This is a genomic window from Azoarcus sp. Soil_N_20 (assembly GCF_057656155.1).
The window spans coordinates 166,441-224,111 of record NZ_JBDGKX010000008.1 but is presented as its reverse complement, the minus strand read 5'-3'; the positions used below and the strand labels follow the sequence as shown (position 1 = coordinate 224,111).

Below are 57,671 nucleotides of genomic sequence, written 5' to 3'. Positions count from 1 at the left end.
CCGTCCCGTTCCGCTCCGCGCACCAGCTTGAAACTGCCCTCGCCCGGGGCCGCGGCCACGAACGCACCGAGCCCCTGCCGGGTCTCGACGCAGCCCTCGGCCTTGAGACGCGAAATCGCCTCGCGCACCACGGCACGGCTCACCCCGAAGCGCTCACACAACACCTTTTCGGTAGGGAGCTGCGTGCCGGGCGCGACCCCGCGCTCACGTATCCACGCCTCGATCTGGCTGGATACGCGGTCACTGAGGCGAAGTGGTCGGTCGAGTATGGAAGCGAGCATGGTCATCAGCTTGTCTGACAAGTGCTGAATTCTAACCCACACAGCTTTCCTCGCCACTGGGGTTTTCCCTCGACGTCCCCCATACCGTGGCCCGCGTGATAACGCCGTGGTTCGCGTCGGGACGCTCGGTCGGCCACCGCTACCCGCGAACCCGGCCCGCCAGCCTTTGTTAAGATTCGGGACTCACACACCTGCGGTAACCTCCCGATGACCACACCGTCCGCCGCCGAGCGCCTGCTGCCCTTCCTGGCCTGGCCGCGCGAGTGGGCGAAGCACGGCATCCGCGGCGACCTGATTGCCGGCATCACGGTGGCGCTGGTACTGATCCCGCAGTCGCTGGCCTATGCGCAGCTCGGATCCCTGCCTCCCTACATAGGGCTCTATGCGGCCCTGCTGCCGGCACTGGTCGGCGCCATGTTCGGTTCGTGCGGACAGCTGTCGACCGGCCCGGTGGCCCTCACCGCGCTGCTCACCGGCGCCAGCCTGCTACCCCTCGCACAGCCGGATACGCCGGAGTTCCTCGCGCTGGCGATACTGCTGGCCCTGCTTTCCGGCCTGATCCAGCTCGCGCTCGGCGTGCTGCGCCTGGGCTGGCTGCTCAATCTGCTGTCCCATCCGGTGCTGATGGGCTTCATCAACGCCGCAGCGCTGGTGATCTGCCTGTCGCAGCTCCCACCTCTGCTTGGCGTCGTACTGCCGCACGGCGGCCAGCTCGTCACCGATCTGCTCCGTGCCTTCGGCGGCGCCGACGGGGTTCACGTCCAGTCGGCGCTCTTCGGCATCGGGGCGCTCGCCGCACTGATCCTGCTCCGGCGCACCCTGCCCCGACTGCCGGGGGTACTGATCGTGGTCGGCGCGGCGACCGTATTGTCGGCCATGCTCGGTTTCGAGCAGGATGGGGGCGCGGTCGTCGGTGCCATTCCGGCGGGACTGCCGCAACTGGCGCTGCCGGCGTTGCAGGCGGATGCCATCGCGGCGCTGCTGCCCACCGCCTTCGTCATCGCGCTGGTGAGTTTCATGGAAGCGGCGTCGAGCGCCAAGCTGATCTCGGGACGAACCCGCCAGCCGTGGGACCAGAACCAGGAGCTGATCGGTCAGGGCCTGGCCAAACTGGCTTCGTCGCTGACCGGATCGATGCCGGTCAGCGGCTCGTTCTCGCGTTCGGCGCTCAATCACGCCAACGGCGCGCGTACCGGCCTGTCGGCACTGGTGACGACCGCGGTGGTGTTGCTCACCGTGCTGTACTTCACCCCCTTGCTGTGGCACCTGCCCAAGCCGACGCTGGCCGCGGTGATCCTGCTCGCGGTCGTCAACCTGCTCGATTTCGGGGCGCTCGCCCGTGCCTGGCGTGCCAACCGTGACGACGGTCTGGCTGCCACCCTGACCTTCGTCGCCACCCTGGCGTTCGCCCCCAACATCCAGAACGGTATCCTCACCGGCCTGCTGCTGTCGCTGGCGCTGATGCTCTATCGTGGCATGAGCCCGCGTGCGGCCATGCTCGGCCTGCACCCGGACGGCACCTATCGCGATCTCGAGCGCTTCGGCCTGCCCCATCCCGATCCGCACCTGGTCATCCTGCGCTTCGACAGTCCGCTGAGCTTCGTGACCGCGGCCACCTTCGAGGACGCGATGCTGCGCGCGGCGCGCGCACAGCCGGCCGTGCGTACGGTGCTGATATCCGGAGCGGGAATCAACGACATCGATGCCACCGGCCTCCATGTCCTGGCCGGACTGATCGACCGCTTCGCCACCCAGGGCCAGTCGATCGCGTTCTGCGGACTCAAGAAACAGGTCATCGACGCAATGGAGCGCGATGGCCTGTGGCCGCGGATTGCCGCGCGCTCCGCCTACCGCACCGAACAGCAGGCCATCGACGACCTGCTTCCGGCCCTTGCGACGCAATGACTTTATGCCCTGATTAATATTGACTTTTCGCTCACGGCCGGATAAATTGCGCGATTCTTTGCAAACCTATCAACTGGAGCAACACCATGTACGCGGTGATAAAAACCGGTGGCAAGCAGTATCGCGTCGTCGCCGGCGAAAAGATCAAGGTAGAACAGATACCGGCCGACGTGGGTTCCCAAATCACCATCGACCAGGTTTTCATGGTCGGCGAGGGCGAGTCGGTCCAGATCGGCACGCCGGTGGTTGCCGGAGCTTCCGTCACGGCTTCCGTGGTTTCCCACGGTCGTCACGACAAAATCAAGATTTTCAAGATGCGCCGCCGCAAGCACTATCAGAAGCATCAGGGGCATCGTCAGAACTACACCGAAATCCGCATCGAAGCGATTTCGGCCTGAGCCAGGAGCTAATTCGACATGGCACATAAAAAAGCTGGCGGCAGTTCCCGTAACGGCCGCGACTCGGAATCGAAACGCCTCGGCGTGAAGCGCTACGGTGGCCAGTTCGTGCTCGCCGGCAACATCATCGTTCGCCAGCGCGGCACCGAGTACCACCCGGGCGACAATGTCGGCATCGGCAAGGATCACACCCTGTTCGCGCTGACCAACGGCACCGTCAAGTTCCTGGTGAAGGGCCCCGCCCGTCGCCGTACCGTGACGATCCTGCCCGAGGTTGCCGAGGCTGCACAGGCCTGATCTGCGCCGCACGGCCGCAAAAAGCCCTATCCTTGCGGTAGGGCTTTTTTGTTTGTAGCCCCCGTTTTACCACCCTGTAATCCTGTGACCCGGTCCGCGGCCCCTGCCGTATTGCCGCGTCCCTGCCAGCACCGGAAGCATCATGAAGTTTTTTGACGAAGCCCGTATCGAAGTCATCGCCGGCGACGGCGGCAACGGTGTCGCCACCTTCCGCCGCGAGAAATACATCCCGCGCGGCGGCCCCAACGGCGGCGATGGCGGCCGGGGCGGCAGCGTGTACGCGGTGGCCGACCGCAACCTCAATACCCTGATCGACTATCGTTTCACCCGCAGCTTCCGCGCCGAGCGCGGCGAAAACGGCGGCAGCCGGGATTGCTACGGCAAGGGCGGCGACGACATCACGCTGCGCTTTCCGGTGGGCACGGTGATCACCGACCAGGAAACCGGCGAGTTGATCGCCGACCTCGACGAAGACGGCAAGCGTATCCTGATCGCCAGCGGCGGTCGCGGCGGGCTGGGCAACATCCACTTCAAGTCGAGCACCAACCGCGCCCCGCGCAAGCGCACCATGGGCCAGGAAGGCGAGCGCCACATGCTCGCGCTCGAACTCAAGGTGCTCGCCGACGTCGGCCTCCTCGGAATGCCCAATGCGGGCAAGTCCACCTTCATCCGCGCGGTGTCGGCCGCCAAGCCCAAGGTGGCGGACTACCCGTTCACCACCCTGGCCCCCAATCTGGGCGTGGTCCGCACCGCCGAGAACCGCAGCTTCGTCATCGCCGACATCCCCGGCCTGATCGAGGGCGCGGCCGAGGGCGCCGGCCTCGGCCACCAGTTCCTGCGCCATCTGCAACGCACCCATGTCCTGCTGCACCTGGTCGACCTCGCCCCCTTCGACCCCGAGACCGACCCCGTGCGCGACGCCAAGGCCATCGTCGAAGAACTGCGCAAGTACGACGAAGCGCTGTACGACAAGCCACGCTGGCTCGCGCTCAACAAGCTCGACCTGATCCCGGAGGAAGAACGCGCCGAGCGCGTGGCCGCCTTTCTCGACGCCTATGGCCCGGTCGAACGCCACTTCGAGATCTCCGCGCTCAAGGGCGACGGCTGCAAGCCGCTGATCTTCGCGATCCAGGACTTCCTCGACAGCGAACGTGATCGTATCGAAGCCGAACGTCTGCAGCGTCTTGCCGCGGAGCAGGCCCGACTTGCCGCCCTCGACGCGGCTCGCGCCGCCGCGGCTGCAGCCGCCCTGGAAGCCGCGCTCGACGACGAGGAAGACGACGAGATCGACGATGCCATCGACGGCGACGCCGAGGACGACGACCGCACCGCCCCCCGCTAACGATCACTTGCGCAGCACAGTTCCATGAGAGACAAGATCCGCAACGCCCGCCGCCTGGTGGTCAAGGTCGGCAGCGCCCTCGTCACCAACAATGGCGCCGGCCTCGACCACGCTGCCCTCGACGACTGGGCCCGCCAGATCGCCACCCTGCGCAAGGCGGGCCGCGAGATCGCGCTGGTTTCATCGGGCGCCATCGCCGCCGGCATGCAACGCCTGGGGTGGAGCAGGCGACCGCACGAGATGCACAAGCTGCAGGCCGCCGCCGCGGTCGGTCAGATGGGCCTGGTCGAAGCCTACGAAAAGGCCTTTTCGCGTCACGGCCTGCACACCGCGCAGATCCTGCTGACCCACGAGGACCTCACCGATCGCACCCGCTACCTGAACGCCCGCTCTACGCTGACCACCCTGCTCGAGCTCGGCGTAATTCCGATCATCAACGAGAACGACACCGTGGTCACCGACGAGATCAAGTTCGGCGACAACGACACCCTCGGCGCACTGGTCGCGAATCTGATCGAAGCGGAGGCGCTGATCATCCTCACCGATCAGCAGGGCCTGTACACCGCCGATCCGCGCAAGAATCCGGCCGCAACCCTGATCAGCGAAGGGCGCGCCGAAGACCGCAGCTACGAGGCCATGGCCGGCGGCGCCGGTAGTGGCATCAGCCGCGGCGGCATGATTACCAAGATCCGGGCGGCCCAGCGCGCGGCGCGCAGCGGCGCCCACACCTGTATCGCCAGCGGTCGGGAAATCGACCCGCTGCTGCGACTGGCGGAAGGCATCGCGGTGGGAACCCTGCTATACGCCAGCAGCACGCCGCTGCAGGCGCGCAAGCAGTGGCTTGCAGACCACTTGCAGCTCGCCGGCGACCTGATCATCGACGAAGGCGCCGTTACCGCACTGACCAAGGGCCGCAGCCTGCTGCCGGTGGGCGTCATCGAAGTGCGCGGAGATTTCAAGCGTGGCGCGGCGGTCGCATGCCGCAGCACGACCGGCGAGGAAGTGGCACGCGGTCTCGTCAACTACAGCGCCTCCGAATGCCGTCGTATCGCGCGCAAGCCGACCGCCGAAATCGAGAAACTTCTCGGCTATATCGACGAGCCGGAGCTGATTCACCGGGACAATCTGGTCGGGCGCTGACCCTGCGTCCGACAAAAAAATCGCAGCCGAATATCCAAAGAGTAGCCACCCCCCTATACTCCCGGCGTGACCATATCGACCCTCACCCTGCCGCAGCGCCTGTCTACCCGCGCCCGGGAAACACCTGACGGCACCGCCTGGCTGTACCCGGACGACAACGGTCGGTGGCAGCCGACCCCCTGGCGCGAAGTTGCACAACGTGTAGCGACCCTTGCCTGCGGGCTGGCGCGCCTGGGCCTTCGCCACGGCGATCGGGTGGCGATCATGCTGCCGACTTCGCCGCACTGGGACTATTGCCAGCTCGCCACCCTCGCCTGTGCGGGTGTCGTCGTCGGACTGGACGCGCACGATGCACCCAGGAACCTGCAGCACGTGCTGGAACTCACCCGCCCGCGCGCATTGATCGTTGCCGACGCAAACGCGCTGAGCCTCATCCAGGGGCTCTGGCAAGGCGCCGAGATCCTGATCGTCGCGAGTGAGGCCCCGCCATCGGCGGCCCATTCATTGGCGGCGCTCCTGGATGCCGCAGCCGAAGGCGGCGAACGCCCGCCGGCCCCGGGACCGGACGACACCGCCACCATCGTGTTCACCTCGGGCAGCACCGGCCTTCCCAAGGGTGTTGCCTACTCCCATCGCCAGATCATCCTCGCCTGCGACGCCATTGCCGCACGCTTTCCGTCGGTCGGCAGCGCGGCAAGGATGGTCTGCTGGCTGCCGCTGTCGAACCTCTTTCAACGCATCCTCAACTTGGTTGCGTTGAGCTGTGGGGCTCGAACCTTCTATGTCGACAAACCGGACCAGATCATCCGCCTGCTTCCCGAGATCCGGCCGACGCTGTTCGTCGGGGTGCCGAGGTTCTTCGAGAAGCTGCACGCCGGCATCGTCGCGGAGATCGGGCGCAGGCCGCGACCGATGCGCGCCGTCGTGCACGCCGCCTGGCAGATCGGCCAGCGGGTCGCCGAAGCACGCCGCGCCGGGCTCAGGCCGCATTTCCGGGACCGCGCCCTGTTCCCCTTGGCCGACCGCGTACTCGCCCGGGTAAGGTCGTTGATGGGCCCCGACCTGCTGTTCATGGTGAGCGGCTCGGCCCCTCTTCCACCGTGGTTGATGGAGCGTTTTCATGGTCTGGGCTGGTTGGTTCTGGAGGCCTACGGCATCAGCGAAAACGTGATTCCAATCGCCATCAACACGCCAGACGCGTTCCGCGTCGGTAGTGTCGGTCGTCCCTTGGCGGACAGCGAGCTGCGGGTGACCGACGATGGCGAGCTGCTGGTACGGGGACCCGGCGTTTTCGTCGGCTACCTCGGCGACGAGGAGCCCGGCGCCGCACTGGACGCAAACGGCTTTCTGCACACCGGGGATTTCGCCCGCATCGACGATGACGGTTACCTATGGCTGCTGGGTCGCAAGAGCGAGGTGTTCAAGACCTCCACCGGACGCCGCATCGCGCCGACACCGATCGAGGCGGAACTGAAGAAAATCGACTACGTAGAACACGCCATCATCGCCGGTCGCGACCGCCCCTACCCGGTTGCATTGCTCGTCGTCGACCCGCAGCGCGCGATCGCCCGCCACGGCGGCGAAGCGGCAATGCTTGCGCAGATCGGCGCAGACGCGGCGGCGGCCTGCATGCAGTTTCCCGACTACCAGCGCCCCGGGGCGGTCATCGTGTCGACGCGGGCGTTCACCATTACGGGCGGCGAACTGACCGCAAATCTCAAAGTACGCCGACGGCCCATCGAAGAACGCTTTCGCGCCCCCATCGACGACGTCTACCTCCAGGCCGCCGCACAACGCTCGACCGATAGCGCGCATTATCCGGTCGTGATCCAGGTCCCATGAACAACTACTTTCTCACCGGCGCTTCGGGCGCCGTCGGCAGTGCCATCGTACCGCTGCTGCTCGCCGACCCCGAAACGCGGGTTCGGATCCTGCTACGCGCCGATTCGGACGAACATCTGGCCCGACGCCTGGATACGCTGTGCGAATTCTGGGCACTGGATGCGGGATCGCCGGATCGGGGACGCATCGAAGCGATTCGCGGCGATGCAGCCCTTCCTCGCTTCGGTCTCGATCCCGAGCACTACGCCAGGCTGTGCACCGACACCCACCACATCATTCACTGCGCCGCCAGCGTGCACATGAACAAACCGCTCGCCGATGCGCGTCAGTCGGCCGTGGGTTCGGCCCAGGCCATCCTCACGCTGGCGCGACAGCTCGCCGAAGGCGGGATGCTGCGCAAGGTCGAATTTGTCAGCACTGTGGGCATCGGCGGCAAGTGCCCGGGGCTATTGCCGGAAACCTGGATCGACGAAGCGCGCGCCTTTCACAACAGCTACGAACAATCGAAGGCCGAAGCGGAAGCCCTGGTGCGCGCGGCGGTCGAGACCGAGCACCTGCCGATCACCCTGCATCGACCGAGCATGGTGATCGGCGACTCGGGGAGCGGCCGCATCATCCATTTTCAGATCTTCTACTTCATCTGCGAGATCCTGTCGGGACGCAAGACCTTCGGCCTGTATCCGGACTTCGGCGACGTCCGCCTCGATGTCATCCCGGTCGACTGGGTTGCCGACGCGATCGTTGCCGCAAGCCGCGATCCGGCCACCCGTGGCAGGATCTTCCACCTGTGCTCGGGGCCGGACCATTCCCCTCGTCTCACCGGACTGAAGTCCATTCTGCGTGACGCCTTTCGTGCCCACGGTCAACCCGTTCCGCCCGGCATCACGCTGCCGCGCCGCTGGTTCGCCGCACTGCCCCGCCTTGCGTCGTGGTTTGCGCCGCCGAATCGCCGTCGGGCCTTGGCGACCCTGCCCATCTACCTGGACTACCTGGCCGACCAGCAGGGCTTCGGCAACACGGCGTATCTGGCCTGGCTGAAAGGACGCGGGCTGGAACTGCCCCACGCCGAAGCCTATCTGCCGGTCGTCATCGGGCACTACCTCGATGCCCGCCATGGAACGCCCGACCAGCCCCGCCTGAAGGCAGCCTCGGGCACCTGAAGCGCACCACCCCGGACCCGCCGACGCCTCAACGTACCGGTTTTCGACGCGTCGATACCGATGACCGCGCGCGTGACTCGAACCTGCTCCACAGCACCAGCAAGGCCGGCAGCAGCAGTAGCTCCATCAATTGACCGGCGAGCAGACCGCCCGCGGTCAGCAGACCGAAATGCGAGGTCGGCACAAAGCTCGAGGTGCCCAGCAGCAGGAACTGCGACACCAGGAGCAGGGAGGTGGCCACCACCGCCCGCCCTGAGGCCTCGAAACTGCGCGCGACCGCGAACACCGCGCCGTAGCCCTTCCTGCGCCGTTCCTGATAGTTGTGGAAGATGTGGATGGTGTCATCCACGGTAATTCCCAGGACAACCCCGGCAATCAGCACGGTGGCCATGTCGAGGTAGATGCCGGCCGCACCCATCACCGCGAACACCAGGTACAAGGGCGCGAGGTTCGGCAACATGCTGATCACGGCCGACGGGAAGGAGCGCCACAGCAGGAACATGATCAGGAAGATCTGGCCGAATGCACCCAGGAAGCTGTGCAACTGACCGACCACCAGCAGATCCTCCTGGTCGGCAAAGAGGCGGCCATAACCGGCAACCTGCCACTTCAGCTCCGGTGCGTCCACGGTGGCGACCAGGCCTTCGATCTGCTCGATGACCTGCTGGATCGCATTTGCGCCATGCACGTTGACGTTGAGCAGGATGCGCATGCGCTGGTATTCGTTGTTCACCAGTTCCTGCAGGTCGCGCCCGTCGTAGATCAGCAGGAGCTGGCTCAGCAGCCGGTCGTCGTCCGGCAGGCGACGAAAGGCTTCGTCCTCCTCGTTGAACGCCCAATGCATTTCCTCGACGATGTCCATCATCGAGGTTGCGCGGTCGACCGCCGGCAGCGCCTCGACCCGGGTCTGCAACGCCTTGATCAATTGCAGCCGCTTTGCATTCTTGAACGCATCGCGACCCGGTCCGTCGACCACGATCTCGAGCGCGGTGACGCCCACGAGCGCCTCCTCCACCCGGGCGGTGGCCTGGGTGAGCGGATGCGACTCGTTGAAGAACTTCAGCAGATCGGATTCCGCCTGTACCTTGAACAACAGCGGTACCGTGAGGACGGCGGCCAGCAGCACCGCCCCGACCACCCACCCTGCACGGCGGATGCCGAAGGTGGCCAGCCTGCACGAAATGCGCTTGGTCCAGGCAAAGCCGCTGCCGCCCTTGGGCCACGGTCCGCGATCGAACTTCACCAGCAATGGCGGGACGAGGTAGAACACCACCAGGTAGATCACCACCACGCCGATCGCCGAGATCAGACCAAAGACCTGGATCGGCGGAATCGGCACCAGCACCAGACTGATCATGCCTGCTGCGGTGGTCAGCACATTGAACATCGCTGGCGTATGCACGATCTGCAGCGCGAACACGACCCGCTTCGGACGCCGGAAGCCGGCATCGCGGGTGCGCTTGAGCGCCGCATAGAAGTGAAGCAGGTTCGACACCGTGTAGGCGGACAGCAGGGTCGGCACCATGGCCGTGACCAGCGTGTAGGGCTGACCGATCGCCGAGATCAGCGCCACGCAGGTCACCACCGCAGTACTCATTGCCACCGCACCGATGACCACCGGCACAATGCGACCCACCACCCAGTACAACAGGATCAGGCCAAGCGACATCACCATTGGCGTAAACACCAGGGTGTCGCGCAGCATCGACCGAAGTTCGGCCGCGTCCAGCGCAACCGTGCCGGCGACGGCAACCAGCCGGTCCTGTAACTGCTCGGCCTCGACGGCTTCGTGGAACGCCGACTCCACCGACTGCCGCTGGCGACTCTCGCTCAGCTTGTGCGTCCGGACCACCAGCGCCAGCGCCTTGCCATCGGTCGACGCGAGCCAGTCCGGCATGAACCGGTCCCCGAGCACGCGGGCGAAACGTTGTTCCGCCGTGCTGTCGGCCAGGGTATCGACGTCGATCAGGGGTTCGACGACGAAGCCATCCGCGCTGCCGGCAACGTGATCGACACGGGTCACCGAAAACACCCGATCCACGTCCGGGTGGCGCTCCATGCGTTCGCTGACACGGTCGAGCGCGGCGAGCGCCGGCGCCGCATACAGCCCCTCACCGGCAAACAGGCCGATCAGGATTTCGTCATTGGGAAACTCGGTGCGCAACTCGCGCTCGAGGACAGTTGCAGGCGCGTCCTTGGGGAAGTACAGCTCGGGCGCATTATTGAGATCGAGCCGCAACAACAAGGCCGCACCGACAAGATGCACCAGGACGACCGTCGCCACCATCGGTCGCCAGCGCAGCAAGCGCGGTTGCATCACACTTCGCAGCAGGGCCTTGAGCCAGTCTTTCAGCATCGATCCGTACTCAGCTAGCGAGCAGTTGGCGGACGCAGGGGTCGGGCCAGCCCCCCGCTCCAAGGACGGCAGCGGCACTGAGGTGCGCGCATCCTCCGCACGAGCGCCCGATCAGAACTTCGCCTGCCAGCCGACCATGATCGAGTCGTTGCGGGCGTAGTAGCCTCCGAGGGTTTGCGCCGAGCCGCGGAACAGGTGCGCGGCAACGAAGATCTCATGCTGATCGATACCCGTATAGCTGAGCTTGGGGTTCAGGTACAGGTCGTGCTCGCCCAGCCCCGCAATGAAGCGCAGGTCGGCCCGCCAGCGCCCGAGCGCGAAGGGGTGTTCGATCTCGCCGTTGACACTGTAGATCTCAGTACGATCAAGCACCGCCAGATCGGTGAACGTCCGGTGCCCGGCCACTTGCAGCGTGACGCGGGTCTCGCCGTCCCCGGGGAAAAATTCGGCGCCGACCACCATGTCGAACCCGGGTTCGGTGCGGTACTGGAAGGCGCGCGTGGTCAGCGGCACTGCGCTGCTCCAGGCGAGCTCCATGCGCCAGGTGGCGCCGAGGCGTTCGGTCTCGAGCTCGCCGCCGACCACGGTGCTGAACGGATGCACCGCGGTCAGCACCCCCGGCGTCACCCGGTAATATGGCTGCGACTGGCGCACGCGCTGGACACTGAAACCGTAGTCGAGGCCGTCGCCACCGGCCGTCAGGCGAATTCCGCCGCCCCCGCTGTCGCCGTCGTTATCGGCCCTCCTGACCCGGGCACCGACCAGTGCCGGAACGGAACCGATGCCCAGCAGGCGACCGTTCACGGTGTCGACCGGGCTCCATACGCTCCTCGAATGCGGCATTTCGGCGTCGTCGAACACCGGCAACCATACCGCATCGATCTTGAACGTCTCACCGAAGTATTCGGCGCGAACAGCCGGCACCGCGCGGCGGCGCTCCGGCAGTTTGTCGAGGATGACGCGCGAGAGGTCGGCGCGGCTCATGCGGTCGATCGGGGAAATTTCATCCACCCGCGCCCACAACACATTTTGCGTTCCAATCGTGATGCGGGTGTCTTCGCCACGCCAGCGCAGATAGTTTTCGGTGTAATCCACCCGGGTACGGTTGAAATCGCGGCTCCCGAACTGGGAGTAGGAATCGAGCCGCGCGCCAAGCGCATAGCTCCAGTCGCCCTCTCCGCCGCCGACGCTCACTGCGCCGTGCACGAAGGCATCGCCGGAGGCTTGCGGATGATCGGTGAAACCACCGATCTCGACGCGCAGCGCGTCCACCTTCAGCTCCGGGTCGCCGTCAGCGCCCGACACCGCGGCCGACACCAGCAAGCCGCACACCATCAGCCCTGCCGCCCGGTGGTTCCACACTGCCCGCTCACCCGCCATACCTCCGCCCCCTGTCATGTTCTTCGTCATAGTCCGTATGTGCCTCCACCCCGCCACCCGCCACCGGTCATGGACGGAAGGCCTTTTCCGCGCGCTCGTCCTCGAGCGCCTTCGAACTGAACAGACGCGCAGGGAGCTCGCGATCGTAGAGGATGCGATTCACCACCAGGCGCGTCTGATGAGCACTATCCAGGTCGGTCAAGGTGCTGTCCGTGACGGTCCAGATGCCCTGGACCTGCTCGCGCGCCGCCACCACCAGGCGCTTGCTCGGCGTGGCGACGTCCTTCTCGTAGAAATCCACCCGCATCGGCAGCAGACTCTTCGGGTCGATCCAGCTCAGCCGGCGCCGATACACCGAGTTCCCCGCCTCGACCGGTATGCTTTCCAGCACCTCGCACTCCACCTCGCCGATGGTCTCGCGGCCGACCACGCGGTGCTCGTCCATGCTCGGCTTGCGGTCACGCAGATCCTCGAAATAGTAGTCCGAATTGACGAAGCGCCCGCCCTTGCGATTGGAATCCACCCGCCGCACGCGCTGCATGGCCGGCAGATAGATCCACTGGTTCGACGCCCCGTCGGCCGCATCCAGGGTCAACAGGCCGGTACCCTCGATATCGGTCGGCTCGGTGAAGCGAATCAGCGTGGACACCTCGCCGTCCGCGCCGCTCAAGCGGTAGACGATCATCGTGCGCACGCGCGGGCTGCGCCCGTCCTCAATCAGCGACATGGTCACCGCCGAGGTGGCATCGCTGCCGTCGGGACGGTCGTACACGCGCTGCGCGAGGCTGGAGCCTGCCTCGTCGGCGCATACCTGAGCCGCCAGCAGCAGACCGGTGATCAACGCCAGCGCACCTCGCGCAACCTTCTGCATGACCCGATGCAGTCGAAGTGTGCCTACCCTCGCCATTTTTCCCCCAATGTGCCCAAACTTCGTCGGTGGGCAATTCTACCGCACCCGGGCAAGACCGCCCGGATGCGTCGGCCACCGGCAGTCAGCCGTGGGAGCCCAGCTTCTCCAGGCGCTTCTTTGCCACATAGCTCTTCAGGCGCTGCACCGGATTGCGGTTGCCCATCCACAAACGGCGATGGCGGAAGCGCCCGAGGCGCGCATCCAGATAGGTATACCAGGGCACACAGCGGAGCGCCTCGGGGTGCAGCAAGGCAATCAGCGCCTGGGTGGTGATGAAGCCCGCGCACAGCTCGCAGCCGGCCACCGAGCTCGGCCCCTTCCGTGCCTTCAGGTTGATCGACTTCGGATCGAGATACTTGAGGTGATACATCTCGGGCGCGAAGCCGAGCACGAACTGCACGATCTTCTCCTCCTCGCTCATGCCGGACGTGATCGCGAAATAGTCCGCGTAGGACATCCCCTGCGGTCCGAATGCGAGCACGCCCGCCCCCAGCCCCAGCGGCACCGCTGCGATCGTTATGAGGCCACGCGCCGTCGCGGCGTTGATCAGCAAGGGGTGGATGTCGACCGCGAAGGCATCGACCGCATCCACCACCAGATCGACCCCGGACAGGAAGGCGTCGATGTTGCCCGTGTTGATACCGTCGGCGAAGGTGGTGATGCGCAGGTCGGGGTTGATCTGAAGCGCGTACTCGACCATCACCTCCAGCTTGCTCCGGCCTATGGTCGCGGTATTGGCGCCGTACTGGCGGTTGAAGTTCGCCAGCTCGAACTCGTCGAACTCGGCCAGATGGAAGCCCCCTACCCCGGCGCGCACCAGACTGATCAGGTAGCGCCCCCCCACGCCACCCATGCCGGCGATGGCCACGGTGGCATTGCGCAGACGGGCGTGCTCATCGGCGCTGACAACGCCGAGGTTGCGGCTGAAGGCTACGTGGTAGTCGAACGCGGTCAATTTCGGGATCTCCGGCAGCAGGTGCGAGACCGTCATCATTTCGCAGACCATCGCCCATGACAAGCGCTAAATCGGTGTCGGTCCGGAGCTGGCGTCGCGTGGACGCCGCTCGCCTCGATCGGGAATGTCGGCTTTTTTTACACTCACCGTGCATCACAACCAGAGATCACTACCATCCAATTGTTTTTGAACAACTTTTCAGACTGGCACGGCGAATGCTTTATGTTTGCCAAGGTTCATCACGTAAGTGTCCGATACCCCTCAACAAGGAGTAACAACCATGAAAGTCAAGAAGCTTATCGGAGCACTCGCTGCTTCCACAATGTTCATGTCGGGCGCTGCATTTGCAGAGGCCTTCTACATTGACGTCGATAATTTTGACTCGGGCCAGATCGGGTCCGTAGTACTCGGCACCGATGGTACAACCGCCAACATCTTTCAGCTGGCCGTCGATATCAACGCCACCTCCACCTATACCGACACTGACCTCAGTGGCGACGTGTCGGTGGGTGACGCGGTGGTGGACAGCGGGTTTGGCTCCGTAACCGGATATCTGGCCGAGAACGGCACAGCGATTACCGGCGCCGAGAACAACGAAGGCGTGGGTGTCACGCACGCGATGGAATTCGAATATAACGACCTGACGGGCCAGGTTGCGATCGTTGACAATAGCATCAGCCCGATCGGCATTCTCGCTGCATACACCTCGGGTACCATCCATGTGTTCGGCGACGTGCTCGGTGTCCCGTCGGAACTCCTGACCCTCGAAGTCTTCGGCAGTGCCGGCACCGTCGGCAACGCGATCATCTTCGCCACCGTCACCTTCGCCGATCCGGGCACCTGGTTCTTTGCCGACGGGACCGACTGGAGCAACCTGGTGGTCGCGATCAACATGCGCTTCGACACCAACGTTGACCCGGTCGCTGATCCGGTCGACAACGGCGACGGCACCTTCACTCGCACCAGCGAACTGAACGGCAGTGTCGAATTCAACCGCGTACCCGAACCCGGCGTGCTCGCCCTGCTCGGTATCGGTCTGGTCGGCCTCGGCGCGGCCCGTCGCATGAAGGCAGCCGCCTGATCCATTCGGGCCGTCGAAAAACCGCACAGGAAACTGTGCGGTTTTTTTTCGCCCGCCACGCGTTGAATCGAAGAGGTTCTGCCGACGCCCCGGTACTGCCGACGAATGACGTCAGTAAGCAAGCCGGACGACACCGGCGCGATACGACGCTCCACCGGAAACCGGCCAGGCAGCGGAGGGCGCCAAGGGCTCCGCCTCAGGCTCGTGTCGCCCGAACATGAACCGGTAGAGGCAGGAATTCCGACTGGCAAGCCCCGCGCGCGCCGCCTGAGCGCCGATCACATACGGTTGGCGCGCCGGGCTCACTTCCGCATTCAATGGGCCGGCCTCATGGAATGGAAAGCCGAGGCGGTTCAGCAGACGGGCCAAGGCAGGCTCCATCGCCGCATAACAATGGGTGATGCCGTAGCAACTGGCCAGACCGAAGATCTCCCGGTACAGACCCAGCGCAACCGTAGGGCCGTCGCGCTTGACGGCGCCACGCGCCGCCTCCCTTGTTTTATCTGCTGGCCAGGCGGATCGGCCGGCGACCGACGCTTCGCTGCGATGCCGCCGCAAGCTCGATGACAACGCCAGCCGACCGATCTCACCGACCCGCGCAGGCGCCACTTCGGGATGATGCGCGAGCTTGTAGCGCGCACTGACATTGAGGCCATTCGGCCCAGGCAGGATAAGCCGGGAACACCCCACCGCCGCACCGGTTTCCAGCGAGCGGCACAGCACGTGCAGACTATGCACGTCGTAGTCGTCGCTTTCGATAGCACGTCCATCGGTTCGTCGGCGGTTCGGCGTAACGCGTTTGAGTTCCTCGCAGAACACCTCGTGCCGCAGGGAAAGGTACTCCTGATAGGCTCCGGTTCCCGGACTCACGATTACATATTCGTAGTTTTGCAGCACCATCGACACTCTCCCCTGCGTGTCTGCACACAATTGTCGCTCCGAGCAGAACTGCTCCGAGTCTCAAGTCACGGAAGATACCCCAAGCTGTGCCGCTGCATTTTGCCTGAAATGTAAATGTGTTTGTGACAATTATCACACTCGCAATGCGATCAAACGTGTTACGCCGCTGCGGCGGCATCCCGTGGCGCCTTCATGAAACTGAGGATGTCGGCCTCGCGCTCACCAAGACTGCGCTCCATCTCTTCGGCGCTGATCAGGAACACCCGGCGCGGCGGCGCCACGTTCTCGTTTACCGGGCCGACCGGTACAAAGGGGAATCCGAGCGCGACCAACAGCCGGCTGAAGTGACTGTCCATGGCCGCCACGCAGTAGTCGATACCCTTCTGCCTGCATAGCTGGTAGACCTCGCGATACATGCCGAGCACCAGTTCGGGCTGATGCCGGCGCAGGCCTTCCGGCTGCTTCGACATCTCGCTTTCAGGGTCGCCATGGACTGGTTTTCCCTGATCGGAATGCCGGCGCCGGAAGTGTGCGGCGAGCGCCATTCGGGAAATCTCGCCGATCCGATCGTCGGTGGCATCGGGATAGGGCAGCGGACGGTCGATGACGTAGCGCGGGGTCACGTTGAGTCCGATCTGGCTCGGCAGGATGACGCGCACGAAACCGGCGACGGTATCGGTAGACTTGTGACAGGCCATGAAGTGTCGACTGAAGGCGTCGTACTGGTCGGTCTCGATCGGCTTGCCATTGCTCGATACCGTGCCCGCCACCTCGACCCGTCCCAGTTCCGCGCAGAAGATCTCGTAACGGGCCTCGAGATAGCGCTCATAGGCAGGGGTCCCGGGCAGGACTTCCTCGAAACGAAAGTAAGTGGTTTCCATGCTCAGCCCCGATAGCGTAGATGAATCATGCTTTTTCCCCGGATACGATGAAGACACCGGCAGCGACCATCCGGCGGCCGGCGGCCACATCGGCCGACAGATCGTCGAACAGCTTGCCCATGTCGATCGCGTCGCCCAACAGCGAAACCTTGTAACCCAGCAGGATATTGAACAGCACCGGAAACGGCAGTTCGCTGCTGGTGAGCGCCAGGATGCGGCTTTTCACGTTGACGAATCCCGCCTCGCCCATCATGCCCTGAAGCTTGCGGCCAATGAAACGATCCCCCCCCTGCCCCGCCTGGATCGATTGCGCCGTGCGCAACACCTCGTTCACGCGCGGCTCCTCCGGATGGAAGATCACCAGTCCATCGTCCGAATCCACCGCGCAGAAGCGGCCGCCCGGGCGCATGACACGATGGACCTCCCGGACCACGGCCTGGGGACGGGGGACATGCTGCAGCACGAAGCGCGAGTAGGAGAAATCGATGCAGGCGTCGGCCAGCGGCAAGGCATCACCGAAGGCCTGATGCATGAATAGTCCGCCCGCCGGCTTGTGTCGCACGTTGGCCTCGACCTGGGCCAGCAAGGTCGGACTGGGCTCCACTGCGTGCAGACTGCCTTGCGGCGCGAGTTCGGCGAGCAGATCGGAAACAAAACCGGGGCCGCAGCCGACTTCAAGCACATCGTGCCCGGCCTGGATGCCTGCTGCACGCAGGATACCCGCCTCCATGCCACGAACGGCCTGCGACTGCTGCAGCAGGCGCTCGGTCTGGAAGTCGGCGTCGTTCAGGGATTCGAAATTGTATGAACCGGTACTCATGGCTTGGGCACTTTCATGGTTGTGGTGAGCCGAGCGTACGCGAGTGGAGACTGCTCCGTCGATGCGGGCCGCGTGATCGACACCAATGGCCATCTACCGACGTACATGTTCCCTTATCGGCTGTTTTCGCGTGCTTCTTGAGGCAAGTCCAACTGGCTTCATTTTAGGCCTCGGCGCCGCATAATGCACGCATGGGAATGCTCGGAAAATGCGGGGCGAATCGACCATTCCGCATAGGGATATGTGTGCGTCGATCACAGCTTGTGAGAACATGATTGCGGATTCATCCTTGGTGCATGAGACGATCGCATGTCCATGAACGGTGACGACCCGAAAGACCCTCCATTTGCGAGAGATGCGCATGCACGTTTTCGACAATACCAACCTGGGCCATGGATTTCGCAAGTACTTCACGGTCGAGCCCGCGCTTACGGATGCGCAGCGTGATGCCGTGTTCGAGGTGCGCCACCAAGTGTATTGCGAGGATCTGAAATTCGAGTCCGAACGTCCGGACTGCAGGGAAACCGACGAGCACGACCGCAACAGCCTCCATTGCCTGCTGCGCACGGCGACTCAGCCGCCTTCGGCAGTGGGCTGCACGAGGTTGATCCTGACCCGACCGCACGAACCCGACTACCTGCTGCCATTCGAACAGACCTGTGAATCGACGCTCGACCGGTCCATCATCGATCCTGCCCGCTTGCCGCGCGACCGGATCGCCGAAGTCTCCCGACTCGCGGTTGTCGCGGCCTTCCGGCGGCGCAAGGGTGAAGCACGCCAGCAACTCGGCATCGATGTCGGGGACTACGGTACGCAGAACCAGCCGCGCTTCCCCTACGTGCCGGTCAGCCTCTATCTCGGCGCGGTTGCATTGGCTTCCCGCAGCGGCATCGAGACGCTTTTCGTGCTGACCGAGCCCAGGCTGGCCACCCATTTCGGCCACCTCGGAGTCGGTATTCGGCAGATTGGACAGCCAGTGTCGCATCGCGGCCAGAGAGTGCCGTCGATGATGGACGTGCCCACGATCATCCGCGACATGCGGCAACTCCTGAGGCCCCTCTGGCGCGTGGTGTGCGAAGAGATCGAGCGCGGCTTCGAGGGGAATACCCTTGCCCCGGCACGAGCTGCCGAGTCGGCGCCGATGACCACTCGCTCGGCACCGGTATAAAAAAAGCCCGCTCGCGCGGGCCCTCGATCCGACTGCGAATGGCGATCAGCCTGCGATCGCCGCCTTGATCTGATCCAGCGTGCTCGGATCGTCGATGGTGGTCAGGTCGCCAGCGTCGCGACCTTCGGCCAGTGCCTGAATCGAACGGCGCAGCATCTTGCCGGAACGGGTCTTGGGCAAGCCGCTGATGAAATGGACCCGACCCGGACGGGCGATCGCGCCCAGGCTCTCGTCCACCTTTTTCATCACTTCCTTTTCCAGCGCGGTGCGCTTCTCGGCGGTGTCGACGGTGCTCGCGTCCTTCACCACGGCGAAGGCCATCGGCATCTGCCCCTTGAGATCGTCGTGCACCCCGACCACGGCGACTTCGGCGATCGCAGGATGGGTCTGCACCGCCTCCTCGATCTCGCGAGTACCAAGACGGTGGCCGGCGACGTTGATCACGTCATCCATGCGTCCGAGGATGGTGTAGTAGCCCTTGTCGTCCTTGATCCCCCAGTCGGACGACGAATACACCACCGGCTCGGTAAACAGGCTGAAGTAGGTGGACACGAACCGGTCGTCCTGGCCCCACACGGTAGACAGGCAGCCCGGCGGCAGCGGCGGAATGATGCCGACGATGCCCTTCTCGTTGGCGCCGCATTCGCTGCCATCCTCACGGAAAATCCGCATGTCGTAGCCGTACACCGGAAAAGCCGGCGAGCCGAGCTTGATCGGGCTGTCATCCACCCCACGGCAGATCGCGAGCATCGGCCAGCCGCTCTCGGTCTGCCAGTAGTTGTCGATCACCGGGATGCCCAGTTCTTCCATGATCCACTGGTGCGAGGTCTCGTCCAGCGGCTCGCCGGCGAGGAACAGGTGCTTGAGCGAGGACAGATCGTACTTCTTGAGGAAGGCGGGATCCTGCTTCTTGAGCACGCGCACCGCGGTCGGCGCCGAGAACATGACCGTGACCTTGTACTTTTCGACGATCTGCCACCAGATGCCGGCATCCGGACGCAGCGGCGTGCCTTCGTACATCACCGTGGCCATGCCGGCGAGCAGCGGGCCGTAGATGATGTAGCTGTGGCCGACCACCCAGCCGATGTCCGAGGTGGAGAACATGGTCTCGCCCTCGCCACCGGTGAAGATGTGCTTCATCGACGCAGTCAGCGCCACGGAATAGCCGCCGGTATCGCGCTGCACGCCCTTGGGCTTGCCGGTGGTGCCGGAGGTGTACAGGATGTAGCTCGGCTCGGACGACTCCAGCCAGGTCACCGGCACCTGCGCATCGAGGTGTTTTGCGCGCAGTTCGGCGTAATCGACATCGCGCCCTTCGACCCTAGGGAAGCCCTTGTCGAGACCGCGATCGATGATCAGCACCTTGGCCGGCGGAAACTCGGCGAGCTTGCAGGCCTCATCGACAAGGTGCTTGTAGGGCACCGGCTTGCCGTTGCGCATGCCGGCATCCGAACTGACCATCAACACCGGCCTGGCATCGTCGATGCGGGTAGCAAGCGAACCGGCGGCAAAACCGCCGAATACCACCGAGTGGATCGCGCCGATACGGGCGCAGGCCAGCATCGCGAAAGCAGCCTCGGCGACCATCGGCATGTAGATCAGCACGCGGTCGCCGCGCTTGACTCCGAGATCCTGGTAGATCGCCGCCATGCGCTCGACCTCGCGCTGCAGCTCGGCGAAGGAATAGACCTTTTCCTCGTTGGTTTCGGTCGAGATATAAATCAGCGCACGATCGCCCGGCCGCTTTGCGGCATGACGATCGACGGCGTTGTAGCACAGATTGGTTTCGCCACCCTTGAACCACTTCACAAATGGCGGCTTGCTAAAGTCGCACACCTGCTCGGCGGGCTTGTTCCAGTGCACGAGCTGCGCCTGTTCGGCCCAGAACCCGTCACGGTCTTCGATGGAACGACGGTGAAATTCGTTGTACGTGGTCATCAGCATCCTCTCCCTTCTGGTTTCCCTGTATTGCAAATGACTTGCCGCGACTCCCGGAAAGATATTCCCGCTGGTTGCGGCACCGATACAGCTCAAACGGAGGTTTGGGTTCCCTCCGGATCGTCACTGCCGAACGCCAGCCCCTTGTCGTATTTTTTGAGTCGCTCGAGCGGAAGCCCGCAATGCAGCCGGGACTCCAGCAATTCGAGCAGGGGAAGCAGTGTGGCAATGACCTCCGGCAGTCGCTCGGCCACCTCGTCGGCAGCTCCGCTCCGGAGTTGAAGCAGCGCATGATCAATGCTGACTGCCTGTTTCAAGAAGCGGTCGACCATCGCCTGATCGACCTCGCCCTTGTCGGCCACGACCCGGTTGCCACCCGCGGCAATGCCGCGCTGCGCCCGGCCTGCGGCCGTTTCGATCAGATGCCCCACGGTCTGCATGCCGTCCACCGCGGAACTGGCCACGCCGATGGTGACGCTGATGCGAATCCGTTCGTCGCGATAGGTCATCACCAGCTTTTCCATCGCGCGCTGCAGACGCAACGCAAAGGCGCAGCATCCGAACAGATCGGTGCTTGGCGACAGCACCCCGAAGCGTGACGGCGCCAGCTGGGTGACGGTATCCTCGGTACGCACCTTGGTGCTCAGGATCTTCGACAGCTTGCGGGTGATCAGCTCGGCCACACGGGCACCATGCCATTCGACGAGCTGCCCGTAATGGTCGATATCGATCACCATGACCGAGATATCGCCCTGACGACGACGGGCAAGTGCCATCTCCTGTTCGGCGTGCCGATTCAGGTAGGAAGACGTCGCCAGACCCGACGCCGGATCGACCGGGCTTTGGGTGGCCAGCGCCGCGCGGCTCTCTTCCAGCTCGCGCTTCGCGTGGACCAGACGCACCAGCGACTCGAGGCGCGCGATCAGTTCGGTACCGCTGGCGCCCTTGGCGACGAAATCGTTGGCGCCGAGCTTGAGCGCGTGCTCGCGCGCCGCGTCGTCCTCGTCACCGGAAATGATCACCACCGGAATGTCGTGCACCCGATGGACCTTCGACCCGCGAATGCGCTGCAACAGCCCGAAGCCGTCGAGGCGCGGCATGCCGATATCGGTCAGCACCAGCTGGATTGCCGGATCGACCAGCAGCGCCTCCCAGCCCGCCTCGCCGTCGGCCTCCTCGCGCACCTCGAAACGGCCGCGGATGTGCTTGATGATGGTGGCCCGCACCATGCGCGAATCGTCGACGACCAGGACCTTGGGTGTTGGCAAGATGTCGTCGGGATTCATGATCGGCTCGTACAGTCGGATATCAGGCGCAGATACGGACGACCGTTCGACCCTTCACCTGCCCTTCGATGAAGGCGGGAAAGGCACCCGGCAGGGCGTCGAACTCGATCACGCGGGTCACTTCGGCCAGATGACGCGGCTTGAGGTCGCTGGCCAGTCGCTCCCATACCCGCTGTCGGGTCGGAAATCCCATGTAACCGGAATCGATGCCGAGCAGGCTGACGCCGCGCAGGATGAACGGGAAAACCGTAGTGTCGAGCTCGAAGCTGGCGGCATTGCCGATGCTCGCCACCGTGCCGGCCTGCTTCATCGTGGCCAGCACCCAGTGCAGGATCTTGCCACCGACGTTGTCCACCGCACCGGCCCAGCGCGCCGCCTCGAGCGGCCGGGTCTTGTCGAAATCGACCTCGGTGCGCAGCAGGATCTCGGCTGCGCCGAGTCCGGTCAGGTAGTCGCGCTCCGACGCCTTGCCGGTCAGCGCCACCACGTGATAGCCGAGCCGGGCCATCATGTCGATTGCCAGGCCACCCACGCCGCCGGTGGCGCCGGTCACGACCACCGGACCGTTGGCCGGTGCCAGGCCGTTGTCCTCCATCCGTACCACCCCCAGCGCCGCGGTAAACCCTGCGGTGCCCAATGCCATGGCTTCGAGCAGGTCCAGTCCGGCCGGCAGCGGCACCACCCAGGCCGCCGGCACCCGCGCAAACTCGGCATAACCGCCGTGGTGCGCAACACCGATATCGAAACTGGTGGCAATGACCTTGTCACCGGTCCTGAAGCGCGGATCGGCACTCTCGATCACTTCGCCCGAAAGATCGATTCCACCCACACAGGGAAAGCGCCGAATGATCTTGCCCGCGCCCGTTGCCGCGAGTGCATCCTTGTAATTGATGCTCGAGTAATGAACTTTGATCAAGACCTCTCCGCCGTCGAGCTGCCCGGGATCGAGCGTGGTCAGCGTACCGGCCACTTTCCGGTTCTCGTCCTGGCTGATCACGAAGGCCTTGAAGGGATTCATCTCGGGGGGCTCCTCTTGGGAAGGGTGCACTCGCCAACCGACGCTGGCCTCGGGGTGCAATTCCGACCAATTATAACGAAAACAGGCGACTCTCCCTTTGGCGGCAACGCAAAGGATCTGCTTTTATTCAGCGCCGGCACGGCAGATAATCAAAACGACGCAACCTCATGAAAGACCTGCCATGGCCCTGCTGACCAAGCCGCTCTCCTCGGTCGACGCCTACGTCGAGTTCTTCTCGCACCAGAAACTCCCTGTGCTGCGTCATACGGTGCGCGAATTCGAGGCCATGCGCGAAGAGATCGACAATGTCAGTGGCAAGCGCATCGCCAGCGTCGTATTGAGCGACCCATTGATGACGATGCGCCTGCTCAGCCATCTCGAGACTCACCGGCGCGACTCGCAGAATCACGATATCACCACCATCGACCGCGCCATCATCATGATGGGCATACAGCCCTTCTTCGAAGCCTTCAAGGATCTCCCCACGGTCGAGGAGGCGCTGGCGGCGCATCCCAAGGCACTGATCGGGGTGCTGAAAGTCATTGGCCGGGCTCGCAAAGCGGCAAAATATGCGCGCGACTGGGCGGTGATCCGCCACGACCTCGATGTCGATGAGATTACCGTTGCGACCCTGTTGCGCGAAGCGACCGACATCGTGTGCTGGATTTTCGCTCCCGAACTGACCCAGCGTGTTCATGCCATGCAGCAGGCGGATCACAACTTGCGCAGTGCGATCGCCCAGCGCGAGGTGTTCGGCACCACCGCCCGCGAAATCCAGCTCGCACTGATCCGGGCGTGGAAGATGCCAGAGCTGCTGGTGCAACTGCTCGACGAAAACCAGCTCGATCACCCGCGAATCCGCACGATCACGCTGGCAACCGATTTTGCCCGGCACGTGGCACGGGGTTGGAACGACGCAGCCTTGCCTGACGACATCGCCGCCATCAGCACCCTGCTCCACGTCTCGCCGGAGTACCTGTTGCGGCGCCTCGGCGCGCCGGACGAAGCGCTGGCCCGCTTCCTGCCGCCGGATAGCCTGTAAACGAACACACAGGCGAACACGGGTCCGCGCAGCGGTATCGCGACGGTCCGCCGGCGCAGACCAGGCCGACACCCACTCCGCTCATCCTGTTTCGGACGAGAAACGCATATGCCGCGCGCAAGCGCTTGTTATACGATGGCGAGCATAAGAATGCAGTGATGCCAAGGGAGCCTGTGAATGAGCATTTCAAGTTCCGTTTTTCTGGGGGTGATCGTGATCGCCCTGCTGTACGGCGTTGTCGTCTATAACGGCCTGATCCGGCTCAAGCACAACGTAGCCAAGGCCTGGGCCAATATCGACGTGCTCCTCAAGCAGCGCCATGACGAACTCCCCAAACTGGTGGAAGTCTGCCGTCAGTACAAGCAGTTCGAGCAGGAAACCCTGGCCCGCGTCACCGAAGCGCGGGCACGCGTGTCGAGCGCACGCGAAAGGCACGACGTGCCGGCCCTCGGAGCCGCGGAAGGCATGTTGCGCATGGGTCTGGGGCAGATCTTCGCGGTGGCCGAGGCTTACCCCGAACTCAAGGCCAACGAGCATTTCATGCAGCTGCAGAGCCGTATCACCGCGCTCGAGAATGCGATTGCCGACCGTCGCGAGTGGTACAACGAATCGGTCAACGTGCATAACGTGCGCATCGAGCAGTTTCCCGACCTCGTCGTGGCACGTCTGTTCCAGTTCCTCGCCCAGCCCCTGCTCGTATTTGCCAGCACCGAAAAGGCGGATGTCGACATGAAGGCACTGTTCAGTGCCTGAGCGTTGTCCGGCCGTACGCTGATACTCGAGGCGGGCTGAGGCATGCTCGTGCGTCTGCGCCGCGACGGCTTCAATGCCGGGCTACCGCTTGCCCAACTCGGCCTGATCGCCTTCGCGCTGCACACCGATACCGCCTGGGGCAGCGTGGCCGCGCTCGCGCTCCTGCTCGCCACCGGCCTGTTCGGCTGGCTGCGCTCGGTCCAGCATGCACGACTGATCCTCGACACCCCCACGTCACGCGTCTCGTCCGCCGCCCAGGGCTATGCCGAACTGCGCGGCCGCGGCCAGCCGCTCGCAGGCGTCCCGGTCCTGTCGCCGCTCAACGGCCTGCCGGTACTTTGGTACCGGCTCACCACCTTGCGCAAGACCAGTGACGGCAAGTGGCGCCATCAGAATACGGTCGAGAGCGATGCGTCCTTCCTGCTCGACGACGGCAGCGGCAGCTGCGCGGTCGATCCCGAAGGCGCAGAAATGCTGGTCCGGCGCCGCGACGTGCACGAGCGCGGCGAGCTGCGTCAGATCCAGTGGTCGCTGATCCGGCATGATCCGATCTACGTGCTGGGGGATTTCACCACCCTGGGCAGCGTTGTCCCGGAACTCGATACCACCGGACAGGTGCGCGATCTGTTGGCGCAATGGAAAGCCAACCCGCCCGAGCTGCTGCAACGCTTCGATCTGAACGGGGACGGCAGCATCGACCTCAAGGAGTGGGAACTCGCGCGCGCCCAGGCCCGGCGCGAAGTCCAGCGCCAGCGCCACGCCGTGCTGGCGGCGCCCGAGACTCATGTGGTACGCAAACCCGCCGACCGTCTGTATCTGATTTCGGATCTCGACCCGCAGCGCATCGCCCGTCGCTACCAATGGTGGGCGGTCTTCCATCTGGCGGTGTTCCTCGCCACGGCGGCCGCCACCGCCTGGTTTCATCAGATCGGGATATTCTGAGCGCCGCTCAGCCTCCCATCCGGCTCTCGAGCGCCTCCCAGCGCAGCATGGCCGCCTCGATCTCGCCATCGAGCGCATCCAGACGGGCGCTGAGTTGCGCCACCTCTGCCGGTGCGTTCTGGTAGAGCGCCGGGTCCGCCAGCTTCGCCTGCACTGCGACCTGCTCGGCTTCGAGCGCCGCGATCCGATCCGGAAGCCCCTCGAGTTCGCGCTTCTCGTTGAATGACAGCTTGTCGCTGCGTTTCGCCGCGGGCCTGTCACCACCGCCCGCCTTCGGTACCGCAGCCTGAGCACGCTGGGCCGCCAGCCGACGCGCCTCGCGCTCCGCCTGCACCCGCTGCCACTCGGCGTAGCCGCCGGCATACTCGCCCCAGCGTCCGTCGCCCTCGGCGGCGATGACCTGGGTGACCACGTTATCCAGAAAGGCACGGTCGTGGCTGACCAGAAACAGCGTGCCATCGTAGTTGGCGAGCAACTCTTCCAGCAGGTCGAGGGTTTCGATGTCGAGGTCGTTGGTCGGCTCGTCGAGCACCATCACGTTAGCCGGGCGCGCAAACAGCCGGGCCAGCAGCAGGCGATTCCGCTCGCCGCCCGACAGCGACTTGACCGGCGAGCGGGCACGCTGCGGCGCGAACAGGAAGTCGCCCAGGTAACCGATGACGTGCTTGCGCTCCCCACCGATCTCGACGAACTCCGACCCGGGGCTGATCACCTCGGTCAGCGGCAGCTCGGGGTCGAGCTGGGCGCGCAACTGGTCGAAGTAGGCGACCGTCAGCCGGGTACCGAGTCGGACGCTGCCCTCGTCCGGCTCGATCTCACCGAGAATGAGCTTGAGCAGGGTGGTCTTGCCGGCCCCGTTGGGGCCGATGAAGCCGATGCGATCACCGCGCATGATCCGGGTGGAAAAATCGTGCACCACCTCACCCTTGCCGAAGCGCTTGAACACGTGGGTCAGTTCGGCGACCATCTGTCCGCTCTTTTCGCCGCGATCGACCGCCAGATTGACGTCACCCAGACGATCGCGTCGGGCCGCACGCTCCCGACGCAAGGCCTCGAGGCGACGCACCCGGCCTTCGTTGCGGGTGCGTCGAGCCTCCACGCCCTTGCGGATCCAGACCTCTTCCTGCGCCAGCATCTTGTCGAAGCGCGCGCTGGCCTTGGCCTCCGCCTCGAGCTCCTCGGCCTTGCGCTGCAGATAGTCGGAGAAGCGCCCCGGATAGCTTGCCAGTCGACCACGGTCGAGTTCGGCGATGCGGGTGGCGACATGATCGAGGAACACCCGGTCGTGGGTGATCACCACCACGGTGCCGCGAAAATCCCGGATCAGCCCTTCGAGCCACAGGATGCCGTCGAGATCAAGGTGATTGGTCGGCTCGTCGAGCAGCAGCAGCTCGGGCTCGGCGACCAGCGCACGGGCGAGCGCCACGCGCTTGATTCCACCGCCCGAAAGGCTGGAAACCTTGACCCCGGCGGGCAGCCCGAGCAGGCCGAGCATCTGCTCCACCTTCTGGTTGAGCCGCCAGCCGTCGGCCTCCTCGACCGCGTGCTGCAACGCATCAAGCCGCGACAAGGCTGCCGGATCGGTGTCGTCCGCCACCGCCACCATCGCGGCATGGTAGTCGACCAGCAGGCGGGCAGCATCGCCCAGCCCGTCGGCGACAGTAGCGAAAACATCGCGATCGAGGGCAAAATCGGCCTCCTGCGGCACGTAGGCAACGGTTAGCCCGGATTGACGCCAGACCGTGCCGTCATCCAGCGTTGCCTGTCCGGCCAGCGCACGAAGCAGGCTGGACTTGCCGGAACCATTGCGTCCGATAAGGGCCACACGCTCGCCCGCGTCGAGCTGAAATTCGGCATGATCGAGCAGGTCGACGTGTCCGAAGGCGAGGCAAGCGTTGTCGACAGAAAGAAGGGGCATGGCGTGCTCGGCGATTTCAGGAGAGTCGAATTCTAACGGTCTGCACCCCTGAAGGGCATGAAGCTGCATAATGCAGCGCAACATATTGCAGCACACCACCGTTGGTGTACTCGGGAATCTACTGGATGGAAACACTTCTAGCGCAATTTTGCGCGCGCTCGGCCGCCGGAGCCGATCAGATCGCCCTCTGGGTCGAGCTGATCGACGGCATTCGTCCGCCGCGCGCCAGCCAGCATGAAAAGGCCGGAGAGGCGCTACGGGCGCTGACCCGCGATCTCGCACTCCGGCCCGAGCAGCGCGCCGTGGTTCAGGCATCGTTTCTGCGCCTCTTCGTCGAGCACAAGCAGGTGTCGCTGTACGTGTCGTCGGGCCTGCTGCCGTCGACCGGCTTCTTCTCCGAGACCGCCCGCCGCATCTCCGACCGCCTGCTGCCGGACGTCGTCGACACGAGCTACATGAAAGATCTGCTGTCGGTGGTGTTTCACCGCCAGGACGACGAGATCTGGGTCAATGCGGTGGCGGACGAGATCTGGATCGACCTGCTTCGGACCCTGCTCGCCGAGGACCGGGCCGTCGTCGTCGAACCTGCCCACGGCGAACTTCCGTGCGAGCTTCCATTCGCCGTATCGGAAATCCTCGAAGCGCTGCGGATGCTGTCCTATCACGTATCGGCGGTCGGCCTCGATCCGGATCTGGTCCGGGTCGATCCGCAGCTCGAAGAGTTCGAATCGCCCTTTCTCGCCCAGAACGCCGAGGTCGTGCGCTATCTCGGCCATTACCGGACCTGGTGGTGCGAGCCGGACACGCCACTGGAGGACGAAGGGCATCTGTCGGTGATGCTCGACCAGTGCGACGAAGTGCTGCAACGCATCCGCCGGCGCGCAACCCGGAGTGGAACGAGTCTCACCCTGACTTTCAAGCTCGAAAGATTGCGTCAGCATCTCGACCGCATGAGCGAGCTGCTCGGGCTGTTGCGCGATCTGCACGGCTCGCGCGACGCGCTTCCCCTGCTGCCGCGCGCGGTCATGCTGTTCAAGGAACTGGTGCACGCCGAATGTCGCAAGAACCGGCTGTCGGACTACTGGGGAACGAACGTCGAACTGCTGTCGTTGCGTATGACCGAAAGCGCGAGCAAGACCGGCGAACACTACATCACCTCGAACCGCAGCGAATATTTCGGCATGTTGCGCTCGGCCGCCCTTGGTGGCCTGATCATTGCGCTGATGAGTGCAATCAAGATCGTCCTCGACCGCCAGGGCTTCGCGCCGCTGAACGAACTGCTGAGCTTTTGCCTGAACTATGGCATCGGCTTTGCGCTGATTCATGTCCTCGGGGGCACCGTCGCCACCAAACAACCGGCCATGACCGCCAACGCGATCGCCGCGTCGATCGGCGAGACCCGGGGCAAGTCGCGCAATCTCGACAACCTGGCCGATCTGGTCGTGCGTACCGTACGCAGCCAGATCGCCGCGATTCTGGGCAACGTCGGGGTGGCGATTCCGGTGGCGATCGTGTTGTCGCTCGCCGTATTGAGGGCCTCGGGCACGCCGTTCATCGACACCGCCACGGCGGACCACCTATTGGCGGACGCCGATCCGCTTGGCGGCGCGCTGTTCTTCGCCGCAGTGGCCGGTGTCTGCCTGTTCCTGTCGGGACTGATCTCGGGGTACTACGACAACCTTTCGGCCTACAACCGCGTACCGCAACGGCTGCTGCAATTGCGCTGGCCACGACGCCTGTTCGGCGAAGCACGCATGCTGCGCATCACTGCTTACGTCGAGAACAATCTGGGGGCGCTCGCAGGTAACTTCTTCTTCGGCTTCCTGCTCGGGGGCGCAACGGCCGTCGGGGTGCTATTCGGTTTGCCGATGGACATCCGCCACATCGCGTTTTCATCGGCCTACGTCGGCTACTCGATTGCCGCCTTCGACTTCGGCCTGCCGCTGCAAACGGTGGCCGTTGCCATGCTCGGCGTCGTGCTCATCGGCCTGGTGAACCTGGTGGTGAGCTTCACCCTCACGCTCTATGTCGCGATGCGCGCCCGTCGCATCACCTTTGCTCAGGGCCGTACCCTGAGCAGCCTGATGCTACGGCGCATGCTCACCCGCCCGCACGAGTTCTTCATTCCGCCGGGGAACGCCCCCACATCCAGGTCCGCAGCCGATCCCGCGGCCCGCGCCAACCCCACCGATGCAGTGGCGGCAAGCCCGCCAGGGGCCGTCAACGGTCAGGGCGAAGCCCCGCGTCCACAATCGTCGCTTTGAGCCACAGCGCCAACCGGCTAGAATGCCGGCCGACCTCCTTGTAGTTCAATGGATAGAACAGCCGCCTCCTAAGCGGCAAATGTGGGTTCGATTCCCGCCGAGGAGACCAGCTCGCACCACCGCAATCGCAGCCCGCTCACTGCAGGCCGTTGATCAACCGGATCAGGTGTTCCACCGGAATGGCGTAGCTGATGCCGGACGGGTCGCTCAGCACGTTCTCCTTGGTGGATTTCACGAACACCATGTTGATCACCCCCAGCACTTCGCCCGAATCGGGATTGAACATCGGACTGCCGCTATTGCCCGGATAGGCTGTGGCGTCGAGCTGATACACCCGGAATTCCTCGCCCGCCAGGCGCCGAACCAGCGCCGGATTGAGATCGCGAGCATTACCTTGCGGGATGCCGATCGGCGTAATTGCAGCAATGATGCCGCGGTGGGTGACCGGCGTCATCCCCAGTACGTTGCCGATGGGGAAGCCGGTAAAGGCCACCGACTGACCTTCGAGCGGCCGGGTGCCAGCCGCCAGCACCAACGCCGGAAGCGGCTCCCCGCCCACCAATCGAAGCACCGCAAGGTCACGATTGAGGTCTGTCTTCACGCGGGTGACCTGACGAACCGCACGGGTATGCTCATCACCGGGCAGCACGGCCACCAGCATCTCAAGCCTGTCCTCCCCGACACTGTCGGGGAGGACATGCGCATTGGTCGCAATCAGGTGCCCGTTGCCGACGGCAAAACCGGTGCCGAGAAAACGGAACGCCGGGCTGCGCGTCCGCTGATAGGTCCCAATCGCAACCACCGACGTCTTGATTCTGGGCACGACCTCGACCAGCCCGGCCTGTGCCGGCAGCATCGCCATCCAGCACAGCATCCCGAGCAGCAGAGCCCCGCCACGACGTCCACCACCGACAACAGACACCCTCACGAGCCCCCGCCCTTTTGTGCCGCCAGGCGCAGGGTCGAGATCGCCTGACTGGGCGCGACGACACTGCTGTCGTAAGGGTGCTGCGCGTTGCGGACAAACGCGAGAATGCGCTCCACATAGCGCCGCGTTTCGCGATATGGCGGCACGCCGCGGAAACGTTCGACGGCGCCCTCGCCCGCATTGTAGCCAGCGGCGGCGAGCGCGATATCCCCCTCGAAATACGCCAGCAGCCAGCGCAGGTAGGCAAGCCCGCCCCGGATGTTGTCCTCGGGATCGAGCGGCTTGCGCACATTGAAGCGCGCGGCGGTCGACGGAATGAGCTGCATGACCCCCATCGCATTTTTCGGCGACAGTGCGACCGGGTTGAGGTTCGACTCGGCCAGCGCAATGGCGAGCGCAAGGCGAGGCCGTATGCCATAGCGCGGCGCAAGGTCCACCAGCAGCCGGGCGATACGCTGGCGATCACCCGACATCGCAGCGATCAGTTCATCCGCTGGCCGGTCCTCGCGCATCGTGGCGCGGGACGAATGCAGGCAATCCGGCGCCGCACCGGTGTAATCGCCCGTGTAGCGCATCATCCGACCTGCATGGGCATTACCGCGGGAAGCCGCCATCGCGAACAGGGTGCCCGCATACTCGTCATTGCGCGTCACGCCTCGTGCGTTCGCGTACATCCAGCCGAGCGCATACATCGCGTCGGGATTGCCCAGACGCGCGGACTCGCAGTAGAGCGCGGCAGCACGCCCGGGATCGCGCCTTACGCCCTCGCCATGCTCATAACTCAAGGCCTGCTCGGCAAGGGCGCGCGCCTGTCTGGCAAGGGGCCCAGTTGCAAGGCCCTTGTCCGCCGCCGCAAGGGCAGGCGCAAAGGCGCATAGCGCTCCGCCAAGGACACTCCATGCCATCGGCCTCAGCCGCCATACAGACACACTCCCACCTCCCTCTTGTCGCCGGCCCGCACGCGTCAGAGACGCCACACCTTCGCGCCGGCAGCGCTCAACGCGGTCATGTCATAAGCCGATTTCACGTCGGTGAAAACCCCACCCGCAAGCAGCTTGGCCAGCATGCGATCGAGCGGCATCTGCAAATATTCCATATGGGAAACCGCAGCCACGATCGCCCCGGCCTGGGGCAGATCGTCCCACGCGGTGAGTGCAACACCATACTCGTGCATGGCCTCGTCCGACTCGGCAACCGGATCATGCACGTGCACCTTGCAGCCGTAGCTCTGCAGTTCGCGGATCACGTCTATCACCTTGCTGTTGCGCAGATCCGGGCAGTTCTCCTTGAACGTCAGACCCAGCACGATGACATCGGCCCCCTTGATGCTGGAGCCGGCACCGATCATTTCCTTGACCGTCTGCTCCGCCACATATTTGCCCATTCCATCGTTGATCCGCCGTCCGGCAAGAATCACCTGCGGGTGATAGCCGAGCATGTCGGCCTTGTGGGTCAGGTAGTAGGGATCGACCCCGATGCAGTGACCGCCCACCAGGCCCGGCCGGAACGGGAGGAAATTCCACTTCGTGCCGGCCGCCTTGAGCACTTCCAGCGTATCGATCCCGATCTTGTGGAAAATGAGCGCCAACTCGTTCATCAGCGCGATGTTGAGATCGCGCTGGGTGTTCTCGATCACCTTGGCCGCCTCGGCGACCTTGATCGAACTGGCCGGATAGACCCCGGCGGTGATCACCGCGCCGTACACCTGTTTCACCGTCTCGAGCGTCTCGGGCGTGTCTCCCGACACCACCTTGACGATCTTGGTCACGGTGCGCTCCTTGTCGCCCGGGTTGATCCGCTCCGGCGAGTAGCCGACAAAGAAATCCTGCTTCCAGGTCAGACCGGATTCGCGCTCGAGGATCGGAATGCAGATCTCTTCGGTTGCACCCGGATAGACGGTCGACTCATACACCACGATCGCGCCACGCTTGAGATTGCGCCCCACGGTCTGCGAGGACTTGACCAGCGGCGTGAAATCCGGCTGATGGGCGTCGTCCACGGGCGTCGGAACCGCCACGATGATGAAGTCCGCATCCTTCAGTACCGAAGGGTCGGTGTGGCAGCTCAACTGGGTCGCGGCGCGAAGGTCCTCCGCCGCGACTTCCCCGGTCGGATCGACAAAATCGCGGTAAGCCGCGACCTTCTCGACCGAAAGATCGAACCCGATGGTACGGAACTTCTTTCCGAATTCGACTGCCAGCGGCAGACCCACATAGCCCAGACCAATAACGGCGATCGTACTCATTGACTGATATCCTTGATCGAATCCTGACAAAACCGCTTATTCATTGTTGTTGCTTCCTGGCCCCCGTCGATGTGGCAGAGTCCCGCCAGCGCAGGAATGACAGACACGACAGGGTCAAACCACTCCGGTCACAGCGTCTTCAACAGCGCGGCGGCTTCCGTATGCGCCGGAGTTCCTTCCTTCAGCTTGGGCATCAGAATCTCGAGTTCCTTGCGCGCATCCGCTTTCCGGTCCAGCTTTGCATAGGCCTTGGCGAGATTCAACCGCAGCGGCGGGAGATTTGGTGCGAGCGAAACAGCGCGCAAAAGATTGGCCAAACCTTTCTCCGCCTGTCCGTAATCGACCTGGATCACGCCTGCAGTATCGAGTATGACCGGATTGTCCGGCGCCAATGCAAGGGCCTGCTCGGCGTACTCGAGGGCCTGTCGATCCTTGGTTGCAGCGGCAGTCCACGCCAGATTGTTCAGGATCAGCGCATTGCCAGGCTTCAGTTCGTTCATTTCGCTGAACATCTTGGCGGCGTCGGCATAGCGTTTCTCGGACAACGCGCGTTCGGCAACGTAGCCACGCACGACCAGGTCCTTCGGCTCGGCGCGCAGCCATTCGGCGATCAGCTTGTCGGCATCGGCTTTTCGGTCGCTACGCATCAAGGCGCCGTTCAGCTTGGTCACGAGTTCTCCGCTCTTCCCCCGGTCGGCGGCTTTCCGATAGGCCGCTGCGGCTTCGGGCCACCGTCCGGCCTCCCCCAGCACATCGCCTTCGAACACATAGCCGATCGCGGCATCGGGCCGTTGCTTCTGAACAGCCTTCGCGGTAGCGAGCGCACCGGCCCGATCCCCGCGGGTAACCTGAATGGCGATCAGCCGCTGCTGCGCCTCCAGCAGGTCCGGTTTGAGCGCCAGGGCCTTGCGCAGGTTTTGCTCGGCAGCGGTGTCATCCTTCGCCTGACGCTGCACCTCCGCCAGCAGCAACAGCGGGGCCGGCGACTGCGGCAGGAGGCCTGCCAGCTTGTTGAGCGAAGCCATGGCCTGCTGCGTTTCACCAGATGCCAGTTGGGCGCGTGCGAGCGCATCGACCGCCCGTGGCTCATTGGGCTGGGCGCTTGTCGCCTGCTGTGCAATGGTCATTGCCTTGGCAGGTTCGCGGTTGCGCAGGTGATGCCGGACCAGCGCCAGTCGCGGCGGAAGCAGGCCGGGGCCGGCCTCTGCCGCGCGCTCCAGGGTCGCCAGCACCTCCGCGGCACTGGCTCCCGTTGCGTTCTGCAAGTCGGCATACGCGAGCAGCGCATCCACGTTTTTCGGGTTCTGCTTGATGATGCTTTCGAACCGGGCTTTGGCCGCATCGGGCTTCTTGTCGGCGAGATCGAGCCGGGCAAGGTTAACCTGCGCCGGGAGAAAGTCCGGCTTCAGTTTTGCTGCGTGCTCGAAAGCCGCGCGCGCACCGGCCTGGTCCTTCTTGGCGAGCAGGATTCCGCCTTTCAGATTGTGGGTTTGCGGATCATCCGGCCGCTTGCCCTCCAGTGTCTTCTGCGCCGCCAATGCCTTGTCGAACTCGTTACGCCGCATGTAGGCGAGGATCATTGCCAGATCGGCCTGACCCGAGGACTCGTCAAGGCCGGAAGCTGCCTCCAGGTCTGCAAACGCGCCTTCGGAATCGCCGCCGGCAAGCCGGGCAACACCCAGGCGGGTACGCGCGCTGGCGTCATCGGGCGCTGCGGCCGCGGATTTCGCGAAGAAAACCTCGGCCTTCTCAAAATCACCCGTGGCCAGATAGATCTGCCCCGCCAGTCCCTGCATGGCGGGGTCTGGATTCGGCGTCGCCAGCAGCGGCTGAACGACTTCCAGCGCACGGGTGGCTTCCCCCGACGCCAGATGCGAGGCGGCAAGCAGCCTGCGCGCGAGGATATGGCCGGGAGCACGCGCCAGCACATTGGCAAGATGCGTGCGAGCCATCGCATGCTCGTTCAGACGCATCAGCACCGATCCGGCAAGCAGTTGCCCGGGCACGAAGTCCGGTGCATTCTTGACCACGTCCAGTACGCCCTCACGGGCCTCGGCCATGCGGCCGTTCTGAAAATCGAGGAAGGCCTGCACGTAGCGGGTATACGGATGCTTGGGCGCGATCTTCTTCATCGCTTCCAGTTGCTTGGCCGCGGCGTCGAAATCATTCTGGCGAAGGAGCAGGGAGATCAGCGCAAAGTGCTGGCCGACTGCTTCCGGACGGGCACGGACGGCTGCCTCCAGCGCCTTGATCGCTGCCTCCGGCTTGCCCTGGGCGAGCATGGCGTCGGCCAGCAGTACCTGCGCTTCGACCAGGTCTGCGTCCTGGGCCACAGCGGCTTCAGCCTCCGCCTGAGCACCCACCGCATCGCCGGACAAGAGCTTGGCGCGCCCCAGGCCCACGCGCGCCAGGCCGTTTTCGGGGCTGATCGAAAGTGCGGATTCAAAAGCACTTCGTGCCGCGGCGACATCGGCCTTGGCAAGGCGGGCTTCGCCAATCACGGTCAGCAACTGGCCCTGGGCCGCGGGGTCGCCGAGCGTCGTGTTCCCGTAGTCCTTCAGCACGCGATCGAATTGGGCCGAACGCAGCAGTGCGCGGGCGAGCAAGGGCGTGACCTGATCGGCCGGATAACCGAGCTCCTCGGCGCGCAGCAACTCCTTGACCGCACCGGGTACATTCCCCTGTTCCAGATTGATTCTGCCCAGCAGGAAGCGGCCTTCTGCCAGATTTCCGTTCTCCTGCAACGCGTTCTTCAACTGGATGGAGGCGGCGTTGATATCGTTTTTGGCCAAGTAGGCCTTGGCCGAATCGATCATGGCCTCGGGGCTGTCGCTGCAGCCTGCCAGCACCAGCGCAGACACAAGCGCGGTTGCGGTGGCGCGGGCCCGATTGGACCAGGCAGCATTGCTCGGTTTGTTACGGGGGGCAGACAAGATCAGTTCTCCTTCTTCAATCCGAATCGATTCATGAGGTCGTATAAGGACGGCCGACTGACGCCCAGAATTTCGGCGGCTTTGGCAATATTGCCATTGGTTCGGGCAATGACGCGCAGCACCGCCCGGCGTTCGGCTTCATCGCGGACATGTCTTAAATTTAGATGATCGAGGGCCTCGTCCACACCGGCCAGTCCGAGATCCTCGGCCGAGATGCGGTTGGAGTCGGCCATGATCACGGCACGTTTGAGACAGTTCTCGAGTTCGCGCACATTGCCCGGCCATGCGTGCGCCTCGATGGCCGGAATCGCATCCTCTGCCAGATGCATCGAGCCGCGCCCGTTCTCCGCGGCAAAGCGCTGCGCAAAGGCATGCGCAAGCAGGACGGCGTCACCTTCCCGATCGCGCAAGGGCGGAATCGCGACCACGATCTCGGCCAGACGGTAATAGAGGTCCTCGCGGAACAGGCCGGCCTGGATCTGGGCCTTGAGATCGCGGTGCGTCGCGCACACCACCCGCACATCGACGGGAATCTCCTGGCGCCCGCCGATACGCTCGATCACCCGCTCCTGCAGGAAACGCAACAGCTTGGCCTGCAAGGACATCGGCAGATCGCCGATTTCATCGAGGAACAGCGTGCCTTTGTGGGCGGTCTCGATCTTGCCGAGGGTCTGTTTTGCCGCGCCCGTGAACGCCCCTTTCTCGTAGCCGAACAACTCGCTCTCGAGCAGGTTCTCGGGAATCGCCGCGCAGTTGATCGCGACAAAGCGCTCCTTGACCCGCGGCGACATCGAATGCAAGCCGCGCGCGAGCACTTCCTTGCCGGTGCCGCTCTCGCCCAGCAGGGTGACCGTGGCCGCGGCGGATGCGACCTTCTCGATCGTACGGCACACCTTGAGCATCGACGGCGCACGCGTAAGCAGCCCCGCGAGCGCTCCGGACTGAAGCTGCTTGAGTCTCGCGTTCTCGGCCTGCAGATCGTGCAGGCGAAAGGCCCGCTCGATGGTCAACGCCAGCAGATCGGGTTCGAACGGCTTGCCGAAAAAATCATAGGCGCCCATGCCCACTGCGCGCACCGCATTTTCGCGGTCGTGCTGCCCGGTCAGGACGATGACTTTGGTATCGGGCATCAGCACAAGCATTTCTGCAAGGAGCAGAAAACCCTCGGATACGTCGTCGGGCGCGGGTGGCAGACCGAGGTCCATCGTCACCACCGCGGGTTCGTGACGACGCAACTGCGCAATCGCGCTCTCACGGTCGCTTGCCAGTACCGTTTCAAACCCGTCAAACGCCCACCGCATCTGCTTCTGAAGGGTGAGATCGTCTTCGACGATCAGTAAGGTTCGCTGCTTCTCAGCCATGCTGACTGATGACTCCCTGGTCTTCACCTGAACTGGTACGGGCGATCCGCGGCAGATCTACCGTCACCCTGGTACCCACGCCTTCCTCGCTCTCGAAACGCACGTCGCCACCCAGTTCCCTGACGTACTGACGGGTTTCGAAAACACCGATTCCCATGCCGCTGGCCTTGGTCGTTTCGAACGGGCGCGCAAGGCGATCCCTGAGAAAGCTCTCGGACATGCCGCGCCCGGTGTCCTCGACAATGACACGGATTCTGCCCGCCTCTTCGGAATGCACTCGTACTGACACCTTACCATCCTCCGGAGTCGCTTCAAGAGCATTCTGCACGATGTGTCCGATCACGCGCTCGAGCCGTTCGGGATGAGCCAGCACGATGCCCTCGCCCTCGGCGGGGACGCTCAGATCGAGCGGCGGCAGTTGATCGCGCTTGCGGAATCTGATGCCTTCGACAACCGCGGAAATGTCCACCGCCCGGGGCGGATCGATCGAGCGCTTCTCCTGCAGTTGCGTCATCAGTCCGCGCATGCGCGACTCCACATGCGCCACGGTTTCGAGCATGTCGTCCTGAAATGCGGGATTGTGGCGATGCCGCTCGGCGTTCTTGAGCATTAACGACAATTGCGCCACCAGATTCTTCAGATCGTGCACGACGAACGCCGACATCCGGTTGAACGACTCGAATTTTTGCGCCTCGAGAAGCGCCTCTGCCGACTGCATCCGCTCGAGGTAGCTGGCCGCCTGCCGCTGGGCGGTCTTCAGGAGGTCGAGGACCTCCCAGTCGATCTCGAACGGGGCACGCGGAGCGGTAAGAACGACGAAACCGACCAGGTTGCCGCCGCTCTTGAGCGGCACCAACAGCCAGGCCTCGGGAAAATACGCGAGCCATTCCGGCAACACGAGCCCCTTGTACACTGCCGGACTGAAGCGGTACTCCTCCAGATTGATCACCCATTCGCGCTCGTCCATGAACCGGATCAGCGGCGAGTCGCTCGGCTCGCGAAACTCGGTTGCCTGTTGATTCAGCCGCGAATAGACCGCGAAGCTGCCGTCGCCCCCCCGCATCCACAGACTCCCGCCCGGACTCTCCACCAGGTCCGACAGCGCCCTGATGACGGACTGGCCAAAATCCAGCTTCCCGTCGGAGGACGACAGGGCCTGGGTGAAGCGCAACCATTCGGTACGATAGTCGTAGCGATAGGGAAACAGATGCTTGTTGATGAATACCCGCAGTCGCGCGCGCTGGGCGCCGGAAAAAATGAACACCGCGAGCAGGACCAGTGCCGCAAACATCAAGGTCGCCTGCAACGCCCTGCCCCAGTCCCCCCCGAAATAGCGGACGTAGTATCCGGCACCCGCGACGATCAACAGGTACAGGCCGGCGACTGCCAGGGCGGTGGAGTGGAAGACCACTTCCCGCGACAGGGACATCCTCAACGACCATGAGGGATTGCGCGCTCCCGACAGCGCGATCAACGGCAGCACGAGGGCGTGCGCGAGACCGCGCACGGCCCAGATGTCGGGATCCAGGCGGCCAAACAGGAAGGCTTCGGCAAAGAGGTAGAGTTCGAACATGTAGCCGGCGCTCAAACCGAGACACAAGGGTTTGAGCCCCCATCGCGCCTCGACCGGCATACCGCGATAGACCTGCTCGACCAATACCAGCCCGAGCACCGCCGACGCGAGGGACAGCGCAATCGCCGACCGCGACATGATCTGGTCGGGTAACAACTCGAATCCCGCCAGCACCACGCCGAGCAACTGCGCCGTCACGACCAGCAAGGAGACCACGAACGGCCAGCGCATGCCTTGCGCCAGAAGCGGTCGCAACAGGATCAGGAGAAAAGCGAACCAGGCACCCGAGCGAAAAACATCGAGCACCAGTGCAAGCTGGAACAGCCATGAGACCGGATTGCTCGCAAACCAGGCGCCGGACAGCGCCCATGCACACGACGTCGCTACCGCGAGGAGAAGTACACCGCCCTGGGGGGCACCCCGCCACGCTGCATAGAGATAGACACCGAACCCGAAATAGGCAAAGGCTGCGAGACCGTAGCCCCACACCGCAAAATCAGCCAACGCTTACCCCCTGCGCCAGAACTTCCGGCAGATATCTGCAACTCCGGCGAACGATACTCCCGGGCGGCAAGGGAATGCCGAAAAGCTCAGTGCGCCCCCTCTCCGGTCAGGACGACCCGAACCGTCTCGAAAAGCACCAGGGTATCGAGCACCAGCGTATGGTTTTTCACATAGTACAGATCGTACTGCAGCTTCTGGATCGCATCATCAACTGACGACCCGTACTGGTACCGTACCTGGGCCCAGCCGGTCACGCCGGGCTTGACACAGTGGCGGACACCATAGAAGGGAATCTCGCGCGCCAGCTGGTCCACAAAGTAGGGCCGCTCGGGACGCGGGCCGACCAGACTCATGTCGCCGACCAGCACATTCAGAAGCTGGGGCAATTCATCGATGCGCAGCTTGCGGATCACCCGCCCAACACGCGTCGCACGATCGTCGTTGGACGCAGCCCAGCGCGGCTTTCCATCCTTCTCCGCGTCGGTGCGCATGCTGCGGAACTTGGTCACCTTGAAGATCTTGCCGCCGTGACCCACGCGTTCCTGACGGTAGAACACCGGCCCACCGTCCTCGAACAGGATCAACAACATCGTGACCAGCATGACCGGTGCGGCAATGATCAGCAGCCCGAGCGCCGCGAGCAGGTCGAAACTGCGCTTGATCACTGTCCGACCGAAGTTCTGCCGAAATCCGTCGCCATAGATGAGCCAGCTCGCGCGCAGCGAGTCGACCCGCACCTGTCCCTGTACGCGCTCGAAGAACGACGACAGGTCCAGCACCCGTATGCCGGCGAGCTTGCAGTCGAGAAGCTCCCGCAACGGCAGCACCCCGCCGCGACGCTCGCGAACCGCGACAATCACCTCGCTCACCCGCAGACGCTTGACCGTTTCGACCAGCCCCCCGCCCGACAGGACTTTGCGCGGATCGACCTCGACCGCATCGTCCCCTCCCGGAGAGAAGAAGCCGACGACCTCCATCCCGCCTTGAGCGGGGTGCGACAGGGCGCGTTGAACGGTCACGGCATCAGGACCGGTGCCGATAATGAGAACACGCGGTGCGAACAGTGCCGACGACTGGCGCCGGTTCACCATCGCGCGCATGGACAGCACGACCCCGAGCAACAGCAGGACCGACGCCTGCATGGCCGCCGAGGTGAACACCGACCACGGAAGCAGGTGAAAGACGCCGTACGCCACCGGCAGGCTGACCACCACGGAAAGCAGCACGCGGACCACCGCCGAGCGCTGGGAGTCGTCCGCAGCAGGGCGATAGAGCCCCATGGCCGAGTTCAACACCACCATGGCGACCGCAAACACCAGGGCCGAAGGCACGAGTACCGCCCACTCGATCGCCTCTGCATGAAGCTGGAAGGTGACGGCAACGACCACGGCGACGAAAAGAAGCAGTGCGTCCAGGAAGATCTGTTGCAACGTATGTGAAGGAAAATAGTGACTGAATACCTTCAGCATGATGGTCCCTTGTAGCCAGTGATAACGCGGCCCTGCAACGGCAACATGTCGCGGAAGCAACCGTGCGGATTTCCATGAACACGATAGCGGATCCTCGAGCACTTCCGCGTTAAACTGGTCACGAACGACATCAGCCCGCCCCCAAATCGAAAGAACGATCTCAAGCCATTGTTTTTATTAAAATTTATCATAACTTCTTATTTTTTGACGGTGAATCTTAGCACAGTCGCATGACTGTCTCGCGTCCCACCGTTCCCACTGCCGACAGCATTCGCTGCAAGGCTTATACGCTATGCTCGAGCATTCGAGACGATCGGCTTGCCAGCCCGTTGTCGTACCGGTTTTGTCCCGCTTCGATCAGGAGAATGCAATGCCCGCTGATATCCGTGACTTCTCGGAGATGTACGGTTACAACTTTGAAGACCTCAAGGAAGGCATGACGGCGGCCGCCTCCCGGACCGTCACCGATGCCGACATCCTCATGTTTGCCGGCGTGTCGGGAGACACCAATCCGGTGCACCTGGATGGCGAGTTTGCGGCCAGCACGATGTTCGGGGGCCGGATCGCACATGGAATGCTCTCGGCGGCCTACATCTCGACCGTATTCGGCACGCGCCTGCCGGGCCCGGGCTGCATCTACCTCTCGCAAACCCTGAAGTTCAAGGCGCCGGTGAAGGTTGGCGACACGGTTGTTGCACGGGTGACCCTGACCGCGCTGAAACCCGAAAAGCGGCGGGCCGTGTTCTCGACGGTTTGCACGGTGGGCGCGACCGAGGTTCTGACCGGCGAAGCCGAGATCTTCATCCCGCCGCGCGCCTGAACCAGGCCTGAACTGCGACCGGCGTCGCCTGCCGACCCCGGTCTCAGCGCCGCTTCGGGCCCGACATACAGCGCTCCGGTTCTTGCAAATGGGTTATTTCCGGCTATGAATGAATTACCAGAAATAAACGACGAGAGCACCGCGTCCATCTTGGGGTGCTCTTTCCGGGCCGACAGAGAGGCTGGCCGGAGTCGTGCCGTAGTGCGGAAACGTATGGAATCCCAGGCGGAAAGATCCTTGCGTCTCCCCTAGGGCGCGCCATCATGCCGCATCGCCCGATGTCGCCCCGCCCAGCAGGGAGGACGCATCGTGAAGCGTGTGCTGGTTGTTGCCACTCTGTTCGCCGTGGTGGTTGCCGTGGCGATTCCGCTCACGGCAACCACGCCGCCCGCCGCCGCACCGGCAGCGGTTGCCGAAGGCAAGCCAGCCGCAGTCGCACAGGTGGTACACGAGCAGGACACGCCCTACTATGAGGCCTGCGCGCGCGAGGGGCTCGACGCATCCGAGTGCGCCGGCCGCCTGATCTGGTTCAAGGCCACCGCGGGCAACGAGCGCTTCCACACCTACGTCTTCCAGCAGCGCGTCGGCGTACTCATCGACTGGTACCGGGTGTTGCGCGGCGACCAGCGCGGCGACCGCTTTCGCGCCTGGGGGATCATCAACGACCCGTCGTGCTGCACGCCAGGCACGGACAACTGCCCGGCGAAGAGTTTCGACGAGACCTACGGCCTCGACTGGTGCCCGGGCGACGAGGAACTGCTCGGCTACGTCGGCCGTGGCGGCTATCGCGATCCGGCCTGCGATTTCCGTGATGCGCCGTTGCGAACGGACGAGGTCCATGGCCCCGCCGACCAGCGTCACTCGGCCTGCGACCTGCGCTTCGGCACCTCGACCGGCGCACTGGGCATCCGCAAGTTCCCGAACCCGCGCTTCGACAAGGAGGCGTGGCAGCGCCTCAACGGCGCCCCGGGAAGCTGGGAAGGCTACAACCGTCCGATCGCCGCGGCCGGCGGCGGCAGCGAGGCGGCGCGCTCGCACCTGCAGGACGGCGCGATCGAGCCTCCCTTCCTGATCGGCACCTCGTGCGGTTCGTGCCACATCGCCTTCGACCCGCTCAACCCGCCTGCCGACCCCGCAGAACCGGAGTGGGAGAACATCAAGGGCCTGATCGGCAACCAGTACACCCGAATCTCCGAGATCATGGTCTCGGGCATGGCCAGCAATACCCTCGAATGGCAGATGTTCGCCCATGCACGCCCCGGCGCCAGCGACACCTCGGCCATCCCCACCGACCAAGTGAACAACCCCGGCACCATCAATGCGCTGATCAACATCGCCAAACGCCCGACTTTCGCCGACGAGTCGGTGCTCAAATGGCGCAAGGTCAGCTCCTGCGGCGACGACAAGGATGAGGCGAGCTGCTGGTGCGAACCCGGCCGCGACGGGAAGTGCTGGAAAAAGTCGCTGCAGCAGGAGACCGTGCATCACATCCTCAAGGGCGGTGAAGACTCGATCGGTGCCCTCGAGGCCATCCAGCGCGTGTATTTCAACATCGGCTCATGTTCCGAGCAGTGCTGGATGAACCACCTCTCCGATCTGCGCCAGCTCGATCCGCAGCAACGCGGCTTTGGCCAGACGCCGTTCGACATCGGCCAGTGCCGGCGCGACTGTCCCAACTTCCGCGCGATCGAGGACAGGCTGACGAATATCCTCGACTTCTTCATGTCGGCGGAGGCCAACGCCACCGATCTGCGCGAAGCGCGCGAAAACGTGCTGCGCGCGGCCACGCCCACCGCCCGCTACACCGATCAGGACCTGATTGCCGATCTCGAGGGCGAGTTCGGCACCGGCGCGGTAGCGCGCGGACGCGAGATCTACGCCAGCACCTGCGCGCGCTGCCACTCCAGCCAGGCCGAAGCCGCGAGCGGTCAACTGGCCAGCCTCGATTTCCACAAACTCGATCTTGCCACCGGCCTGCGCGAGGACTGGCTCGGAAACGACCGCAGCACACCGGTGTCCGAAGTCGGCACGTTCCGCTGTCGCGCCCTCCACTCGAACCACATGAGCGGCCGCGTGTGGCAGGAATATGGCTCGGAAACCCTGCGCGCCCAGGCCCCCGACCCCAATGTGAAGGAACCCGGTGACGGCGGCCGCGGCCACTATCGCAACCTGTCGCTGCTCAACCTGTGGGCACACGCACCCTTCCTGCACAACAATGCGCTCGGTCCCGAGCTGTGCGGCAAACCGCAGACCGCCGCCAACGACTTCTATGCCAGGCGTCCGCGCTACGTCGATGGCAACACCGCCCAGCTGCTGCCGGCGGACCAGCAACCGGCGTGCTTCGAGTACGACCCCAGCGTCGACGGACGCTACCGGCTGTACAAGGCCTCGATGGAGGAACTGCTGAACCCGGCCCGGCGCATCCCCAAGGTGACCCTGCTCAACGAGGACGTCACCATGCGCATCGGCCCGCGGCTGTGGGACGGGACCGACAAGGAGAAGTTGCTCGGCCTCGAGCTCACCATCCCCAGCGAGATCGGTGGCCGCGGCGTCACCGCCGGAACCATCGGCAACTTCCAGCACAAGCAGTTCGTCGTCGATCTGGTGCGGGCCAGGACCGCACCCGAGGAGCTGGAGGCAAGCCTGACCCAGCGCTTCGGCGCAGAGACCGGCGGCCGGGTGCTCGAAGACCTGAAGGCAATCGGCGCCGAGCTCGCGGGCAAGCCGAGCGCGCTGGTCGACGCGCTCAAGGCGCGGCCGCACCTGATCAAGCAGACCTACAGCAGTTGCACCGCCGAGATCGAGAACGAAGGTCACCGCTTTGGCGAGGACCTGCCCGACGCGGACAAGCAGGCGCTGATCGCCTTCCTGGCCACGCTGTGAATGCACGGAGGACGCCATGAACCATGCCACGCTCGCCATTCGCGCCACTTGCGTCGCCGTGCTGGCCGTTTCCGGCTGCGGCTTCTTCGACAGCGCCGACAAGGCCGCGCCCGAGATCGCGTTCGCGCCGTACGCCGAGGGCTACGCCGCCAAGCCGGACTTTGCCCAGCTCGACTACCGCCACCCGCTGTCGACCGCCGACCTGTACAAGATCACGCCGAAGAACCTGTCCTTCCTCGACCAGGAGCAGATCGACCAGATCTACGCCCGGCTGACCGCGGGGCCGATTCCGGATGGTGCGTTCGAGGGCGACCTGTTCTTTCCCCGTGGCGGCAGCGGCAAGCTGCGCCTGTCGGAGATCGCCGGCGGCGGTTTGAAGGGGCTGCTGGTGAACGTCGCCGGCGCCAAGCTCGATGCGGTCGGCGAAATCCTGTGGAAAGGCAAGGTTTTCTATCGCGACGAAGGCCTGCTGCGTAACCGCATCGAGGACCTCACCACGCTGAAGAAGCTGGGTCTGGTCGAGGAAAGTGACGAAAACCCGCTGCAGAAGACCACCATCGACGGCAAGGACCAGTGGCTCCTGTTCCCGGCCAAGCTCTATTGCGGCCAGAGCCTGCTCGACAGTCGCCGCGAATCGATCATCATCGACTACGCCTTCACCGACGAACTGCCGGGCTACCGGCGCATGCCGGACCAGTTCGGCGGGCGCGACGGATTTGCCATCCGCGACGAGATCCGCATGGTCTATCCCGGCTTCTACCTCGGCCGCGCCTACATGGATCGCGCCTTCGTGGTGAATTTCGTCCTGTACAACAAGGACATCGCCGAACGCGCCCGCGACGAGTTCATGAAGACCGGCCAGGTGCAGCAGGACTGCTGGATCGGTACCCAGCAGCGCATGGTCGTCGCTGCGCGCATGGTTTCCGGGTAGCGGCCGGAGCATACCGGATCCGGTGTCGTGATCCACGGTCGCGATTCGTGCCGGCATCGGGGGCGAAGGGGGCTGAACATGGTCCGATCGACATCGCGCCTTGCGCCGCTGCTCCTGAGTGGCGCACTGCACGCGATGTCGGCACTCGCGGCCGAGGCGCCGGGCAGCGATCTGCCGTCGTCCGGCCGCTCGCTGTTCGACCAGTTGCTGGAGCGCGATGCCGACGGCGAGGTGAAGGTGCCGTTTCCATTCACCGCCCTGTTGCAGCGGATCGCGCTGCAGCTCGACGCGAATGAACCCTTCGGAGGGCTCTCGGTGGTGCTGATTCCGCTCGGCCGTTCACTCCAACGCCATGCCGCGGGAGACGTGGAGGCATTCCGCTATCCACGCGTGGTCGCAGCAGTGACCGGAGAGCCACCGCCGGACGCGCCGGCAGGCCACCCCTACCTAAAGGACCGCCTGTACGTCGCCTATCACGAGCAGGCGGCCGCGCTGGAGGTGATCAGTTACAACGAGGCCGACGCCCGCTTCGAGTTCCAGCTGGTGCGCGACTATCGCGCCGGGGCCACGCCGGTGGTCGGCTATGCCAACCGCACGCTCTGCCTCGCCTGCCATCAGAATGCGGCGCCGATCTTCTCGCGCCAGTCGTGGGACGAGACCAGCGCTGGCCCGGCGGTCGCCGCGCGACTCGCCGCCACCGGACTGCCGTATTACGGCCTGCGCTGGCGCCATGGCGTCGATGTGCCGGATGCAATCGATGCCGCCACGCTGCGCGCCAACCTGCTCGCCACCGCCCAGCGCCTGTGGCGCGAAGGCTGCGCCGGGACAAGCCGCGACGCGTCGATCGCCTGTCGCGCCGAGGCCCTGCGTCAGGCCCTGCGCTACCGGCTCGGCGGCGGTCGGAGCGCATCGATCGAGACCTCGGGTAGCCGCGAGCGCCTGCTCCGCCCGCTGCTTGCAAGATGGCAGCAACGCTGGCCCGCCGGTCTGGCCATTCCCGATCCGCAGCTGGCGAATCGCCAACCGTTCGCCGCGATTTCGGAGGGAGACCGCGCGCCGGCGGACGCCGAGCTGCCCCGTTTCGCCGACATCGGCGCCGCCTTCGATCCGCTTGCGCTGCGTCCGCCGCTGGAGCGCTGGCACGGAGGCAGTGCCGCGGATGTCGGCCGCTTCATCCATGCCCTGTCGATGTTCTTCTCGCGCACCGACATCCGCCTCATCGACCGCCAGCTCGCCGCCACGCCGGCAGTGACGCTGCGCGAGCTGAGCTTCGCGTGCACCGAACGGGAAATCCCCGGCCGGCGGGTGGACCTGGACTGCAGCAGCGCCGACGGCGGTCGTCTGCTCGCCCGCATCGGACTGCAGCGACAGCGGATGGGCGGTGGCTTTATCGACCGCCTCGTCCTGCCCAGTGACGACAGCGTCGGCGCAATCGAACTGGACCATGCCAGTGTGCACGGCGAGGACGCCATGCGTACCGTCCGCTTTGCACTGCAGCGTGATGGCGGCAGCGTGCGTACGGCCGCTGGCGAGGCGCTCCGCGAACTGAGCCTGACCCGGGCGACCGGCGCGGCCCCCACCCGCGCGACCCTGCAGCTTGCCGCGGACCTCGGCCCCCTCGAGCGCGCGCTCGACGCGCTCGCCGCCGCCACCGTGAACGGCGACAGCGATGCGCTCGACGATATGCCCTTGCGCCGCGCCGCGGTGCTCACCCCCATCCTCGCCGGCCTCGGGATCCCGAGCGCCAGGGCGCCCGCCGCGGCCCCCCTGCCCCGCGCCCGGCTCGCCGATCCGATCGCGCCGCGCAAAGGGCCGTGGGCGCCCGACCTGCTCCCCTTCGTGCGCCAGTGCAGCCAGTGTCATGCAGCGGCCACCGCGTTTCCGCCCGGCTTCCTCCACGGTACCGACGCACAGGTGCGCACTCACCTTGCCCGTTGCGCCGAACGTATGTGGTACCGGCTGGAGATGAACGAACTCGCGCCTGCCGCACGCCGCAAGACCCCGATGCCGCCGCCCGCCGCCGTGCATGCAGCAGGTTTCGTCCATACCGCCGACCTGCCGGCGATGCGCACCATGCTGCAAGGGATACTGAGTGCCCGCGACACAAGCACCACCACGCTGCTCGCCCGTCCCTACGCCACGCTGGCACCCTGCATCGTGGCGCACCTGGCCCCGGAACGAGGAGATCCGCCGTGACCGCAGCCCCCCGTGCCCAGGCAAAGCCTCGCCGCTCGCTGCTGGGCGCACTGATCCGCCTGATCGTGCTGCTGCCGTGGATCGTGATCGTGCTCGGCGCGGTCTATGCCGGGCTGCGGTTTGTGCCGGATCGGGCGGTGACCTACGCCGATCCGGTGGAACACTTCAAGTACGGGTCGACCGGCGGCGAGCGCGAATCCGGATTCCCGTACTGGATCTGGCAGGCGATGCCGCAGATCTGCGCCGAACATCTGCCGGGCAAGGGTTACGCCTCGCTCGGCATGATCTACGAAGCCGGCCGCGACCTGCCGGTCGGCGTCTCGAGGCGACGCCACCTCGGCATCGACCGCGTGTTCCTGAACTGCGCCGCGTGCCACACCAGCACCGTGCGCGAGTCGCCCGACGCCGCCGCGCGCGTGATCGTCGGTATGCCGGCGCACCGCTTCGACCTGCGCGCCTTCGAGACCTTCTTCTTCAATTGCGCCGCCGGGCCGAAGTTCTCCCGCGACCACATCGTGCCCGAGATCGACCGCCTCACCGGCGGCATCAGCCTGGTCGACCGCTACCTCGTGTACCCGGTGGCGATTGCGCTGATGCGCGAACGCCTGCTGATGCTGCGCGGGCGCTTCGAGTTCGTGTTCGATCAGCCTGAATGGGGTCCTGGGCGGGTCGACACCTTCAATTCCGCCAAGGTGCTGTTCAACTTCCCGATGAAGCAGCTGCCGGCGCACGAACTGCTCGGCGCCTCCGACTTTCCGTCGATCTGGAACCAGCGCAAACGCCTCACCCGCGACGACGGTCAGCGCATGGAACTGCACTGGGACGGCAATAACACCCACACCGAAGAACGCAACAAGAGCGCCGCCTTCGGCACCGGCACCACGCCGCCGACGATCGACCTCGCTGCCATCGCACGGGTCGAGGACTGGGTGCTTGACCTCGCGCCGCCGCCGTGGCCATGGCCGCTCGACGAGGCGCTGGCCGCGCGCGGCGCGCCCCTCTACGCCGAATACTGCGCCGCCTGCCACGGCGCGAACGGTCAGGACTTTCGCGGCGCCGCAGTCGGCCATGTGACCCCGATCGAGCGGATCGGCACCGACCGCGCCCGACTCGACTCCTACTCGCGCGATCTGGCGGTCAACCAGGCCACGCTGTATGCCGGCTATCCGCACCGCTTCCAGCACTTCCGCAAGACCTGGGGCTACGCCAACATGCCGCTCGACGGCATCTGGCTGCGCGCGCCCTATCTGCACAACGGCTCCGTACCGACCCTGCGCGACCTGCTCGAGCCTGCCGCCCTGCGCCCCGCCCGGTTCGCGCGCGGCAACGACGTGTACGACCCGCGACGGGTCGGCTTCGCCACCGACCCCGCAGCCGAAGGCGCCGACGGCGCCCCGCTGTTCCAGTTCGACACCGGCGTGCGGGGCAACGCCAACACCGGGCACGAAGGCGCGGCTTACGGCACCGAGCTGTCGGCCGCCGACAAGGATGCGCTGGTCGAATACCTGAAGACCTTCTGAGGTCGAAGGAGAGCCGTCATGAAAACCCGTTCACGTGCGCACCTCGGCCGCAGCCTGGTTGCCGCGCTGGTCGTGTTGCTGGTGCTGGGTGCTGCCGGCGGGGCCTTCGCCTGGTACAAGTTCTTCCGCGAGGAAGCGCAGCCGGCGTGGATCACCGACGACCCCGACATGCGCTTCAAGTACGGCTCGATCGGTGCCGAGCGCGACGCCGGCATCCCGTACTGGATCTTCTACGTGCTGCCGCGCCTCTTCCCCGACAAGCTGCCCGGCCCCGGCGGCTACGCCTCCTTCGGCGTGGTGTGGGAGGAAGGCCAGGAACTGCCGGTCGGGTTCTCGAAGAAGGTGATCGGCTTCCCGCGTGTGGCCAACAACTGCGCGGCCTGCCACACCGCAAGCTACCGTGCGAGCGCCGACGCCGCACCCGTGTTCGTGCCCACCGGGCCGAACCACACGCTGAACCTGTGGGCCTTCTTCCGCTTCCTGATCGACTGCGCCAGGGACCCGCGCTTCAACGCCGACAACCTGATGGCCGAGATCCGCCTGGTCACCGACCTGTCCCTCGTCGATCGCCTGATCTACCGCTTCCTGATCATCCCGATCACGAAGAAGACGCTGCTCGAGCGCGAGCAACAGTTCGCCTGGCTGTACCGCGCCGACTTTCCGCCCTGGGGCCGCGGTCGTGACGACGCGATGAACCTGACCAAGTATTTCATGATCCGCTGGCCGATGGACGACAGCCTCGGCCCCACCGACATGCCCTCGCTGTGGAACCTGAAGAAATACGATCCGGAAAAGGGCATGCGGATGAATTTCGCCGGCGACAGCCACGACCCGTTCTCGGTGATCATCGACTCCGCGCTGGGCCTGCTCGGCGCGCCGCCCAAGGACAACGACGAGTTCATCGAGCAGGTACGCTGGATCCAGGGCTATGTGTCGAACAAAGCGGCACCGAAGTACCCGTTTCCGATCGATGCTGCCCGCGCCGCGCACGGCAAGGTGGTGTTCGACGCCCACTGCGCCGCCTGCCACGCCTCGCCGCGCACCGGCACCGTGGTGGCGCTGGCCGAGGTCGGCACCAGCCGCGACCGCATCGACACCTGGAACGACAAGGCCGCACGCGAGGCCAACGCGGTGGTGCGCGACATGGGCATCGAGCGCCCGGGGCTGGTCGAGGAACCGCTGACCGGCTATATCGCCGCCTTCCTCGACGGCATCTGGCTGCGCGCGCCCTACCTGCACAACGGCTCGGTACCCACGCTGCGCGACCTGCTCGAGCCGCCGGCGCAACGCCCGGCGGTGTTCTGGCGCGGCTACGATGTGTACGATCCCGCGAAGGTCGGCTTCGTCACCGCCGGCGCGGAAGCCGAACGCATCGGCACCCGCCACGAGGTCGCCGCCAAGGGCGGAGGTAACGAAGGCCATGTGTTCGGCACCGAACTGCCGGACGAGGACAAGGACGCGCTGGTGGAATACCTCAAGATGTTGTGAACCGCGCCCGGCCCGCGCGACGCCATCGCTCCCCATAGCAGCCGGTCGGGCCGGACGGTGCAAATGAGGAGACGGCATGCCCGTGCCGGAGCCGTGCGTCGGGCGCGCTGCAGCCGCAAAATGGCGGCATAATCGCGCAGGTCTGCAAGGCATGCGCTGATTGCGCCCGCGGGCCCGCCCCGCGGGGTACGCGGCACCCCCCATCCCGCCGAGGGCCGGAGACTGCGGTCTCGACACCCAACCGAACCGACACCCATGCAATCAGTCGCAACCTTCGCCGCACTGCTCGCCGTCGCCGTCTTTCTGGTGCCCTTCTTCAAGCGCGCCGGGCTCGGCACCGTGCTCGGCTATCTGGTGGCCGGGGTGCTGATCGGCCCGTGGGGCGCCAGCATCGTCCACGATCCGGAGAACCTGCTGCATACCGCCGAACTCGGCGTGGTCCTGCTCCTCTTCATCATCGGCCTCGAGCTCCAGCCCAGCCGCCTGTGGGCCTTGCGCAAACCCGTGTTCGGCCTTGGCGCCCTGCAGTTCTTCGGCGTCGGCACGCTGCTGATCGGTATCGCCCGCATACTCGGGCTGGAGTGGACCGAGGCCATCCTCGCGGGCCTGGCGCTGACCCTGTCGTCCACCGCTTTCGTGCTGCCCACGCTCGCCGAGCGCCACGAACTGCACAGTCGCTACGGGCGCGAAACCTTTGCCATGCTGCTGTTCCAGGATCTGATGGTGATTCCGCTGCTGGCGCTGCTGCCGCTGCTGGGTGCGGAGAAGGCCGAAGGCGACGTGTCGCCGATGATCGGGCTGGTGGTGCTGGGGGTGGTGATCGCGGTCGGACGGCCGTTGCTCGACCGTGTGTTCCGCCATGTCAGCCGCATCGACAGTCGCGAGATGTTCACCGCCGCGGCACTTGCCACTGCCCTGGGGCTGGCCTTGCTGATGGAAGCCAGCGGGCTGTCGATGTCGCTGGGCGCGTTCGTGGCCGGCGTGCTGCTGTCCGATTCGGATTTCCGCCACGAGCTCGAAGGCTCGATCGCCCCCTTCCAGGGCCTGCTGATGGGCTTCTTCTTCATCGCCGTGGGCATGGGCATCAACCTCGGCATGATCGTGCAGCACCCGATCAACGTCATCGGCTTCACCGTCGGTCTGCTCGCGATCAAGGGCTTCGGCCTGTACGGGCTGCGCCGGCTGGCCGGCGGCAGCGCGGCGGTATCGCGCATGGAGGCGCTGGCGCTGGCGCAGTGTGGAGAATTCGCCTTCGTCCTGTTCGGCGCCGCGCGGGCGCATGCCCTCCTGCCGCTCGAGGTGGTCGAGCAGCTCACCCTGGCGGTGGCACTGTCGATGGCGATCGCGCCGCTGCTGTTCATCATCGGCGACCGCATCAACGCCCGCCAGGCCGCAAGTCAACCGGAACCGCCTGCCGACCAGATGCCGCCCGGGGCCAACCCGGTGGTCATTGCCGGGTTCGGCCGCGTGGGCCAGATCATCGGCCGGGTGCTGCGCCTGCGCGGGGTCCCGTTCACCGCGCTCGACAAGGACCTGGACGAAGTCGACATGGTGCGTCGCTTCGGCGCCCACGCCTACTTCGGCAACGCCGCCCACCTCGCGGTCCTCGACGCCGCCCGCGTCGGCGAGGCGAAGATCCTGGTGCTGGCGATCGACGATATCGAGACTTCGCTGCGCTGCGCCGAACTGGTGCGCAAGCATTTTCCGCAGGTGACGATCGTGGCCCGGGCGCGCGACCGCTTCCACGCCTACCGGCTGATGGATCTGGGCGTACACCTGCAGATCCGGGAAACGTTCAAATCCAGCCTCGAGATGGCCCGCATGACCTTCGAAGCGCTGGGCAAGGAACCGGCGGTGGCCAGGCAGATCATCGACCATTTCGCGCGCAACGACCAGGATCTGCTAAAACGGCAGCAGGCCCTCTATCATGACGAAAGCCAGCTGATCCAGTCGTCCAAGGATGCCCACAAGGAGTTGGTGGCCTTGCTGGAGCAGGAACTGGATCCGGCCGCCAAGCGCCCGGTCGAAGCCCTGCCGCCGAGCACCTGAACTCAGGACGGTTCGGCGGTTTGTGCCCCCGGCGCCCGATCGCGATCCTCGGCGGACGTCGCTTCCTGCTGCGCCGCGGCCAGCGGCAGACTGGCGATGATGCGCATACCCTTGCCCGGTCCGCTGTCGATCGAGAACTCGCCGGAGAACATCTGCACCCGATGCCGCATCCCGGCCAGGCCATGTATACCCGCCGCCGTCCGGGTGGGATCGAAGCCCACGCCGTCGTCTTCCACTTCCAGCACCATGCGTTCGGGCGTGAGGGTGAAGCGCAGGGTCACGTTGCGGGCGTGGGCGTGCCGCCGGATGTTGGTGAGCGCCTCCTGGGCGATCCGGAACAAGGCAAGTGAAGGCTGCGGCGGCAACGCGAGGTCGCCCTGGGGAAGATCCAGGATCATCCGTGCGCCGCCCTCCTTCGCGAAGTCCTCGCCCAGCGCGCGCAAGGCCGCCAGCAGACCCAGTTCCTGCAGCAGCGGCGGGCGCAGGTCGTCGATGATCCGGCGCTTGAGCGTGATGCCGCCATCGAGGCCGTGAAGCAGCCGGTCGAAGCGTTCTCGGCAAGGGCCGGACATCACCCCGTCGAGTTCGCGGACCAACCAGGCGGCGTCCATCCTGGCGACGGTCAGCAGCGCCCCCAGTTCGTCATGGAGTTCGCGGGCAAGCCGGTCCATTTCCGCTTCACGCGTCCTGGTCAGATAGCTGGCGAGATCGGAGAGTTCGGCGGTGCGGGCGCGAACCTGCCCGTCGAGGCGCGCGTTCTCGCTGCGCAGCAGGTCGGCGATCTGCTCGCGCAGGCGGAACTGGCGCTGTACCACCACGAACAGGACACCCAGCAAGACCAGCGCGCCACCCGACAGGGCCGCAACCACCCAGCGTGTGCGATAGACGTGTGTAATCGACTGTTCGAGAGAGTGCTGCCCCTGTGCCACCATGCGACTCTTCATCTCGGCCAGCGTCTTGCGGATCATGTCCATGTGACGCTGGCCTTCGGACGTATCCGGACCACGGGGCGCCTCGTCGCCCCGCGTCCCCCTGGTCACCGCCTCAGACAGGATGCGCAGCTTCAGCGTAGTCAGCTCGCTCAGGCGCGCGAACGCCTCCTGATCCTGGGAGGCAGGCCCGACGTCGCGACGGATCTCTTCGAGGGTGAACTCGATGGTCGACAGACTGTTGAGATAGGGCTCCAGATAAGCCGGGTTGCGGCTGAGCAGATATCCCCGCGCGCCACTCTCGGCATCGACCAGCTGAATCAGCATGCTGTCCAGGCGTCCGACCCGTCCCGCCTGCATCTGCAGCGCCCCGAGTGCATCGAGGCTGACCGCCGTCTGCCACACGCTGGTGCCCAGCAACGAGAGCACCAGCGCACAGCCCAGCGCCAGCATGATCTGGCGCCAACGGCGCGCCAGCCGCGTCGCCCGCAACTCGATCGGCATACCCCGCTGTCTCATGCGCCCCCCATTTTTCCGCGCGCCGGTCAAGCTGCGGCTGCAGGAATCTTCCTACGTCCGAGTCCGCATCGACCGACAGCACACCCCTGGTCCGAGCCCTAACATGGGAACTGTTCACGGCAGCCCATCGAGGGCGAGGACTGGCTTACAGCCATCGATCCGTGGGCGTATCCCCTTATTTGTCAGGAGAAAGGTCATGAACCACAAGCTCAGTCTAGCCACATTACTGTTGGCCGGCACGCTTCCGCTTGCCGCCCTCGCTGCCGATTCGATGACCCCGGCAGCCGGCGAAGGCGAACGCGTCCCGTCGCAGCCGGGAACCCAGGGCGGACCTGTGCCCGATGCCAACCGCGGCGACATGACCACGGCCTCGCCGATGTTCGTGCAACTCGACCGCAACAGCGACGGCAAGATCTCCAAGGAAGAAGCCAAGCGCTCGGCCGAGATCCAGGCGCTGTTCGACACCCTGGACGTCGACCGCGACGGCTCGCTCTCGGCCGCCGAGTGGGATGCCCACGAGGCCAGTCAGAAGGGCGGGAGGTCGTAAATGCGGGTAGTGCAGCGCATGACCGACAGGCGACGGCACCCCTGCAGCACGGGGCACCGACCGTCGGCCATGCGGTCCGCGATGCCTTGCCGACATCCAGCGCAGCGACCGGGCGTGATCCGGCCCATGCGTGCGGCCGGTATGCCCGCCCTTTGCCGCCCGGGTTCGATGCCTATGAGGTCGCACCCGGCAGCAACGCCGACTTCCCCGAGTCCGCTTCTCTACGAGGAATAGCCATGACAGCCAAGACCCTCCTGCTCGCCACCCTGGCCATGCCCCTGCTGCTGGCCTGCGATCGCAAGGATGCCGAGACGCCCGCGGCGCCATCCACCCAGGTCGAGCCGCCTCCGGCCGCGGTGACCCCCGCTCCCCCGCCGCCGGAGTCCCCAGCCCCGCCGTCGACATCGCCGTCGGACAGCGCACCCGCGGACAGCACCACGACGCCGGCTACCCCGCCGTCACCGCCACAACAGTGATCTGGCGCTCTGGCGAGCCACCCCTAGAGGGGCCGGCAGTTCCTGGCTATTTTGCCGCCTGCCGATAGACCCGCATCCACTGCAGGGTGAGTTCGGCCAGTCCGGACGCCGCGGCCCATTCGCGTTCGACATCGCCGCCTCCGGCGAAGGTCGCGTTCAGGGCTGTCCAGGCCTCCCAATCGACCTCCGGCATCGCCTGACGCTCGGCCGGCGCCAGCAAGGCGGCAAGCCCTGCGATGTGGTGCAGGCGAGCCGTTGTGGCGCCGCGGGTCAGACGGCTGCGGCCGTATTCGGCAAAATCGAGTCCCTCGACCAGGGTGAGGATGTCGGTGGCCGCGTCTTCGATCCGGGCACAGGTATCAAGCAAGGTGGGGGGCGGGTTCATCCGTTCTGACTCCGGAAAGGGTGGTCGCGTCTACAAGCAAGCCGGAAGCCAGGCTGTTCGCCCCGATTCCTGGTCCGAACAATGTCGCAAATGCGACAGTCGTCTTCGTGCGGGGCGGATTCCGCACATTTTCCCCGTTCAGTAAATACCCTCCCTGCCCAGCATTGGCGCGGCCTGCAGGGCATCCAGGCAACTGGTACCGGATTTGCAGAGTGACGGACATGAACGCTCCCGGCCCTGTCCTCCCTGTCGCAACTCCGCCGCTGTCGGCCGACACCGTCGTCAGGCTCTACCATGCACGTAGCAAACATCGGTTCGAGGCCTACGCCGCCGGCCCGAAGATGCTCGACTGGGACGCGCAGCCGGCCCCGTTCCGACGTTACGAGGGGGCCCCCGCCGTGTTTCTGCCGCTGCTCGCCGACCTCGATGGCGACGATACGCTCACGCAGCTGCAGGCGATTCCGTTCAACCGCCTGCACCTTCCGCGGCGTCCACAGGCGCCCGGGCTGGCGAGTATCGGCCTGTTGTTGCAGTGCTCGCTCGGCATCACCGCGTGGAAAACCCTGGGTCCCGACCGCTGGGCGGTGCGCGCCAATCCATCCAGCGGCAACCTGCATCCGGTCGAAGCGTGGCTGATCACGCGCGCCGTACCGGGCCTGGCCGACGGGGTGCATCACTACCGCGCGGACGACCACGCGCTCGAATGCCGGGCATTCGATCGCCACTCGCTATCGTCGCCGGCAAGCCCGCAACTGAGAATTGCGCTCAGCACCGCGATGTGGCGCGAGGCCTGGAAATACGGCGAACGCGGCTTTCGCTACTGTCAGCTCGATGTCGGCCATGCCGTCGGTGCGCTCGCCCACGCCGCCGCCCTGCTCGGCTGGCCGCTCGCCGAACACCGGATCGGCAACCGTGCCCTGGCCCACCGCCTCGGCCTCGATCGCGAAGGAGACTACCCGACCGGACGTTTCCCGGACCTCGAGCGTGAAGAGGCCGAACTCCTGCTCACCGTCGGCGTCGACGGTTTGCCTGCCGACCCGGTCGCCGACGAGGCGCTGATCGACACCGCCGCCAGCCACTGGCATGGCAAGGCCTCGCAACTGGATCCGGCACCCCGTCATCACTGGCCGTTGATCCACGATGTCACCGTCGCCACCCGACGCCCCGATCCCGAGCACAGCCCGGCTCGCACCGCGGCGGCCCCGCCCGGTCCCGCGATCCACGATGCGGCCGCGATGGGCAGCCCGGCGGTCGACATCCTGCTCACGCGGCGCAGCGCACAACGCTTTGCCGCCAGCCACTGGATGACACGCCCGCAGTTCCTCGCCCTGGTGCACGTGCTCGCCACCCAGCACGAGGCGGGACTCGCCCCCGGCACGCCACGGCTCGACCCGGTGCTGTTCGTCCACCGGGTGGAAACATTCGACTCGGGCCTCTACGTTCTCCGGGCACCCGCCGACCGCAGCGATGCCGTGCCCCCTTTCCCGGCAGGCGGCGAAGTGGTACCGGGCCTCGGCCTCGCTCATGGGTCCGAGCTGCGCCTGCTGCGGCGCTTCGAGCCGGTCGAGCTCTATCGTCTGGCGCGCAGCCTGCACTGCCATCAGGACATCGCCGCCAATGCGTGCCTCGCGCTCGGCTTGGTGGCACCGTTCGCGTCGGTCGTTGCGCGCGATCCGGCGGCTTATCGGGATCTGTTCCGCAGCGCGGGGCTGATCGGGCAAGCGCTCTATCTCACCGCCGAGGCCCTCGGATTGCGCGGCACCGGCATCGGCTGCTTCTTCGACGACCCGGTGCACAAGCTGCTCGGTCTCGAGGGCGATGACTACCAGACCCTCTACCACTTCACCGTCGGACTGCCGATCGACGATACGCGGATCGAAACCGGTCCGGCCCATCCGGCACCCTGCCCACCGGCCACCCCCCCTGCCCCCGAGCCCT

44 protein-coding genes and 1 tRNA gene (2 of these 45 only partly in view) are annotated in these 57,671 nt (G+C 65.1%); 24 read left to right on the top strand and 21 right to left on the bottom strand.

Features of this window, described 5'->3' with window-relative positions; genetic code table 11:
* On the bottom strand, nucleotides 1-302 hold the beginning of the coding sequence (locus tag AC3A35_RS17525; protein WP_487437481.1) for a FadR/GntR family transcriptional regulator. The gene continues 484 nt to the left of window position 1, outside the view; 302 of the gene's 786 nt are visible here — the first part of the coding sequence; its start codon is at nucleotides 300-302; its stop codon lies off the left edge, out of view.
* Nucleotides 303-488: 186 nt separating this feature from the next.
* Between AC3A35_RS17525 and AC3A35_RS17520 the strand changes: the two genes are divergently transcribed.
* The 7 genes from AC3A35_RS17520 (at nucleotide 489) to AC3A35_RS17490 (ending at nucleotide 8,365) form a co-directional block, all read left to right on the top strand.
* On the top strand, nucleotides 489-2,186 hold the full coding sequence (locus tag AC3A35_RS17520) for a SulP family inorganic anion transporter (RefSeq protein ID WP_487437480.1): 1,698 nt from the start codon (nucleotides 489-491) through the stop codon (nucleotides 2,184-2,186).
* Nucleotides 2,187-2,272: 86 nt separating this feature from the next.
* Nucleotides 2,273-2,584 carry a 50S ribosomal protein L21 gene (gene rplU / locus AC3A35_RS17515; protein ID WP_487437479.1) on the top strand — a complete coding sequence of 104 codons (312 nt, stop codon included), beginning with the start codon at nucleotides 2,273-2,275 and terminating at the stop codon, nucleotides 2,582-2,584.
* Between the two features lie 18 nt (nucleotides 2,585-2,602).
* A complete protein-coding gene (gene rpmA / locus AC3A35_RS17510) occupies nucleotides 2,603-2,881 on the top strand; it encodes a 50S ribosomal protein L27 (RefSeq protein WP_487437478.1) in 279 nt (92 codons plus the stop codon).
* Between the two features lie 142 nt (nucleotides 2,882-3,023).
* Entirely contained in the window at nucleotides 3,024-4,223 is a 1,200-nt protein-coding gene (gene cgtA / locus AC3A35_RS17505) for an Obg family GTPase CgtA (protein WP_487437477.1), read from the top strand.
* Nucleotides 4,224-4,247: 24 nt separating this feature from the next.
* The gene (gene proB / locus AC3A35_RS17500; RefSeq protein ID WP_487437476.1) at nucleotides 4,248-5,363 is read left to right on the top strand and encodes a glutamate 5-kinase; all 1,116 of its coding nucleotides are present in this window, start codon (nucleotides 4,248-4,250) and stop codon (nucleotides 5,361-5,363) included.
* 66 nt (nucleotides 5,364-5,429) lie between these two features.
* On the top strand, nucleotides 5,430-7,205 hold the full coding sequence (locus AC3A35_RS17495) for an AMP-dependent synthetase/ligase (protein WP_487437475.1): 1,776 nt from the start codon (nucleotides 5,430-5,432) through the stop codon (nucleotides 7,203-7,205).
* Complete coding sequence (locus tag AC3A35_RS17490) at nucleotides 7,202-8,365, top strand: SDR family oxidoreductase (RefSeq protein WP_487437474.1); 1,164 nt, start codon at nucleotides 7,202-7,204, stop codon at nucleotides 8,363-8,365. The genes AC3A35_RS17495 and AC3A35_RS17490 overlap by 4 nt, the downstream gene beginning before the upstream one ends.
* Before the next feature lie 28 nt (nucleotides 8,366-8,393).
* Here AC3A35_RS17490 and AC3A35_RS17485 read toward each other — a convergent pair whose 3' ends face one another.
* The 4 genes from AC3A35_RS17485 to AC3A35_RS17470 form a co-directional block, all read right to left on the bottom strand.
* On the bottom strand, nucleotides 8,394-10,721 hold the full coding sequence (locus tag AC3A35_RS17485) for an efflux RND transporter permease subunit (RefSeq protein WP_487437473.1): 2,328 nt from the start codon (nucleotides 10,719-10,721) through the stop codon (nucleotides 8,394-8,396).
* Nucleotides 10,722-10,832: 111 nt separating this feature from the next.
* Entirely contained in the window at nucleotides 10,833-12,119 is a 1,287-nt protein-coding gene (locus AC3A35_RS17480; protein ID WP_487437472.1) for a hypothetical protein, read from the bottom strand.
* A 49-nt stretch (nucleotides 12,120-12,168) separates the two neighbouring features.
* Nucleotides 12,169-12,972 (bottom strand): outer membrane lipoprotein-sorting protein, encoded by an 804-nt coding sequence (locus AC3A35_RS17475; protein WP_487437471.1) that lies wholly within the window; start codon nucleotides 12,970-12,972, stop codon nucleotides 12,169-12,171.
* A gap of 121 nt (nucleotides 12,973-13,093) precedes the next feature.
* A complete protein-coding gene (locus tag AC3A35_RS17470; protein ID WP_487437470.1) occupies nucleotides 13,094-14,005 on the bottom strand; it encodes a ThiF family adenylyltransferase in 912 nt (303 codons plus the stop codon).
* 241 nt (nucleotides 14,006-14,246) lie between these two features.
* Here AC3A35_RS17470 and AC3A35_RS17465 point away from each other — a divergent pair, with 241 nt between their 5' ends.
* Nucleotides 14,247-15,047: a PEP-CTERM sorting domain-containing protein gene (locus tag AC3A35_RS17465; RefSeq protein ID WP_487437469.1), complete on the top strand. Its 801-nt coding sequence runs from the start codon at nucleotides 14,247-14,249 to the stop codon at nucleotides 15,045-15,047.
* 111 nt (nucleotides 15,048-15,158) lie between these two features.
* On the opposite strand, the gene AC3A35_RS17460 is transcribed toward AC3A35_RS17465, so the two are convergent.
* The 3 genes from AC3A35_RS17460 to AC3A35_RS17450 form a co-directional block, all read right to left on the bottom strand.
* A complete protein-coding gene (locus AC3A35_RS17460) occupies nucleotides 15,159-15,947 on the bottom strand; it encodes a PEP-CTERM/exosortase system-associated acyltransferase (protein WP_487437468.1) in 789 nt (262 codons plus the stop codon).
* 158 nt (nucleotides 15,948-16,105) lie between these two features.
* Entirely contained in the window at nucleotides 16,106-16,828 is a 723-nt protein-coding gene (locus AC3A35_RS17455; protein WP_487437467.1) for a PEP-CTERM/exosortase system-associated acyltransferase, read from the bottom strand.
* A gap of 25 nt (nucleotides 16,829-16,853) precedes the next feature.
* Nucleotides 16,854-17,648, bottom strand: a complete 795-nt coding sequence (locus AC3A35_RS17450; protein ID WP_487437466.1) for a methyltransferase domain-containing protein — start codon at nucleotides 17,646-17,648, stop codon at nucleotides 16,854-16,856.
* Between the two features lie 361 nt (nucleotides 17,649-18,009).
* Between AC3A35_RS17450 and AC3A35_RS17445 the strand changes: the two genes are divergently transcribed.
* On the top strand, nucleotides 18,010-18,816 hold the full coding sequence (locus AC3A35_RS17445) for a PEP-CTERM/exosortase system-associated acyltransferase (protein WP_487437465.1): 807 nt from the start codon (nucleotides 18,010-18,012) through the stop codon (nucleotides 18,814-18,816).
* Nucleotides 18,817-18,861: 45 nt separating this feature from the next.
* On the opposite strand, the gene AC3A35_RS17440 is transcribed toward AC3A35_RS17445, so the two are convergent.
* The 3 genes from AC3A35_RS17440 to AC3A35_RS17430 form a co-directional block, all read right to left on the bottom strand.
* Nucleotides 18,862-20,760: a propionate--CoA ligase gene (locus AC3A35_RS17440; RefSeq protein WP_487437464.1), complete on the bottom strand. Its 1,899-nt coding sequence runs from the start codon at nucleotides 20,758-20,760 to the stop codon at nucleotides 18,862-18,864.
* 86 nt (nucleotides 20,761-20,846) lie between these two features.
* Nucleotides 20,847-22,040, bottom strand: a complete 1,194-nt coding sequence (locus AC3A35_RS17435; RefSeq protein ID WP_487437463.1) for a GGDEF domain-containing response regulator — start codon at nucleotides 22,038-22,040, stop codon at nucleotides 20,847-20,849.
* A gap of 22 nt (nucleotides 22,041-22,062) precedes the next feature.
* Complete coding sequence (locus AC3A35_RS17430; protein WP_487437462.1) at nucleotides 22,063-23,058, bottom strand: oxidoreductase; 996 nt, start codon at nucleotides 23,056-23,058, stop codon at nucleotides 22,063-22,065.
* A gap of 181 nt (nucleotides 23,059-23,239) precedes the next feature.
* Here AC3A35_RS17430 and AC3A35_RS17425 point away from each other — a divergent pair, with 181 nt between their 5' ends.
* From AC3A35_RS17425 to AC3A35_RS17415, 3 genes are all read left to right on the top strand, one after another.
* A complete protein-coding gene (locus AC3A35_RS17425) occupies nucleotides 23,240-24,100 on the top strand; it encodes an HDOD domain-containing protein (protein WP_487437461.1) in 861 nt (286 codons plus the stop codon).
* 177 nt (nucleotides 24,101-24,277) lie between these two features.
* On the top strand, nucleotides 24,278-24,853 hold the full coding sequence (locus tag AC3A35_RS17420) for a LemA family protein (protein WP_487437460.1): 576 nt from the start codon (nucleotides 24,278-24,280) through the stop codon (nucleotides 24,851-24,853).
* A gap of 42 nt (nucleotides 24,854-24,895) precedes the next feature.
* Nucleotides 24,896-25,795 carry an EF-hand domain-containing protein gene (locus tag AC3A35_RS17415; RefSeq protein ID WP_487437459.1) on the top strand — a complete coding sequence of 300 codons (900 nt, stop codon included), beginning with the start codon at nucleotides 24,896-24,898 and terminating at the stop codon, nucleotides 25,793-25,795.
* 7 nt (nucleotides 25,796-25,802) lie between these two features.
* Here the strand turns inward: AC3A35_RS17415 and AC3A35_RS17410 are convergent, their stop codons facing one another.
* Complete coding sequence (locus tag AC3A35_RS17410) at nucleotides 25,803-27,713, bottom strand: ATP-binding cassette domain-containing protein (protein WP_487437458.1); 1,911 nt, start codon at nucleotides 27,711-27,713, stop codon at nucleotides 25,803-25,805.
* Nucleotides 27,714-27,838: 125 nt separating this feature from the next.
* Between AC3A35_RS17410 and AC3A35_RS17405 the strand changes: the two genes are divergently transcribed.
* Nucleotides 27,839-29,977, top strand: coding sequence for a site-specific recombinase (locus tag AC3A35_RS17405; protein WP_487437457.1), 2,139 nt, complete (start codon nucleotides 27,839-27,841; stop codon nucleotides 29,975-29,977).
* A 34-nt stretch (nucleotides 29,978-30,011) separates the two neighbouring features.
* Nucleotides 30,012-30,086: transfer RNA gene (locus AC3A35_RS17400), tRNA-Arg, on the top strand.
* Nucleotides 30,087-30,113: 27 nt separating this feature from the next.
* Here AC3A35_RS17400 and AC3A35_RS17395 read toward each other — a convergent pair.
* The 7 genes from AC3A35_RS17395 to AC3A35_RS17365 all read right to left on the bottom strand — a co-directional run bounded on the left by AC3A35_RS17395 (nucleotide 30,114) and on the right by AC3A35_RS17365 (nucleotide 40,990).
* The gene (locus AC3A35_RS17395) at nucleotides 30,114-30,839 is read right to left on the bottom strand and encodes a S1 family peptidase (RefSeq protein ID WP_487437456.1); all 726 of its coding nucleotides are present in this window, start codon (nucleotides 30,837-30,839) and stop codon (nucleotides 30,114-30,116) included.
* A 62-nt stretch (nucleotides 30,840-30,901) separates the two neighbouring features.
* Nucleotides 30,902-31,810, bottom strand: coding sequence for a lytic transglycosylase domain-containing protein (locus AC3A35_RS17390; protein WP_487437455.1), 909 nt, complete (start codon nucleotides 31,808-31,810; stop codon nucleotides 30,902-30,904).
* Between the two features lie 59 nt (nucleotides 31,811-31,869).
* Nucleotides 31,870-33,150, bottom strand: coding sequence for a nucleotide sugar dehydrogenase (locus AC3A35_RS17385; RefSeq protein ID WP_487437454.1), 1,281 nt, complete (start codon nucleotides 33,148-33,150; stop codon nucleotides 31,870-31,872).
* A 128-nt stretch (nucleotides 33,151-33,278) separates the two neighbouring features.
* Complete coding sequence (gene prsT, locus AC3A35_RS17380; RefSeq protein ID WP_487437453.1) at nucleotides 33,279-36,011, bottom strand: XrtA/PEP-CTERM system TPR-repeat protein PrsT; 2,733 nt, start codon at nucleotides 36,009-36,011, stop codon at nucleotides 33,279-33,281.
* A gap of 74 nt (nucleotides 36,012-36,085) precedes the next feature.
* A complete protein-coding gene (prsR, locus tag AC3A35_RS17375; RefSeq protein ID WP_487437452.1) occupies nucleotides 36,086-37,444 on the bottom strand; it encodes a PEP-CTERM-box response regulator transcription factor in 1,359 nt (452 codons plus the stop codon).
* Nucleotides 37,437-39,521, bottom strand: coding sequence for an XrtA/PEP-CTERM system histidine kinase PrsK (gene prsK / locus AC3A35_RS17370; protein WP_487437451.1), 2,085 nt, complete (start codon nucleotides 39,519-39,521; stop codon nucleotides 37,437-37,439). Before prsK ends, prsR begins: the two co-directional genes overlap by 8 nt.
* Nucleotides 39,522-39,607: 86 nt before the next feature.
* A complete protein-coding gene (locus tag AC3A35_RS17365) occupies nucleotides 39,608-40,990 on the bottom strand; it encodes a TIGR03013 family XrtA/PEP-CTERM system glycosyltransferase (RefSeq protein ID WP_487437450.1) in 1,383 nt (460 codons plus the stop codon).
* Between the two features lie 370 nt (nucleotides 40,991-41,360).
* Between AC3A35_RS17365 and AC3A35_RS17360 the strand changes: the two genes are divergently transcribed.
* The 7 genes from AC3A35_RS17360 to AC3A35_RS17330 all read left to right on the top strand — a co-directional run bounded on the left by AC3A35_RS17360 (nucleotide 41,361) and on the right by AC3A35_RS17330 (nucleotide 52,877).
* The gene (locus AC3A35_RS17360) at nucleotides 41,361-41,810 is read left to right on the top strand and encodes a MaoC family dehydratase (RefSeq protein WP_487437492.1); all 450 of its coding nucleotides are present in this window, start codon (nucleotides 41,361-41,363) and stop codon (nucleotides 41,808-41,810) included.
* Nucleotides 41,811-42,119: 309 nt separating this feature from the next.
* The gene (locus AC3A35_RS17355) at nucleotides 42,120-44,693 is read left to right on the top strand and encodes a cytochrome c (RefSeq protein WP_487437449.1); all 2,574 of its coding nucleotides are present in this window, start codon (nucleotides 42,120-42,122) and stop codon (nucleotides 44,691-44,693) included.
* A gap of 16 nt (nucleotides 44,694-44,709) precedes the next feature.
* Nucleotides 44,710-45,624 (top strand): hypothetical protein, encoded by a 915-nt coding sequence (locus tag AC3A35_RS17350; RefSeq protein WP_487437448.1) that lies wholly within the window; start codon nucleotides 44,710-44,712, stop codon nucleotides 45,622-45,624.
* A 78-nt stretch (nucleotides 45,625-45,702) separates the two neighbouring features.
* Nucleotides 45,703-47,820: a hypothetical protein gene (locus tag AC3A35_RS17345; protein WP_487437447.1), complete on the top strand. Its 2,118-nt coding sequence runs from the start codon at nucleotides 45,703-45,705 to the stop codon at nucleotides 47,818-47,820.
* Nucleotides 47,817-49,340 carry a c-type cytochrome gene (locus AC3A35_RS17340; RefSeq protein WP_487437446.1) on the top strand — a complete coding sequence of 508 codons (1,524 nt, stop codon included), beginning with the start codon at nucleotides 47,817-47,819 and terminating at the stop codon, nucleotides 49,338-49,340. Before AC3A35_RS17345 ends, AC3A35_RS17340 begins: the two co-directional genes overlap by 4 nt.
* An 18-nt stretch (nucleotides 49,341-49,358) precedes the next feature.
* Nucleotides 49,359-50,828, top strand: a complete 1,470-nt coding sequence (locus AC3A35_RS17335) for a c-type cytochrome (RefSeq protein ID WP_487437445.1) — start codon at nucleotides 49,359-49,361, stop codon at nucleotides 50,826-50,828.
* 255 nt (nucleotides 50,829-51,083) lie between these two features.
* Nucleotides 51,084-52,877 (top strand): monovalent cation:proton antiporter-2 (CPA2) family protein, encoded by a 1,794-nt coding sequence (locus tag AC3A35_RS17330; RefSeq protein WP_487437444.1) that lies wholly within the window; start codon nucleotides 51,084-51,086, stop codon nucleotides 52,875-52,877.
* Between the two features lie 2 nt (nucleotides 52,878-52,879).
* Here AC3A35_RS17330 and AC3A35_RS17325 read toward each other — a convergent pair whose 3' ends face one another.
* Nucleotides 52,880-54,325, bottom strand: a complete 1,446-nt coding sequence (locus AC3A35_RS17325; RefSeq protein WP_487437443.1) for a CHASE3 domain-containing protein — start codon at nucleotides 54,323-54,325, stop codon at nucleotides 52,880-52,882.
* A 196-nt stretch (nucleotides 54,326-54,521) separates the two neighbouring features.
* On the opposite strand from AC3A35_RS17325, the gene AC3A35_RS17320 reads away from it, so the two are divergent.
* Entirely contained in the window at nucleotides 54,522-54,872 is a 351-nt protein-coding gene (locus AC3A35_RS17320; RefSeq protein WP_487437442.1) for an EF-hand domain-containing protein, read from the top strand.
* Nucleotides 54,873-55,108: 236 nt separating this feature from the next.
* On the top strand, nucleotides 55,109-55,348 hold the full coding sequence (locus tag AC3A35_RS17315; protein ID WP_487437441.1) for a hypothetical protein: 240 nt from the start codon (nucleotides 55,109-55,111) through the stop codon (nucleotides 55,346-55,348).
* Between the two features lie 46 nt (nucleotides 55,349-55,394).
* Here the strand turns inward: AC3A35_RS17315 and AC3A35_RS17310 are convergent, their stop codons facing one another.
* The gene (locus AC3A35_RS17310; RefSeq protein ID WP_487437440.1) at nucleotides 55,395-55,733 is read right to left on the bottom strand and encodes a hypothetical protein; all 339 of its coding nucleotides are present in this window, start codon (nucleotides 55,731-55,733) and stop codon (nucleotides 55,395-55,397) included.
* A 221-nt stretch (nucleotides 55,734-55,954) separates the two neighbouring features.
* Between AC3A35_RS17310 and AC3A35_RS17305 the strand changes: the two genes are divergently transcribed.
* Nucleotides 55,955-57,671: the 5' portion of a nitroreductase family protein gene (locus AC3A35_RS17305; protein ID WP_487437439.1), read on the top strand. 8 nt of this gene lie beyond the right edge of the window; the window shows 1,717 of its 1,725 coding nt (coding positions 1-1,717); its start codon is at nucleotides 55,955-55,957; its stop codon lies beyond the right edge, outside the window.

Bases quoted from the DNA above. Each gene is read 5' to 3' on its own strand.
- AC3A35_RS17520 (WP_487437480.1), top strand. From the start codon at position 489: ATGACCACACCGTCCGCCGCCGAGCGCCTGCTGCCCTTCCTGGCCTGG.
- rplU (WP_487437479.1), top strand. From the start codon at position 2,273: ATGTACGCGGTGATAAAAACCGGTGGCAAGCAGTATCGCGTCGTCGCC.
- rpmA (WP_487437478.1), top strand. From the start codon at position 2,603: ATGGCACATAAAAAAGCTGGCGGCAGTTCCCGTAACGGCCGCGACTCG.
- cgtA (WP_487437477.1), top strand. From the start codon at position 3,024: ATGAAGTTTTTTGACGAAGCCCGTATCGAAGTCATCGCCGGCGACGGC.
- proB (WP_487437476.1), top strand. From the start codon at position 4,248: ATGAGAGACAAGATCCGCAACGCCCGCCGCCTGGTGGTCAAGGTCGGC.
- AC3A35_RS17490 (WP_487437474.1), top strand. From the start codon at position 7,202: ATGAACAACTACTTTCTCACCGGCGCTTCGGGCGCCGTCGGCAGTGCC.
- AC3A35_RS17485 (WP_487437473.1), bottom strand. From the start codon at position 10,721: ATGCTGAAAGACTGGCTCAAGGCCCTGCTGCGAAGTGTGATGCAACCG.
- AC3A35_RS17480 (WP_487437472.1), bottom strand. From the start codon at position 12,119: ATGACAGGGGGCGGAGGTATGGCGGGTGAGCGGGCAGTGTGGAACCAC.
- AC3A35_RS17475 (WP_487437471.1), bottom strand. From the start codon at position 12,972: ATGCAGAAGGTTGCGCGAGGTGCGCTGGCGTTGATCACCGGTCTGCTG.
- AC3A35_RS17470 (WP_487437470.1), bottom strand. From the start codon at position 14,005: ATGATGACGGTCTCGCACCTGCTGCCGGAGATCCCGAAATTGACCGCG.
- AC3A35_RS17465 (WP_487437469.1), top strand. From the start codon at position 14,247: ATGAAAGTCAAGAAGCTTATCGGAGCACTCGCTGCTTCCACAATGTTC.
- AC3A35_RS17460 (WP_487437468.1), bottom strand. From the start codon at position 15,947: ATGGTGCTGCAAAACTACGAATATGTAATCGTGAGTCCGGGAACCGGA.
- AC3A35_RS17455 (WP_487437467.1), bottom strand. From the start codon at position 16,828: ATGGAAACCACTTACTTTCGTTTCGAGGAAGTCCTGCCCGGGACCCCT.
- AC3A35_RS17450 (WP_487437466.1), bottom strand. From the start codon at position 17,648: ATGAGTACCGGTTCATACAATTTCGAATCCCTGAACGACGCCGACTTC.
- AC3A35_RS17445 (WP_487437465.1), top strand. From the start codon at position 18,010: ATGCACGTTTTCGACAATACCAACCTGGGCCATGGATTTCGCAAGTAC.
- AC3A35_RS17440 (WP_487437464.1), bottom strand. From the start codon at position 20,760: ATGCTGATGACCACGTACAACGAATTTCACCGTCGTTCCATCGAAGAC.
- AC3A35_RS17435 (WP_487437463.1), bottom strand. From the start codon at position 22,040: ATGAATCCCGACGACATCTTGCCAACACCCAAGGTCCTGGTCGTCGAC.
- AC3A35_RS17430 (WP_487437462.1), bottom strand. From the start codon at position 23,058: ATGAATCCCTTCAAGGCCTTCGTGATCAGCCAGGACGAGAACCGGAAA.
- AC3A35_RS17425 (WP_487437461.1), top strand. From the start codon at position 23,240: ATGGCCCTGCTGACCAAGCCGCTCTCCTCGGTCGACGCCTACGTCGAG.
- AC3A35_RS17420 (WP_487437460.1), top strand. From the start codon at position 24,278: ATGAGCATTTCAAGTTCCGTTTTTCTGGGGGTGATCGTGATCGCCCTG.
- AC3A35_RS17415 (WP_487437459.1), top strand. From the start codon at position 24,896: ATGCTCGTGCGTCTGCGCCGCGACGGCTTCAATGCCGGGCTACCGCTT.
- AC3A35_RS17410 (WP_487437458.1), bottom strand. From the start codon at position 27,713: ATGCCCCTTCTTTCTGTCGACAACGCTTGCCTCGCCTTCGGACACGTC.
- AC3A35_RS17405 (WP_487437457.1), top strand. From the start codon at position 27,839: ATGGAAACACTTCTAGCGCAATTTTGCGCGCGCTCGGCCGCCGGAGCC.
- AC3A35_RS17395 (WP_487437456.1), bottom strand. From the start codon at position 30,839: ATGGCGATGCTGCCGGCACAGGCCGGGCTGGTCGAGGTCGTGCCCAGA.
- AC3A35_RS17390 (WP_487437455.1), bottom strand. From the start codon at position 31,810: ATGGCATGGAGTGTCCTTGGCGGAGCGCTATGCGCCTTTGCGCCTGCC.
- AC3A35_RS17385 (WP_487437454.1), bottom strand. From the start codon at position 33,150: ATGAGTACGATCGCCGTTATTGGTCTGGGCTATGTGGGTCTGCCGCTG.
- prsR (WP_487437452.1), bottom strand. From the start codon at position 37,444: ATGGCTGAGAAGCAGCGAACCTTACTGATCGTCGAAGACGATCTCACC.
- AC3A35_RS17365 (WP_487437450.1), bottom strand. From the start codon at position 40,990: ATGCTGAAGGTATTCAGTCACTATTTTCCTTCACATACGTTGCAACAG.
- AC3A35_RS17360 (WP_487437492.1), top strand. From the start codon at position 41,361: ATGCCCGCTGATATCCGTGACTTCTCGGAGATGTACGGTTACAACTTT.
- AC3A35_RS17350 (WP_487437448.1), top strand. From the start codon at position 44,710: ATGAACCATGCCACGCTCGCCATTCGCGCCACTTGCGTCGCCGTGCTG.
- AC3A35_RS17345 (WP_487437447.1), top strand. From the start codon at position 45,703: ATGGTCCGATCGACATCGCGCCTTGCGCCGCTGCTCCTGAGTGGCGCA.
- AC3A35_RS17335 (WP_487437445.1), top strand. From the start codon at position 49,359: ATGAAAACCCGTTCACGTGCGCACCTCGGCCGCAGCCTGGTTGCCGCG.
- AC3A35_RS17330 (WP_487437444.1), top strand. From the start codon at position 51,084: ATGCAATCAGTCGCAACCTTCGCCGCACTGCTCGCCGTCGCCGTCTTT.
- AC3A35_RS17325 (WP_487437443.1), bottom strand. From the start codon at position 54,325: ATGAGACAGCGGGGTATGCCGATCGAGTTGCGGGCGACGCGGCTGGCG.
- AC3A35_RS17320 (WP_487437442.1), top strand. From the start codon at position 54,522: ATGAACCACAAGCTCAGTCTAGCCACATTACTGTTGGCCGGCACGCTT.
- AC3A35_RS17315 (WP_487437441.1), top strand. From the start codon at position 55,109: ATGACAGCCAAGACCCTCCTGCTCGCCACCCTGGCCATGCCCCTGCTG.
- AC3A35_RS17310 (WP_487437440.1), bottom strand. From the start codon at position 55,733: ATGAACCCGCCCCCCACCTTGCTTGATACCTGTGCCCGGATCGAAGAC.